Consider the following 57,671-nt stretch of genomic DNA (forward strand, 5'->3'; position numbering starts at 1 on the left):
TTAGCTGTAACTATTGCAGTTCCAGTCTTTGCACCTTCATCATCAAGTGCAAAAATAGCAACCTTTGCTGTTGCATCTTCTTCTGCTTCAAACGCTGCTACATTTAGTTCAATTGTCTTGTCAATAGCACTTACACTCTCAACAACCACTGAATGATCAATTTCAATCTCCTCAGTAGTTCCGTCAGCTTTTTTCAAAGTAATTGTATCTGGTAAAACACTTTCTTCTACATCAGTCATATCAACAGCATTTTTAAGATTACCTGTTGGAGTTTTAAATAAAATACTTCCATTAGCTTCTGCAACTGCTCGTTGCAATTCAGGTATGTAGGAAGCGTCATCTAATAGTTCTAGTTCGTATGCTTTATTTCCAATAATTACTATGTTACTAGGAACTCCAGCAGCCATAGCAACTGAGGAAAACATAAGCATAAACACTATAACTAAGCTTAGAACTCTAAATTTCTTCATTTAGGGTATTCCTCCTTAATATTTTAATATTTTTAGGAAAGCAATTTAAGTGCTTTGGCACTTAAATTGCTTCTTACATTTTTAACTTATTGTTTTACTTCTTTAACTTATTTTGCTTCTACTTCTACTTCTACATCTTCAGCTATAACTTCACCATCAGCATCATATAAAGTTACTTTTACAGTATCGCCTTCTTTAACACCAAATGTTACTGCTTCATCACCTAAATCTACTGGTTCTAAAGCTACATCTTCTCCTTGAGCAGTTTCTACCATATAAGTTGCTGCATCATCATATCCTTCTACTTTAACTTCCACAACAACACCGATAGTACTTTCTGTAGGTCTTACTGTAACTGTAATTTCTTCATCTCCACCAACAGAATCTTCCAACGCATCAATAGCATCTTCAATAGCTTTTACAGCATCTTCTATTTCTTCTTCATCATCTGAATCTTCCATAACTTCTTCAGCATCTTTTAATGCATCTTCTAAATCATTCCAAAGATCAGAATCATAATCATCTTCGTCATTATCTTTTAGAAAATCTTCAGCATCTTCTATAGCATCTTCTAAATCAGATTTGTCTATAGGATCGCCAAGAAGCTTAAGCTCTACGATTAAATCTTCATCATCTTCATCATACTCAATTACTTCTACTCTCATTCCTTCTTTAAGTTCATCTTGGATATCTTCACCCATTGCAAGAACTTTTTTTCCATCTTTATCATAAAGAATTGTATCTTCATCTATTTCTTTACGATCGCCATCAATTATAATTCTGTTACTACCAACATAATCTACTGTACCTTCATCACCTTCGCTGCCACCTTCATCAGAATCTTTTAATTCTTCACGAAGTGTAATTGCCACGATTTCGCCTTTGTTGTCATCATCTCTTACAGCCTTGAAGTATTTGTAATCAGCGATATCTTTAACTTTACCTGGATCATCAGCTTCTTTATCTTCATCAAGAATCCAAACTACAACGCCTTTAGCTAATCTCATGGATTCTCCATTAACAACTACATAATCATCGTCTTTATCGCCATCTTCATCTTTATCAAATTTAACATATCTGTCTTCTATGATGTCATAAGACTTATCAAGTTTTGCTTCATCATCAGTATTCATTTTGAAAGCAACAATATCTCCATTGCCAAAGTCATCTTCGTCTTCTAATACGTAATCGTCTTCACCTTTTTCGAAAACATCTATTGCAACTATATCATCGTCACCGTTACCTGCTGTTCCAACATCTTCAGTTACAACACCAAAGTAAACATCATCGTCAACGCCTTCGAATTCTGGATCTATGAATACAACCATATCAGCGTCTTTACCTGGTTTACCAAGTATAACTGCTCTCTCATCTGATTCAGCTTTGAATTCAGATTCATATATTGATTTATAGCTTATAACCTTTGGATCTAATTCTGACTCATCATCTAATGCAGTCATGAAAACTGTATCTTCATCAATGTAGAACTTAGTTTTGTCTCCATCTTTGTCTACTAAATATAAAACATCTTCATCACTGTCTTTTTCTATTGCAGGAGCATCATTATTTGTCAATAAACTATTTTCTACTAATTCGATTTTTAAATCTTCATCATCGATGTCGCCATCTTTGTTAAGTTTGAACTGCATAATAGCAAATTCTAATCCATCTTCAACACTGTCAAACCAATAGTCTTCATCTATGTCTCTTAATGGCTTAGCATCGCTTCTATCATCAAACTCATACTTAGCTTCTTCTTCGTCACCTTCAGCGTCTGGTATAACAACTTCTACCTCTGCCTTTGAACCAAAGTCTGCATAAGTTACTACAGCATACTTAGTTGCGCTAGTAGCTTTAGTATCACTGAAGATTAATTGAACTTCATCATTTAAGTCTAATACTGCAGTTACTTCTTCTCCATTGATATCGTCTAAACTATCTTTGTTTGAATATGCTTTGAAGCTGTCAAACTCATCATCTGAATATGCTGCTCCATCATATGCCTTGTCATAATTTTCTCCGTCTATCTTCACTTCGTCATTTTTAACTTTTTCAAGCTCTCCACTTACTGTAGAGTTTTTAACTACTAAGTATAGCTCATCGCTATCTTCCCATGCATAGATTGCACTGTTTACATCAACATCATCGATGTCAATTACTTCAAATTTTTCATTGTAAACAAATACGCCATCATCATAATCAGATAGATCTAAAGTTTCTTCATCACCAGTTCTATCAACGAATTCGTATTCATCATCGTCTATCTTGAATACAACACCAGCTTCAACTTCACCAAAGTCGAATAAATTAGCATAAGCTACTTCGTCATCATCGTTAAGTACAAAATAACCATATGCGTCTGCTGGAATTTTGTCTAATTTTTCTTCTTCGAAGTTTACATAAACTTCTGCATTTTTAGCCCAGTCATATTCTTCATCATCAACATAAAGATAAACTACTTCATCATCTGAATCTTTTTTAACTATAGTGTCAAATTTAATATTGTCTTCATCAGTGTCAACTTCTAAGTTAACTATTTGATCATCGTCAGCCCAGATTGTTACTTCTAATCCAAGAAGTGTATCAAGGTTAACATCACCTATTAATAATTCATATATGTCACTACCATCGTCTTCACTGTCTACTTCGATTTCATTATCTTTTAATGAACTCTTAATATTTGGTACTGCAGTAACTACACCTTCTATTTCATCAATATGTAGCTTTGTCTTTAAAAGAGTTTTGTCATCATCATCATTTTTATACTCTGGAGTGTCTCCCCAAGTAGCTTGATACATTAAGTTAACATCTAAAGATGCATCTACCATCTTAGCAACGTCTCCACGAGTTGCTGCTGATGCGTCTGCAAATGAAATGTCATCTGTAATGTCTTCTTCTGCAGCCACTGCAAGGTATCCATTTGGATATCCACCCATAGCTTGTGCTTTAGGCTCATATCCTAATGCCCTTACTATCATAGTAACTGCTTGAGCGTAAGTTACTTTATCTTCTGGTCCAAATGTTCCATCACCACGACCATTTATGATTTCCATACCTGCTGCTTGGTTAATGTATCCTGAAGCCCAGTGTCCTGCAGGAACATCGCTAAAAGCAGTTGCTCCTTTGCTGTATTGTGCAGATTCACCTACTCCAACTGCATGAATCATTATCTTAGCAAATTCTGCTCTTGTAATTGTTTTTTCTGGTTTGAATTCTCCATCGTCATAACCAGATACGATTTCTAATGCTATTAATCTTGTTACAGCATCTTCATAATCTGTACCTTCAACATCTGCTGGAGCTGCGAAAGCAAATCCGAAGCTTCCAAGTACCATTGAAAGTACCAATACTAATGAAAGTATCTTTCTCATGTTTAAATTTCCTCCTTTTATTTTGTTCTTTTTTTGTAGTGAGATTTTTGAATCAACCCTTTATATCCTTCCCACTGAGAATAAAATGGGTTAAATCTATAGAAGTGGAAAAGATTTAAAATCAAATCCACCTTCTAACATAATAAGATTGAGTAATATAAAACTCAAGTTGTTCAAATAGCCTGCCTAAGAAATATAAACCTAATATGTATTTTTTTATCCTAATCAGGGAATATATAGATTAATCACTAACGATATAATACCATAATTTTTTTTCCCATTCAATGCGATTTATATTACAATATTATTACATGTTGTTTTCACTAGTATTTCATCATGTTTTTTAGAATTTTTTTAAAATCTTTTTTAAAGCAAAAACACGAAAAAAACCTATACATAAATGTATAGATTTTTTTCGTGTTTATTGTTTCTTTTGTATCCTATTCCTCTTCAACAAGGGATAATTCTACAACTACTCCATCTTCAACTTCAAGAATATTTACTTCTGTTTGATTTTTTACTATATTATCTTTTATATCTGTGTTTCCAATTGCAATTAAATTACCTTCTGCATCATAGAGCGTTGTATCTTCATCTAATGTGTAAACAGTTCCATCAACTGCGATCTTTGTTCCTGAAGTGTTGATATAAGATACAACACCTGTTTCTGTTTTATTGTCTTGAGTATCTTCATCACTTTCTTCTGAAACAATAGCTGCCACTATGATACCTTCATCATTGTAAAGATATTTAAATACTTCATAGTTATCTACTTTAGATCTAGCCACTTTGTTTTCTAATTCGTCAGTGTCATCTTCATAGATTACAGCTGATGTATCTAATTTTCTATCTTCACTATCATTAAGATCTTCTACCCAACCATCGTTGTACTTGATTCCATCTTCGTCAACATCTTGATTATCTGCTTCGCTTGCTAGTACTGCTTTATTATCAGTGTTTAGCTTGAATGCAACTAAGTCACCAACTTGGAAGTCATCTTCATCTTTAACTGCATATTCATTTACGCCTTCTCCTGCAACATCAATTTTAGCCATATCGTTATCGCTTGTAGTCCACTGGTCTAATACAACACCGTAATAAACGTCATCGTCAGCACCTTCAAAGTCTTTGTCTAGGAATACAATCATTTCTGCATCTTTACCTTGGTCACCAAATACTAAAACTCTACTACCTTCAATTGCATTTTCATAGATTTCTTCATAGTCGATTACTGCTGGGTCTAATTCACCTTCGTCTTTACTATTTGAATCTAATGCTGTCATGAATACTGTGTCTTCAGAGATATAGTATCTATGTCCCTGAACATCTAATCTGTCAGAATCAGTTGACTTAGTTAAATCTCCTATTTCATAGTTTTCACCTTCTGCAGCTGCTGGTAAATTGTCACCGGCATATACAAGTTCAACTATATTTGCTTCTCCATCGGAAATTTCTCCATCAGAGTTAAGCTTAAACTCCATTGCTGCAAAGGATAAATCATCGTTACCATTGTTTGAATCTTGATTTTCAAAGTATTGTAAATCTTCAAGTCTAGAACCATCTGCTCTAGTTTCAAATTCATAGTTTACTTCATCTTCTTTTGTGAATACTGTTGCTTCTGATTTTGATCCAGCTTCACCATAAGTTACAATACCATACATAGTTCCACTAGTAGCTTCACTATCACCAAAGATTAACTGAACTTCACCATTTAAATCTAATACTACTGTTACTGTTTCTCCATTAAGGTTATCTAAATCTTTTCTATCATCATAGATACCGAAGCTGTCAAATTTATCATCTGAGTAAACTGCACCATTTGATGCATGTCTGTCATAAGCTTCTTCATCTACTTGTATCTGATCATCTTTAACTCTATTAAGTTCTCCGTTTACTGCTTTGTTTATAACGATTAAGTATAGTTCATCACTATCTTCCCAACCGTAGATTGCACTATTTTCTTTTATTTGATCCTTGTCAATTGCTTGCATTTTTTCATTGTAAACAAATACTCCATCTTCATAATCAGCTAAATCTAATTCATTGTTGTCGTCACCGTCTCTGTCAACATATTTGAATACGTCACCATCAGCATCAAATACTACACCTGCTTCAACTTCACCAAATTCAAATAAGTTAGCATAAGCAACTTCTTCACTGTCATTGAATACGAAATATCCATATGCATTTGCAGGAATTTCATCTACATCTACTTCTTCAAAGTTAACGTAAGCCTTTGCTCCCTTTGCCCATTGATATCCTTCATCATCAACATAAAGTTTTACTTCATCTTTAGTTGAGTTTTCAGCTACACTATCAAATAATATATCGTCTTCATCTGTTTCAATTTCTAGGAATACTATTTCATCATCATCAGCCCATGCTGTTACTTCTAAACCTAAAAGTGCATCATAATCTGCATCAACTAATAATTTGTAATCTTTACCATTGATTTTGATTTCATTTTCTTCAAGTGAACTGTCAGTATTTGGTACAGCAGTAACTATAGCTAATGTATCATCTACTGATTTGATTTCGTCAACACCTAGCTTTGTAGTCATAAGTGTTTTATTTTCATCTTCTTCGTACTCTGGGTATTCTCCCCAAGATGTTTGAACCATCATTGGCACTGTAAGAGAAGCATCTACCATTTTAGCCACGTCTCCACGAGTTGCTGCCATTGCATCTACTATATTTACATCTTCAGTAATATTCTTTTCAGCACCTACTGCAAGGTATCCTCCAGGATATCCACCCATTGCAGTTGCCTTTGGCTCATATCCAAGAGCTCTTACTATCATAGTAACTGCTTGTGCATAAGTTACTTGATCTTCTGGTCCAAAGTTTCCATCTCCATAACCATTGATAATTTTCATATCAGAAGCTACATTGATGTATCCAGCAGCCCAGTGATTTGCAGCCACGTCAGAGAATAATGTTTGTCCTCCCGCGTATTGTGCCGCTTCACCAACTCCAAGAGCAGTAACCATTATTTTTGCAAATTGTGCTCTTGTTATTGTTTCGTTTGGTCTAAATGTTCCATCTGGAAATCCTGATAGGATTTCTAATGCCACAAGTCTTGTTACAGCATCTTCATAATCTGTACCTTCAACATCTGCTGGAGCCGCAAATGCAAATCCTAGGCTTCCAAGTACCATTGAAAGTACTAATACTAATGAAAGAATTTTCTTCATTTTTCTTCCTCCCTGTTTTCTTTAAATTTTTGCCTATCGGCATAGGTTAATTTTATATATTAATGGGAAAATCTGTTTTTGGAATTTTCCTCATTAAAAGCTTTGTCTTTAGTGATGTATATTTATTTATAAATAACAATAAATATTTTCTCCGCTTGACATAATCCATTATACTATTTGTTTTCTTTATAGTCCATTACAACTATATTACAATTTGTTACACTAGGTTTACATAATAATATTATTTGGAAACCTTTGTATATTTATTTATTTTTAGCTAAAGTTAGGCATGGTTTCCTGCATTGGATTATAGAACCTTTGTTCCCGTGGGGAATAAAAAAAGAGATACTACTTTTTCCTTCGTAGCATCTCTTTTTTCATCTCTATATTCTTTACTTTATCTCTATTTATTGTTTTTTAGAGCCGCCTTTATTAAGTCCCTAAAGAGTGGATGGGGTCTTGTGGGTCTTGACTTAAATTCCGGGTGGAATTGTCCTGCCACATACCAGGGGTGATCCTTTAGTTCAATTATTTCCACCAGTCTTTCATCTGGGGATATTCCGCTTATTATAAGTCCCTTTTCCGTCAGCTTTTCTCTAAAATGGTTGTTGAACTCATATCTATGTCTGTGTCTTTCATATATGAGGTCCTCTTTATATGCATCCTTTGCCTTTGTTCCTTCATAGACTTTACAAGGATATGTTCCAAGTCTCATTGTACCTCCAAGGTCTTCTATGTCTTTTTGCTCCGGCATAAGGTCTATAACGGGACTTGTGGTATTTGGATCCAGCTCTGAGCTGTGGGCATCCTTTAGTCCTACTACGTTTCGGGCAAATTCTACTACTGCCAGCTGCATTCCAAGGCATATTCCAAGGAAGGGTATTTTATTTTCCCTGGCGTATTTTGCAGCTAATATTTTTCCTTCTACTCCTCTATCGCCAAAGCCTCCTGGAATAAGTATTCCATCTGCATCCTTTAACTTTAAGTTTATGTTTTCTTCAGTTAGATACTCTGAATGTACCCAGTGGATTTCAACCTTGGCTTCATTGGCTATTCCTGCATGCTTTAATGCCTCTGCCACTGAAAGGTAGGCATCCTTTAGTTCTACGTATTTACCTATTAGAGCTATTTTCACTTCTTTTTTTGGATTCATTTCTATTTCAACGATTTTTTTCCATTCCTCTAGGTTTGGCTTTTGACATTGAAGGTTTAATCTATTACATACTAGCTCCGGTAATCCTTCCTCCTCCAATATTAAGGGAACTTCATATAAGGAGTCGGCATCGGGGTTTTGTACTACATTATTTGGATCTAAATTACAGAATAGTCCTATTTTATCCTTTATTTCCTCTGAGATAGGTCTTTCGGTTCTACATACTATTACATCGGGCTGTATTCCTATTTCTCTAAGCTGCTTTACACTATGCTGGGTGGGCTTTGTTTTCAGTTCTCCTGCCTTTGCAAGATAGGGTATTAATGTAACATGTATATACATTATATTTTCTTTACCTACATCGTATTTTATTTGTCTTATTGCTTCCATGAAGGGAAGGCTCTCTATGTCCCCTACTGTACCACCTATTTCTGTGATTACTATGTCGGGATTGCTGTCTCTGCTTACTCTAAATACTCTATCCTTTATTTCATTGGTTATATGGGGAATCACCTGTACCGTTGCTCCCAGATAATCTCCCTTTCTTTCTTTGTTGAGGACTGACCAGTATATTTTTCCTGTGGTTACATTGCTGTATTTGTTGAGGTTAATGTCTATAAATCTTTCGTAATGTCCAAGGTCAAGGTCTGTTTCTGCTCCATCCTCTGTTACAAATACTTCTCCATGCTGATAAGGGCTCATTGTTCCAGGGTCTACATTGATATAGGGGTCAAATTTTTGGATCGTTACCTTTAGTCCTCTTGATTTTAATAGCTGTCCTAGTGAGGCTGCTGTTATTCCTTTGCCAAGGGAGGATACTACTCCTCCTGTGATGAAGATATATTTCGCTGACATAAATTACCTCCTTCTGTTGGTTAAGCAAATTCCATAATTTAGATTTCCTTCAAAAATAGTGAGAGGTCACCCCTCGGGGTGACCTACCTTGTCTGTAACTTCCTCTATTGGCAGGGCACCCTCTTGGGGTGCTCTTTTTTTACAATTTCCTCAATTACAATAGTATATACTGAGGTTTTATTGTCGTCAAGGGGTTTTTATTTTCCAACTACTTCTATGGCTTTTTCAAGCTGTAGGTCTTCTGTGCCATTGCTATATACCCTAAGTACCTTTTGATTCATTTTCTCCCTTGTAGGGAAATCTAACTGGCCTGAAGGTGATATTTCTTGAGCCCTTTGGAATTGTTTTATAGCTTCTATGGTTTCTTCGTCCATTATTCCTGTGATTTCAACTTCATATCCTATAAATTTAAGTCTTTGCTGTGCTCCATAAATATTCAATCCCTTATCACCCAGCTTTGGATTTACATCCTCTATCATAGGTACAAACTGAGGAATGTCTTTATTATCTTCTTCACTAACATTTTTTATAACTATATCCGGTGTTACTCCTATACCATCGATTTTACTTTTATCTGATGTTAAATATTCTGCTATTGTTATCTTTATTCCCCCACCATTTGAAAGAGATGCAACGGTTTGTACAGTTCCCTTACCATAGGTTTGGGTTCCTATTATTGTACCTGAGTTTGTAGTCTTGACAGCACCTGCAAATATTTCTGAAGCACTTGCACTGCCGCCATTAACCAATACTACCAGTGGTTTGTCTATCTTTTCTCTTTTTGCCTTATAGGTATTTTTCAAATCACCTTTAAATTCTATGTGTACAATAGGTTCATCCTTTGGAACAAAATAATCTGCAACCTTTTCTACTTCACCTAGTATTCCACCTGGGTTGTCTCTAACGTCTACGATAAAGCCCTTTACATTCTTTGCCAAAAGATCATCCAATGCCTTTTTCATATTCTCATAGGTATTTTCATTAAAGGTTGTTATTTTTATATATCCTATATTATCTTCTATCACTTCATATTCTACAGGGTTTACTTCTACTATGGCCCTTTCTATATCAAAGTATAATATCTGAGGGTTATTTCCTCTGGAGATACCAATACTAACCTTGGTACCTTCCTTTCCCCTCATTAATTTTATTGCCTTTTGTATATTTGCATTGCTGACGTCAACACCATCTACTGATTTGATAATATCTCCAGATTTCAGTCCTGCTTTTTCTCCAGGTGTACCCTTTATTGGAGCTATTATTGTGATTTTTTCATTTCTTACACCAACTGATATCCCTATTCCTGCGTAGGTTCCTGAGCTGTCCACATTAAAATCCTCGTAATCATCGGGACTAAAATAGGTGCTGTGAACATCCAATGCATCAAATAGCCCATTGTATGCTGCTTCCATCAGTTCTTCTTCTGTTACATCATATTTATATTTTTCTTGAACAAATCTTACCATGCCACCTAGGTAATTCAACCTGTCATTTAAGCTTAAAGATTCTTCAGAAACTTTATTGGCATAGGAAAGTCCAGTTGCCAGTAAAGCAATTATTACAACTAATGCTATGGATATTTTTTTAAATTTCATTGATCTAAACATATTTTGCCTCCTCAGTTAAAAATTAACTATATTTTCTCTATAATCTTTTTGAAGATCTCTTTGTAAAAACTCTAAAAACCTTACCATCATTGCAGAGGCTTCAGCCCTTGTCATGATTTTATCAGGATTTATATTATTACCTGTATCCCCGGTAACAAGGCCAAATTCATTTGCAACATATACATAGTCTCTAGCCCAATAGGGGATTTCTTCATCATCATCAAAGGCCATGTAGTACCCCGGTGTAGGAGACTTGGATTCAAAACCTAAAGCTCTTATCAATATTGTTATTGCTTCAGCCTTCACAAGGGGTTCATCGGGCCTAAATTCACTGCTGTTTGTACCCTTTATTACGCCCTTTTCTACAGCCTGCTTTATATCACTATAATCTTGATCTTCTACATCCATATCACTAAAATAGGATTCTTCCGGCTCTTCATTTCTTCGCCTTGGTCTTCTTCTGGTACTCTCTTCCTCATCCAATGTAGGTCTCATATTACATGCTTTTATGATACCCTTTATGAATTCTACCCTCGTCATAGGTGTATCTGGCAGGAAAAAGGTCGAACTTCCTTCAAATACATCAAGGGAGTAAAGCTTTTCGATATAATCCTGGGCCCAGTGTCCCGATACGTCCTTGAATTTAGGAATAATCAATCTTTCAACCTTTGGATTCATTTTTCGCGATAAGCTTATAGTATCTTTATCTCTTTTACCTCTCCTAGGTATATTATCTCTAAATTTAGGTAAATCATATCTGTATTCTGATACTACCTCTTGATTTGTTGCCCTCAAATGTCCTCCACTGAAGCTGGAAAAATTGGCTTCATTTTCAGAGTATTTTAGGGTTTTTGTAGTGCTGTCGGAGGTCTGTATATTCACTGTTCCCTGCCAACTAATTTCTTCAGCATCCTCTTCATCTTCCTCATCGTCTTCAAGGACAAATCCTTGAAAATTTATTATATGATCTAAAATTTGAGTTTCTGTTCCACCCCAGAAATTTTTATAGCCCACATCTCCACCAGAAATATCAACTATAACCTTACCATTTTCTTCATTGTCTCTATAATATTTGTAATATTTTCTTCCTTTAAAATTTCCAGAATAAAAATCGGAAGCAGGTCTATTGTCTATAACATCGGATTTTGAAAACTGATAATCCTCTAAGTCAAATTCTTCATCTTCTATTGTAATATTTTCCTTATAGTTATCATCTATCTCTGTATAGGCTATGGTCTGTCCCTTATCATTTCTCTTATCATATTTTGTTATAAGTGTAAGTCTTCTGGTAAGTCTTCCCTCTATGTCTTTATCTTCTGGAGCCAATCTAAAATCATATTTGATTATTTGTTCATCCTTCCTTTCACTAACTTTAACACTATACTCTCCCACAAATTTAATAGGTTCACCGGTCAAAAATACTATCTCAGCATACTCATATTCGTTATGAACTCCACCTGCAAAATCCATAGGCATTGCCCATCCTTTAAAGGGAATGATACACATAATTATTGTCATTGCTATGGCTGTAATCCTCTTCACTATTTTTCCCCCTTTATTTTACAAGAACAATTTTCCCTTTACTGCCTTTCCTTATCAAGTATAATCTGTCCTCTGGTTTTAATTCCTCAGGCAGGATCATTTTGTTATCCTTTATTATCATAGCGTCTTCTATAAGAACATGCAAGTTTGACCCCCTTGCCATCCATTGTTCTTTTCTAGAGCTCCAATCTCTTCCATCCCTAAGCTGAATTTTCCATCCTACTAAAGAATTCTCATATACCTTTTCTACTACTCCATTTGTCACTCTTTGACTATTTAAGGAATCAAGTTTTTCCTTTACAAGAATGGAGGATATCCTATCTCCATCGGTATATATATATCCATACCAGTCATCTTCATCGTCATCATTATCATCATCTACGGAATAATCCCTCTCGAAAAACTCCTCAGCTGTTATTTTTTCATTATTTTCAAGGTCAAATATATATGTATCATCGTCATAGTACAGCTCCTTATCGTCACCAAAGGATTCCCATTCATTTTCTTCAAGGAGGAAGAAATCATCTAATATAACTTTGTTTCTTGTTATTTCTTCAAGCTCTCCTGCATATATATATGCCTGTCCTATATTTGAGTTGTTTATATTTTCATTATATACGTAAATAACATCTATGATGCTTCTACTATTTCTTCCATCGGATATGATCAGGGCATCGCTATCTGGATTTAATGAATACTTATCTACCATCCTGCCGCTCTTTATGATTATTGTTCCGTCATTGAAGCCTAAATTGACTTTATTATTGGCTAACTCTAGATATTCAGTATACCAGTTTATTTCTTCTATTTTATCTGAATATCCCCTTTCATAAAGGTTTTTTATAACCATTTTTTCGATTTTATTATGTCCAAAGGAATCTTTAAGGGCCATGTATGCCCTTTTGCCATAGTAATACTTAAGCTTTTCAGGGGGAATTTTGCTGCCCCCTATATATATAGGGGTATCTGATGAATATTCAATAGTCATTGAATCCCCTAAGGTCTCCCAGTCTCCGTTTCTAAATACTTCAACATCCCCAAGAGTAATACTGTCTTCATAGGGATCTGCAAGTTTAATATTTCCCCTGCAAAGCTCCTTTATTTTTATAGATGAATCGCTTTGTATTTCCATTTTGCTGATTATATTAGAATTAATTTCATCAAAATAGAGCTTAACTCTGTCTCCTTCATAGAGTACATCGGGATTTACAGCTTTATTATCCTTTAGTAGTATTGTTGATTCAGAGGTATAATAGGTCTGTTCCTCTCCCCAGGGAAGCCTGATTGTCAATTGATTTCTGTCAATTGTTTTGATTGTTCCACTTCTGAATTTTCCTCCCTCTTCTATATATCCCAGGTTTGAGGTGGAATAGCCCTCAAGGTGTCTCAGCCTCCACCCTCTAAGCTCTCCATAAACTTCTATTCCTGCTCTAAAATCTGAGAGCTGTGCTTCTCTGTTATCAATTTTTATTATGGCATCCTCAGTCAAGGATAGCTTATGGATAGTTCCATCATATCCTTCTATTTCTATTTCTTCCCCATCAATGCCATTATAAAAGCCTTCTACTATCCTTTTATTAGCAGGCTGTAAAGCATAGGCAATTGAAAAAGCATTAATCAAGAATATACATAGAATAATAAATGCTATATTTTTCTTTTTCATCTATTATCGCTCCCTACTGGCTTTGTCTTTTCCCTATTATTGAATATTTACCCAATCTATCTGATATTGCTCGTATATTTGAAGTATAGTCATGGGTTCTAGCTGCAATAGATGTCCATGCTCCTTCATATTCATCATATCTACACAGTTCTATTCTTTTGTATCTTCTCATATTGGCCTTTTTCAAATCAAAGTCAATTGCTATCTCAAATCCTGATTTAAGATGTTCAATATCACTATATTTTTCGCCATCAAAGAGTTTACCTTCCAATACAAAGGTCTTGGATAAATATCCTTCAGATAATTTTTTGTTATTCTCCTCTAAGGCTTCAGATCCAAAATCAATTCTAAATCTTACTCCTACATCTTCATTTGATCTATTTTCCCTTATGGTAGTATTATAAAAGATTTTAGGGTTAAACTTTAAGTCAAATTCTCCTCCAACTATTTTTATATCCTGTGCATCACTGCTTGATATTACCTTTGCAGGCATATCTATTGTTATCTCCTTTATTCCTGCATACTGGGTTTTTGTAAGATCTAGCTCTATATTATCATCGTCATAATCCGATGTTCCAACAATGATTTCTAGTCTATTTCCCACTTGCTGAATATTTGTATCTTCAGCGATTTCACCATCCTCATCTTCAATTTCCTCAACTTTTCTTCCAGTTGAAACTGTATTACTTTTTCCATACTCAGAGGATTCTCCGTATTCTCCAACGGATTTTATCAAAAATCTATAATCTGTTTTTTTCTCTAAATCTTCAAATATAAAGGATGTTGAATCAGTTGAGCCTATGTACTGGGCTCCCCCATCATCTATCATAACAAACACTTCATAGTCAAAGGCTTTTTCTGTTTTTTTCCAGTCTACTTTTATATATTTATCATACATAAGAGTTGCAACTACATTGACTGGAGCAGCTATATCCGGCAGTCCATATTCAAGGCCCTCATATATATTACTTCCACCACCATCGGAATTTATAACTATTATAGTCAAATCTCCCATTGCGCCTTCAGGAGTTGTAACATCCAATGTCTCTGTATCTTGATATTCTACATCAGGTGCTTCTATACCTTCCTTTAGCACATAAATTTTTTCTCCAATATATACTATTTCACCTTCTGGGGATTCCTCATCTCCTACTTCTTCAAGTACAGGATTAAATATCACCCTTGCACCAGTATCAAAGCCTGAACCCTTGATCCTTATTTTTTCTCCACCCTCTACTGAGATAGTATATATCTTGTTCTCATCCTCTGTATCTACTACAGAGGTTATCTTGGGAGCGCTTATGTAGGTGAAAATTCCCACAGGTACTGACAGCTCTCCATCGGGATTTTCAACTTTTACTTCAACTTCCCCTGGATCATGGGGTGGTGTATAAACTACGATGGTTTGATAATTTATTACTTCTACATCCCTTTGGGGAACCTTTGTGCTTCCAAAATATACAGCAATTTCACTGCCATTCATAACATCTCTGAAATCTTCCCCTTTAATAGTAACTTTGGTCCCTCCAGTGCTGGGTCCTTTATCAGGAGTAAGAGAGCCTATCTGGGGAAAGGTTTCTCCCTTTATAAATTGGATATATATAGGGGGATCTGCTTCATCGGAAGCCGCTGTACCCCCATCCTTATTTATAACAACAGCTCTATACATATTCCCTACATTGTCTTCAGAAACTCCCGGCATAGTAAAGGTGAATTTGTTGGGCAATTGATAAGTAATATCCCCTTCTTCTATTGTAAGCAGATCAGAAATCTTGATTACTGCTCCCTCTCTAAAGTCCTTTCCATGTATACTAACTGTATTTCCACCCTTATAGGTTACTTCCAGAACTAAGGCATTGTCCTTTTCTACAGGGTCCCTTCCTTCCTTTGTAATATTAGTAATCTCAGGAGAACTGTCGGGGTTTTTATAGGTGAATTCCGCCTCTCCTTCTCCTCCATCGGGATTTATTACAATAAGAGGGACTGTCCCTATGGTATAATAGCTGGGGGTATAAACCATAATCTGCTCCGAGCTTATATATTCAACCTTTGGAGAATATCCTCTCTCCACAAAAAGTCTTCTATCTTCAATCCATAGACGTATTAACTCATGTCCTCTATAGGAATTGCCTTCAGAATCCTTAAGTATACTTACATCTACGTATATATCACTATTATCATAGTCTGTTATTTCTCCTTGATATATAAGATCATATTCCTCAATAGAAAGCTTCAGTTTATCATTTGCTCCATCGTATTCTGCTTTAAAGCCTCCCTCAAGCTTTATGGTTGCCCTTGAGTTGTTTATAAGTCCTGAGTTTTCTTCATCTCTTTCTATTTCTGTATTGGTTATTCTTCCAAAGTTCACAAGTACTGTGGATAGATTTTTCAAAATTACATCCCCAGTTGAATCATACTGATACACTTTGATATAGCTTTTTTGAAAATTCTTTCCCTTTATTTCAACCTTGTCATAGCCTTGTTTCCTTCCTTCACCAGGTGTAACTGAATCAATGGAAGGGTTGGAGCTGTCATAGGTAAAATTAACTCTATTTGAAATTCCAGAGTCATTATTTACTATGTAGACATCAACCTCTTCCTCTCTGCTAGGAGGAAGTATTACCTTAAGGTATCCCTTTGAAAATTCAACAATTTTAGCTTCCTTATCTCCAAAATACACCTTTGGTAATATGGGTGATGCAAAGTATTGATCGTATTCTTCATGATCAAAGTCTCTGGGCTCTGTCCAATCCTCTTCTGTTCCAATCTGTTCTTCATTATTCCATATTCCATCTCCATTTATATCTTCATAATCCTCATCTTCATCTCGCTCTTTATTCCTGTTTTTATCGTTAAAGGGCTCAAAATATCTAAAATCGGAGCCTGTTATTTCAACAATATCTCCCCCAGCTGCATTTCCACTTTGAGGAACTATCTTGGTAATCTCAGGATTACTGGAGGGAATAACATAGGTAAATCCATCCTCCTTGCTGTCACTTCCTCCATCGGGGTTTACAACCACAACAGGTACGGTTATCCTGTCGGTATTTAATTCCTCACTCAAATCTCCGTCATAGGGAGGTACTACAGCCTTTATTTCTGTTCCATCGGTATTTACCTCTACATCATCTGCCTCTACTTCTACTCCATTTATAATAACCTTTGTTTTAGAGCTTCCATTATCTTCAAATTCACTACCGGAAATAGTTATGGTATATCCACCTTCAGTTGATCCTTGCTCAGGTTCTATTTTTTCAATTTGAGGTTTTGATTGGGGCTGTTTGAAATAGTAAAAGCCTTCCTCGTCTTTTTTGATATCTTTTTTGGTATCAGGGTTTACTACTGCAAGGTCATAATAGCCATCAGCCGGTAGAATAGGCACTTTAAAGCGTATTTGATTTTTACCTATAACCTCTACATTATCTCCTATAATTACATTGTTCTCTATTTTAAAGGGGGTCTTTATTCTAAGAGTTTTACCGTCAAGTGAAATATAATCTCCTCTTCCGTCGGTATCAACTGAAAGAGTAAATGACCCTCCCCCTACCTTGTCTGCCTTTATATTAGAGCCATCGGCTGAAAGCTTATATTTTTCATCAACTCCGTTTGTAATATATGGATTGTCCTTTACATCTTTTTCTATGGTATAGAAAGTATCGTCGTCTTCGTTGTGAAGCACTATGCTGTGGTAATAATCTTGAAGCTCTAAGGTTCCATTTGATATGGTCAATACCTTTTTTCCATCGGGGGCAGCATAATCTAAAAGCTTAATTTCCTTGGTTGAATCCTTTAGATTATAGGTGTTGATATCCTGTCCTTCTAAAAAAATCCTTGTTCCTATAAGCTTTAAAATACTATCTTCATTTGCTGTAGGATCGGGAAGTAGAAAGTTATCTCCAGTTACAACTACAAGGGTTCCCGTTTCTCCTTCCTTAGGTGAAAAACTAGTTATTTTGGGATTTGTATAGGTTTTTACATAGGTAAATGGAAATGTATCCATTCCTCCGCCTTCATTCATAACTATAAGCTGGGTTTCTCCCTCTCTTCCACCCTGTGATGTGAAGGTTATGTTCTTTCCATCCTGGGAGCGATTGATATTTTCAACTTCTACTCCGTCTATAAATACCCTTACTCCATCTTGAAAGTTACTTCCTGTTATTTCTACTTCTTCTCCCCCTTCTACGGTTACTACATTGGGATCCACATTATTAATTACAGGAATTTTATTTGCATCGGGCATTACAAATTCTACGGCATTGTTTTTCTGAATACTCAACCCAGGGTTTTCAGAGTTTCTAACTGGATTCGTTATTTTTACAAAGGTTTTTCCAAGGGTGGTGATGGTAGTTCCCTTTGGAATTGTCACCAGTATCTTAGTTCCTATTTCATTTCCCTCTGTACCGTCTAATTCTTCTCCTGCATCATTAAATATCTTTATATCCGCATTTGGATCATAATCATCCTCAGTAGAAAAGCTTTTATTTAATACCACCTCGCCAATTTCCACCTGGGGATACATTATTTTTTTGTCTCCACTGCCGTCATCATACTTATGTACTGCAAAGTTTTCTCCATAGATACCAATAAGAATATCATCTGTTACTTCATAGTCAGCTCCATTATCTTCCACCTGTATTTTTTCAGGAACTATTTCTGTAATATCAGGGGTCAATTTACTTGGTATATAGGTATAGCCGTCCTTTAGCTCTGCTCTTTCTTTTATGGGGATTGTATCTGTAATTGGGTTCCCATCTTCATCAACTTTCTTAATTTCAAAGATTGTTTCAATTTCAGCTACTACATCCTTTACAGGGTCATCTTCTGCGTCAGTTATCTGGGGTGTAATAACCTTTATTTTATCTAAGTTGTCAGTAAAGCTGTAGTCATAGCTGCTTCCTGAGGAATCTTTGGCAAATTTTGCCTTGCCGCCAATTGTTATATTTATAGTTCTAGTTACTTTCATAACATCAAAGTTGTTATAGGTACCAATTACTGAATCACTTGGATCCCCTTCATATTTTATTATCAATTTCTCTTCATTTGAATCAGCTTCTACACTTTTCTTATAAATAGGTGGGTCTGTTTCTGTTAAAGTAAACTCTGGTATATTTAAGGTTCCTAAAAACTCCCCGGATATTGTTACCTCCTGTCCAGAGTCAGGTCCTGTATTTGGTTGAACATTTATAATCTTGGCTTTGGTTTTTCCATCAATAACATGAAATTTCTCTGCTTCTGAATCTTCATCATTGTTGTCTACTCTTACAATATAAACCTGATTCACTTCATCCATGGGATCCTTATCCTGGGCAACTGCGTTTGTAAGAACAACATAATATTCCCCTACAGGAATATCAGGTACTTCTACCGTTAAAACATCTTCTCCTTCGGTATCTCCTGAATCCGGTAAAAAGGTCTTATTTTTTCCTTTGTTTTCATTTGTATAAGGGTCGGTTCCGTTTATATCAGTTAGAAAGAAAACATCATATTCATCTAAGTCCTGGGCTGTAAAATATACCTTATCACCTTTCTCTCCACGGTTTGGAAACATTTTTAGGTCCCTGAGGTTGTCAATTGATTCTACTAGTCTAAATTGCTCTTGATAAGTATATGTAATGGTTACATCTACAACTGTACCATTATTATCTGGAAAATCAACGGAGTCAGATTCTTTTTTTTCAAAGATAATATTTTGAAGTCCAAGATCTCCTGTTAAATTAGATTTTTTATATAGATCATTTTCCAAAGCCCTGTTTTCAAAAATGGTTTCCGCTCCAAGATGCTCGTATTTACCTATTATTTTCGCGCCACCCACGCCGCTGTCATCTATTCCAATTTTATCCAGATTTGAGCCTTGAAGAACTATTTCACCATCAGAATCAGCAGAATTCCTTTCAACCCGTCTTGTAACTCCTGATAGAGTAGGCATATTTTCTTCATTCAAAGCAATTTTATATCCCTCTATTACTAATAAACTTCCAAGCTGGTCATCGTCTAAATCAAATTGAAGAATACCTTCAGAATTTGTGGTTCTACTGGTAAGAGATTGGTATCCGCTGCTTGTTTGGATACCTACCTCAGCATTTTTAATATTGCTTCCATAAATCAAAACTCTTCTAGTTTCTAGATTTCTGTTTCTGTTATATATCTTATAAATGGTTACTGAATCTACCTTAAAATTGTCTGGATCAAGGGCATTAGCTATTATACTCTCCCAGCCGCCCATGCCAAAAAGCATTAAAAAGGCCATGAATAAGCCAAATATTCTCTTAATAAATCCTTTGTATTTTATTTTCTTCATTATGCTTCCACCACCTTATTAGAGTTACAAGTTAAGCTCTCCCACGGGGATAATCCCCATGGCAGAGCTTAATCCGCTATTATTACAAAAATTCCTGGGGCTTTACTTTGTACAGTAACTATTTTGTCCACCTGGTTTACTGTCATTTTTTCCATATAGAAATTCCTTGTATCTTCATCATATCTTAAGACCTCAAGATTTTTACCATTGGATTTTTCAAAGGGTATATCAAGTATTATGCTGTCAAAACTAGAGTTTTTAGCTGTTGCCCTTATAAATTCTGACTTTACTGAGCTTCCAGCCAATTTTTTCTGTAGAGACTGCTTCAAGGCTTGATCTGCCCTTCCTAAAGTTAAAATTATCTCATCATCATCGGAACCTGAATCCAATCTTACATTATAAAAGTCTATATCTGCCCATTTAGACTTTGTCTTTAAAATTCCAATTTTGTCACTTTCATCTCCATCTATGACTATTTTCCTTACTAAAGTTTCTATTCCCATAAGATTATCTAAATCGAGCTCTAAATATTTGTCATCGGCATATTTCGATTTTAACATAACTGTATTTTCACTGACCTCTATATCCGCCCTTACTTCTCCAAGATCAACTTCATCAGAAATATATTCTTCATTGGGAATCCAGTCTCCTTCTTTAACTACACTAAATTCTCCATATAATTCTCTAACGTGATTCTCATCATTTTCAACATATATATTATATATACCAGGCTCTAGTCTATCTCTTCCATCGGGAAGATAAACCTCTAAATATCTGTTTCCATCTTCATTTTCCTTTATTTTTACACGCTCAGCTTCTATATCATTAAAATATACTTCTACATCCTCATAAAAATATTCTCCTGTAATTATAATGGGGTCATCCTCATCATAGTCTTCTACAACACTGCCTATGAATACATCGTTAACTAAAGGATTTGCCATTGTTGTAAAGCTCCATGTAATTATTTTATTGCCTTCGATGCTGTCAGAATAGGCTATAATATCTGAGGCTATGTTAACATTGTAGGTGGTTTGAGAATTTAACTGTTTTATGGGTACATGAAGATATACTTCCATTTTCTTTTCATTTTTTTCAAATATGTATTCTAAATATCTACTCTTTTTACCCTCTGATGCTTCCTTATCCTCCAATACATTAATCACTTTTCTTATGAAATCAATATTCAAAAGTGAAAGGCTGCTTCCCCTTGCTTTTATAGAAGTCCCTTCCATAAGTGCTTCAAGTCCAGTATATCTTGTTGTTCCATCGGAGGACTCAGAATGCCTTATATCCAGTTCTCCAGCTCCATCTCCATCAAAATCAATATCCTTAAAGGTTATTTTTAAGAAATATATATATTCTCCATCTATTTTCCTTTTGTTTATTTCATTTTCATCATACCATATATCAATATCCGATGGGTCTTTTTCTATTGGTTCAGGACTGCCCTTCGGGTTTATGATAAGTTCATCTGATTCAAGAGAAGCTCCATTATTAAAGTTTATATTGATATTAAGCTTTAACTCATCATTAATAGAACCAAACTCTTTTAAAAATTCACGTTTACTATCATCTCTTATTTTTACTTTTATGGTTGTTACATCCTGAAATTCAATATCTTCCAGGGATATGTTAACAACTTTAGTACCTTCTGCATTAGATATTGTTGCACCCTCTATGGCTTGTCTAAAATTATATCCCCTTATTAAGATTTCCCATGTTTCTTTTGAAATAGTTTCAATATCATTTTCATTATTTTCCAAGCTTAATATACCCATTGGCTGCTTACTATTGCTTTTTACCACAAAATCGAATTCCAACCTTGACAGGCTTTTCCCCGATCTGCTTTCAAATGTGCCACTTGGGATTTCCAGCTTATATCTTCGACCATAAACTAACTCTTGGCTTGGGTAAATATACAGCCTTGTGTGGTCCTCTCCATATTTAGGAAAATTTTTAACTGGGACTTGATCTATTCTATCTATTTCTATATCTGTCATTTTCCCACTATCTGTATACTTGTAATAATCAGCTAGTTTTATATCCTTTAAGCCTTCAAATAAATTTTCTTGAGCTTTAGGTATAATCTCACCCTTTATATCAATATATATCGGAGCGATTTTCCCATATTTAGGTGATTCAAAAAATGGTATTCCTTCTTGAAATTCATCAACTTTATACCCTGCCACACTTTCCCAGCTTACATCTAAATCTTTACTTGATTTTTTAGTCCAAAAGCTAAATTCTATATCCTTATCCAGATTATATCCCGATAAGTTTTCTATTGCTTCTTTATCTATGCTTATCTTATATTTGTTTAAATTATCTAAAGAATACTTAGGTGTTATCTTTAAGATTCTATATTCATTTTCATATTTGAGGATTTCTACATTCTTTATATCGAGTTTCTTTAATTGACTATTAATTTCATCCAGCTTATCAATATCATACATATGGATGTTACCACAGTCATAAAGTTTAAAGTAATTATTATCTGTTTCAAAATCCTTATCAAGCTTAATGGCTTTATCAAAGGCTATATAAATGCTTCCTGAGCTGTCCAAATTTGTTGAATCTATATCTGTTATATCATCTCTCAAGTAGGAGCTTGAGGAGTATGACACAGCCCTTGGACTTTCTCCACTACTTCCAGTGGTAAAGTTCAATACTATTTTTTCATTAAATAGTTTTTCATCCCCATCTACATCGAACTCTATGCTGTCTTCATCAATTATAAAAGTATAGGGTGTGTTTGATCTCAGCAGTCCATTTACATTTGTCTCATCATCCTTCAGGTCTATTAACAATGTTTTTTTATCAGAAGCTATGGATATTTCTGTATTTAAATTATCTAAAGCCACATACTCATCCTCATTATACATATCTCCAAGCCTAAGATGTATCTTATTTTCCTCCTGATTATCACTGCCAAAAAAACCTGTAAAATCTGTGGTTTTCAGGTTATATAAAAATTTTATCTTTATAGTAGGTTCTAAGCCTACATTCTCTTCACCATTTGATGGGCTGGTGCTTTCTACAGTTGTCTGAGCATTAGCTATTATTGGTAAAAAAATAAAAAGCATTATAAAAGCTGCTAAAAAAATCCTATAGTAATAAAGTTTTCTCCCCATATTGTTTTTGCTGAATTCTACCCTTTGGAAGATTACAGCTTTCCTCCCTCCGATGAAATAGTTGTGAAAATTTACTTAACTGAGCAAATTGCATAATTACCTTACTAAAAAATTATCTACTACATATAAACAACCATTAGAACCAATAAGGCTAATGGTGTCACAGCTATAAAATTTCCATAAGTCTCTTTAATATTATCATATATTTTACAAAATTTTTGTCAACTTTTCACATTTATACCTTAGCAAACCTTAGCAAATTGCATAGTTACTTTCTTGAAAATTATATATGAAAACAGGTTTACAGCATGAATGAAAAGGAAATAATTAAATTTTAAAGCTAGTTTTAATGTAAAACAATGTAGAATATTAGCATGATTATATATAATTTATCGTCAAAATCCTTTGATTTCTTTAGTCATAATTATAATGATTCTTTTTTCCTAATTTCTCCAAATTTATTTTTTTATCTTTCATTTTCAATAGGATTAGTGTATTCTATTGATATAAAGCAAAATTATACTTGGAGGTGCATAACTTTGAGAAACAAACTAATTATTATCCTCTTCTGCTTCTTTATTTTAGGTACTATATCAGCTTTTTCCGAAGAGAATGCAGTTTATAGTGATAAATATGTCCAACAATTGGAAAGGGAAATAGATAGTTTAAAATCAGAACTTAATTCTAAGAATAATAGAATCTACAGCCTAGAAACCAAATTATATGATAAGGACAACGAAATTTTGGAGCTCAAAAGAAGTGTAGAAAATTGGAAGGATCAGATTAATCTTTTATCTGAAGGTTCAAAGGATCAAAATACTAAAATAACCATACTTGAAGGTCAGCTGGAACAAAAGAATACTAAAATCTTAAACTTAGAAAGAAGTTTAACTGATAAGAATAACGAGATTAAGAATCTAAACAATGATTTAAATGAAAAGAATAATGAGATTAAAGCTCTTAAATCCAATATATCGGGTCAGGCTTCTAGAATAGATGCTTTAGAAGGAAATCTTGATGAAAAAGCCACAAAACTAGACAAATTGGAATCTGAACTGGTAGAAAAAGATATAGATATAAATAATTATACTTATCAATTGGACAAAGAATCTCTTCTAAAAAATAATTTGGATTACAAGACATCTCAATTGGAATTAGAGGTTGAGATTCTAAGGGATAAATATGCTGACGATAATGACGACGATGATGATGATGACAATGATTTAGAAGATATTGAGGATATGCTTGAGGATGACTATGACGAATATGAAGATGATGATGTAACCTTTGATTTCGATGATTTCCGCGTCTCTCAAAGGTCTAACGGAGATATTAGAGTTAAGCTGTACGGAGATAATTTTGATAAAAGAGATGAATGGAAGGATAGGGACAAATCAGAGTTTAGAGATTTTATAGAAGATTTATGTGATGATATAGATAAAGATTTTAATGAAGATATTATAGTTTATGTTTATGATGAAGATGATGATGAAGTCGCTGAATATGAATATGATCATAGAGACAACAAAATAAGCGATAGGGATGAATACTAAAATGAAAAGAGGGCCCAGAGCAGCATAGAAATTCGCTGCTTTGGGCCCTCGCTTTTTATATAAGTTTTCTTTCCACCATCTCAGTAACTATAAATGAAGCCACATGTTCTGCATAGGAACCCCTTGTAAAGCCCGCATCATAGCCCAGCTCCTTTGCCAGCTCGTGGCTTAGTCTCGGTCCCCCACAGGCTAAAACTATTTTGTCTCTCATTCCTTCTGCTTCCAAAAGCTCCACCAGCTCAGTCAAGTTTGGAATATGAACATCTTTTTGAGTTACTACCTGGGATACTATTATTGCATCGGCATCTACTTCTATTGCCTTTGCTATTAATTCTTCATTGGGAACTTGACTGCCAAGATTGTAGGCCTTTATTCCCTCGTATCTTTCAAGTCCATAGTGATGGTCATAACCCTTCATATTCATAATGGCATCTATTCCTACGGTATGGGCATCGGTTCCGGTACATGCCCCTACTATTGTTATATCCCTTTTTATATTTTCCCTTATAAATTCTTCAACTTCAGATTTATCCATTACTTCCACATCCACCTTTGGAACTTCAATATTTTTATAATCTACTGTGTGGATGCATTTTCCATATACAACAAACATTGTATAGCCTACACCAAGGTCCTCTGAGTGGGTAACCCTAGACTCTTCAAGCCCCATTTTGAGTGCAAGTCGTCTTGCTGCTTCCTCTGCCTCGGGTCCAATGGGAATGGGTAATGTAAAACTAAGCTGGGTCATTCCATCGTTTAATGTATCACCATAGGGCTTTACTCTTGTTAAATCTACATTTTGAACAGCCATTATCTCTCACCTCCCAGCATAAGGTCAACAAATGGATTAAAGTACTTTTCATCCTTAATTATAACTCCCTCAAGTCCCTTTCCACCGTTAAAGGACCTCTTAACTCCTGCAAGCTTTCCTTCCTCAATTATATTAAATAGTCCTTCATCTTCTATTTCCTCCAGCATATCAGCAGCCTTTGAAAGTACCTGAGCAGCTCTTTTTTGAATAATACCATCCTTCTTAAACTCTATTTCATCACCAAGATTCCTCATATTATTAAATATATATTTAGCATTTTCTATGGACAATGCCCTATCCTGTAAAAAAGGTGTATGAATTGCCTCGGTTAGCATACCTAAAAGCTGTAGGCTTTGTCCTGTCATTATAGCAACCATATTAAATAGTGCATCCTGAAGATGTCCCTTAAATATATTCCCTGTTTTAAATTTAGTTGGAGGCATATATTTAAGTGGAGCATCGGGGAATATCTCCCTTGCCATTTGAGCTTGGGCCAGCTCCCATAAAAATCCATTTTCTATATTGGGATTCATTTCAAAGGCGTGGCCAAGTCCCATTTGCTTTTCAGGAATTCCAGCCTTAAGGGCAAATTGCTCATTGATAAACTGGGAGGCCAAAACTGTATGGGCTTCTTCAACGGCATCGGAGGTAGTCAGATAGTTGTCTTCTCCTGTATTTATAATGATCCCCGCATATCCATTGATAACTCTAGAGAAAAACTGGTCAACAAGGGTTCTCTGCATGTTTATATCTCTAAAGAGTATTCCATACAGGGCATCGTTAAGCATTACATCTAGTCTTTCTATGGCTCCCATTGCGGCTATTTCCGGCATGCAAAGTCCTGAACAATAGTTGCAGAGTCTAATGTATCTTCCTACTTCCTTTCCAACCTCATCCAGGGCCTTTCTCATTATTCTGAAGTTCTCCTGAGTGGCATAGGTTCCTCCAAAGCCTTCGGTGGTTGGGCCATAGGGAACATAGTCTAAAAGACTTTGGGCTGTTGTTCTGATTACTGCAATTATATCGGCTCCCTGTCTTGCTGCTGCCTGGGCCTGCAGTACATCTTCATATATATTTCCCGTTGCAACTATTACATAAAGGTATGGCTTTTTCCCTTCACCGATATCCTTTATCAAGGCTTCTCTTTCTTCTCTATTTTCTCTGATTGTGGCAACCATATCTATTGCTAATTTTTGAATTTCCTCTTTAATTTTTTCTTCATCTGCTATTGGAAGCTTCATTATATCTAGCTGCCCTGTACTTATTTCCTCGGCTATCTCCTGGGGATTTTTCCTTGTGTTTGCTATGGCATTTCCTATCCAGTAGGCAGCCCCAGTTGAAAGTCCTCCACCCTCAGCGATATGGTCTACCACAACATTTGGAAGAGGTTTTTCAATATCATCTACTCCGTCTACTCCTAAAAGTCTTACTACTGTCCTTTCAACGGTTACAGTAGTATGTTTCTCTATGAACCTCTGCATATCCTCGGCAATATTCCTTGCAGAGCCTCTGGCTTTTTCGATTAGTCCTTTATCTAGATTTAATTTATTTTGCATCATTCACACCCCCGTGATTTAATTCATTATTCACTACTGATTAATATTTCTTCCGCATCCTTTAGTATTTCTTCGTTTAGTCCCATAAGTCTCGATATGTTTATGGCGTCCTTTGGCACTTCCTTTATGTCTTTGATTTCCCTTAGTCTATAATCCATATAGTAATGAAGCATATCTATGGACTTTTCTTCACCCTTTATTTTTTCAGTTATTTCATCCCAATCCTTAACCGATAGTCCCCGCACCTGAAGGTGTTTTACTTCCCTTTCATCGGCTAGGCCGTCAAAATGGGTTGTTATTACTGTTATTGTATTTTTGTTTTTCAGGTGATTTATTATTGCCTTTGAAATTGCATAGCCTTCCTTTGGGTTTGTTCCCCTGGCCAATTCATCAATTAATATGAGTCCCTTCTGATCAGCATCCTTTATGGCTTCCTTTATTTTTAATATCTCACCACCAAAGGTACTGAGTCCCTTATCGGCGGACTGCATATCCCCCATTGAAAAGAATATATATTTTTTAAGTGATAATTTCATTTCCTCGGCAGGTACAAACATTCCATACTGGGCCATGGCTAAAAGGAGCCCTATAGTTTTTAGGGCTATTGTCTTTCCTCCCATATTTGCACCGGTTATACATGTAACACCTTTATTTAGCTCAAGGGTAAGGGGGGTAAATTCTCTTCCTGTTTTTCTAAGATTTTGTTCTACTTTAATGTTCCGACCATTCAGTATATATATGCTATTTTTATCTATTATCTCCGGTCTTTTTCCTTTGAATCCAATGGCATGGTATCCTTTACTGACAAGCAGATCCAGTTTACCTATGGCATCTATTCTTCTACTTATATCCTTAATATATTTTCTTATCTCCTGACTTAGAAATTTTCTAACTTCAAATTCCTCTTCTTCCTCTAAAAGCTTTAATTCCTGAAGCCTTTCATTATATTTGTCTATATCTAAAGTATTTATCGTCTTAAAGGTTATATTCATATATGTTTCCAAGCTATATGTTAAAAATTCATATGCTTTAAATTTATCGATTAATTCTTCATCATTCTTATTTATTGTGATTTCTCCGTTGGGCCTTAACTTTACATTTAAATCCTCTTCTACTCTCTTTTTTAGCTTTCTTCTTTCCCTGATGATTTTACTTTCTATATCTCTAATTTCCCGTCTTATCATGGCAAGCTTTTTAGAATAGTCATCATATATATAGAAGGTACTGGATTTGACCCCACTGGGATTAAATAAATTCTCCAAATATGGTATAGGCATAGGTCTTATATCCTCAGGGATAGTCCACTTTAGCTTGTTTAACCTTTCATTTAATGCCTTTAAAATATTTATAAATCCCTTTATTTCAAAGAGCTCTGTAGTACTTAATATTTCACCTTCATCTACTCTTTTAAAGGTCATCCTCAAGTCCTTGATTTGCTTAAAGGAGCTTCTCATTTCTATAAAATCATATCTCTGTCTTTCTATAAGCCTTACAATATTTTCTACTCTATCCAGTTCCTTTGTCAGCTTATCCTTTTCCTTAAATTCATATGGTCTCATGGCCTTTTTATAGGCTTCTCCATATGGAGTATATACATTAAGATTATCGAAAACAAAATTTAAATCTATATTTTTTTCAGTATCCCCTGATATATAAATTATAAACACCCCCACCCTTTATTTTACAAATTGCTCATCATAACATCTATAACAGGTACCGGGTTTAAAACTCTTTTCATTTTATCCATAAACTCCCCTGGAGAAAAATAGTAACCAAGGGGAGAATATGGGTTTATGGTTACTGCCAATATATTGATTTTTTCCATAACCTTAATATTAACTCCAACCTTCTCAAAATACAGCCAATCTTTATAATTAATAAATATTTTTGTTGCATCATTTACAACGAATGTAACATTTTTAAAAAGCTTAGTTGATGTAACTATATCCTTTAATGTTTTTGTAACTAGGGATCCCCTTATAATAACGTATTTTGTATCCTTTTTAAGGGCAGCAGCTATTTCCCTTCCAAAACCAAGGGCTGTTTTTATATTTAAAGCCTCTATTTCATATTCATTGTTAACTATATACATAGTTTTGTCTTTTAAAATCTTCTGATTTATTTTTTCAAGCCTATTATCTTCAATTTCCTCTATATTAAACATATTTACCTGATGGGCGGTTTTCTCTATTACTTTATCCATGCTTCTACTCAAAACTGCACCTGTGGCCAGTATTGTGGCCTGTGTAATCCCTGGACAAGCTGAGGTTATTCTGTCTAATGCTCCATCGACTATAATTATACTGGCTCCATAATGGAGCATTCTATCTGCAACTCTTTTTACATCCCTATTGGTACAGGGCCCGGCTATCTGAACATAGCCCGATGAAAGGGCTCTAGCTATTACCACCCTTCCAAGGGAGGTATTGTGATCTGTTATTTCGAGGATTTCAAGATTAGCTTCACAAACCTTAAAGATTTCCTCTGCAGTTGCAATTATAGTGCCGGAATTAATGTAGATGAGAGGCTTTTCAGTAAATGTAACTACATCCTGCTTTTCTCCATCTCGTCCTATAGATGTAATTCCAAGCTTTAAATTGCTGTCTAGGGCTTCTTCAATTAATTCATTTAAGGTTACAGTTTTTCCGGAGTTTTTGGCCATCCCCACTACCGACACTATACTGTGCCTATCTTTTATTAAATCAAGCAGCTGCATTGCAAATCCCCCTGTGTTAATTATTAATTATTCACTATTCACTATTCGTGATGTACTCTTTTATGTCTTTCTAAATCAGATGGTTCTAGTGCAAGATTATTTCCCTGAAGCAGTCCAGCTACACCGGTGTTCTTATGCTGATTTTCTCCTCTACATACAGGACATGAACATTTTTCTTCATATCTTTTCGGTTCTGTGTAGGTTGTAATAACTCCTTCGTAATTCCTGAGTATAACCTTATTGGGTGATTGGGAAATTACATAGTTTGGCATAACTGGTATTTTCCCTCCTCCACCGGGAGCATCCACAACAAAGGTTGGTACAGCATAGCCTGATGTATGGCCTCTAAGGGCTTCTATGATTTCTATCCCCTTTGAAACTGGGGTTCTAAAGTGCTCGATTCCTGCAGATAAATCACATTGATAGATATAATAGGGTCTTACCCTTATTTTAACTAGGTCATGAACCAATTTTTTCATTACATGAACACAATCGTTTATGCCCCTTAAAAGAACTGATTGATTTCCCAGGGGTATTCCTGCATCGGCCATTAGCTCACATGCTTTTTTAGTTTCGGGAGTTATTTCCTTTGAATGATTAAAATGTGTATTCAGCCAAATTGGATGGTATTTTTTAAGCATATTTACAAGATTCGGTGTGATTCTTTGGGGGAGAACAACTGGAGTCCTTGAGCCTAGCCTTATTATTTCTACATGGGGTATTTCCCTAAGCTTCTTTATAATATATTCAAGTCTTTCATCGGATACCAATAGGCAGTCTCCACCTGATAATAATACGTCTCTAACCACTGGAGTATTTCTTATATATTCTATTGCCCTATCTATATTTTCCAGTGGACTTTCGTCATCTTTTTGTCCTGCAAATCTTCTTCTTGTGCAATGACGGCAGTACATTGAACACATATCTGTTATGAGAAATAATACTCTGTCGGGATATCTATGGGTAAGTCCTGGAACAGGGGAGTCAGTATCTTCGTGTAATGGATCGTCCAGGTCAGCGTCACTTATATATGTTTCATACAGTGTAGGAACTGCCTGCTTTCTAATTGGACAGTTAGGGTCATCCTTTTCCATTAATGCTGCATAATAGGGGGTAATTCCCATTCTCAATTTTTTAAGGGCTTTGTTTATTCCCTCTTCTTCCTCCGGTGTAATATTGATAACCTTCTTTAAGTCCTCCACTGTAGTAATTCTGTTTCTAACCTGCCAGTGCCAGTCATTCCACTGCTGGTCAGTAACATCTTTCCATAGTTCTATTTCAGAATAATGTCTCATTAATTTACCACTCCCATTTTTTTGGTTTTTAGGCATAAAGCTTTTCATACAATTCTCTAAGCTCTTTACTTTCTCTCATGATTTCCAGTGATATTTTTGCATGTCCTTTAGTGTATCCGTTTCCTATTATCATCCTTGTATCCATTCCAACTCCTTCAGCTCCAAGGGCCGCCTTTGTAAAGCTTGTTGCCATGCTGAAGAAATAAATAAGTCCATCATCTTTTGTTGCCAATATACTTGACATTTCTGTATTTGGAATATTTACGCAATTAATGGTTACATCGGCCATCTTGCCGCCTGTTATTTCCTTTACTTTTTCCATAATCTCCACAGATTTTGTTGCATCGGCTATTATATATTCATCTGCAAGACCTACTTTTTTGACTCTGTTTACACTTTCTTCCCTAGTTCCTAAGCATATAACCTTTCCAGTTATACCTGCCCTTTTCTTTGCTTCATAAAGGCACAGCATTCCTGATTTTCCTGTTCCTCCTATTACAAATACTGTATCTCCCGGCTTAACCAATTTTGCAGTCTGGGCAGGTGCTCCTGCAACATCTAATACCGATAATGCAAGATTTTCAGGCATATCCTTTGGTATTACAGCATATATGCCGCTTTCAAATAAAATTGCCTTTCCCTCTACATCTACTTGATCGACATTCTTTCTCACCTCTTTTATTTTATCAATCCTAAGTGGTGTAAGGGATAAGGAAACTAAGGTTGCAATCTTATCTCCTACCTTTAAGTCTGTTTTACCCTCTAGGGCTGGACCAATTTTTTCTATAGTTCCTATAAGCATTCCTCCAGAACCAGTCGTAGGGTTATGATGCTTACCTCTTTTTTCTACTATACCAAGCATTATTTCTTTGATTTTTTCCACCTCTCCATTTGCTTCCTCCTTTATTTGAGTAAAGCTTGCAGAGTCAATATTAAGAGTTTGTACATCAATAAGTATTTCGTTATCATAGATATTCATATCGTTGTCAATTTTCCATGCCGGCTGAGGTAATGTGCCCTTTGGCTCAATTACTCTATGTGTTCCAAATTTACATCCTTTTTTCATCTTTTCATACCCCCATACTTTATTCTTTCATTATAGAATATTATTTATTTGAAGAAATTTTATTTATAAAAAGGGAAAAAGCAGGTTTATAAAAATCACTCAAATGAAATATTAAAACTCTCTAGTGTATAAATTAACTGTTTTGCTGGAATATTTATAAAGATAAAATTTCTTCCTTTTTCTCTTATATAATGCAAATATTATGCCATATCTTTTTGGGATTGAATTTAAATTTGTTATTAAGGCTAAAACGGGATTTTGAAAGGTCTTGAGATTAGAAATTATCTCTTTTACTGGTAGTCTTGTGCCGAATTCTAGGCACCTTATATATATGACTATAGGAGGTTTATTATTACATAGGGAGCTAGTCTTAGTGGGCTGTCAAAAATATTTTCCACTAAGTTTCCCTGGGCTATAGGTGATTATCCAGGAACTGTCCCCCGTGGTTACAAAATGTATTTCTTTATTTTATACTGTAGTGTCTGTCTTGGAATTCCGAGCAGTGATGCAGCTTGGCTTATATTATTATTAGTTTCCTTGAGGGCATTTTTAATCATTTGCTTTTCCAAATTTTCAAGGGCATCCTTTAGAGGAAGTTTTTCTCTTACTGCCTCTGTACTTATTCCATGATAAAATTTTATCAAATTTTTAGGAAGGTCTCCTACTGTTATTATGTCTTTGTCGATAATATTCATAGCTCCTTCTATAACATGCTCCAGCTCCCTCACATTGCCTGGCCAGCTGTAGCTTTGAAAAATAGAAGCAACTTCTCCAGATATACCCTTGATATTTCTATTGAGTATATTATTATATTTTTTTATGAAATGTTCTGTCAAAAGGGGAATGTCTTCTTTTCTGTCCTTTAAATCAGGTATTCCTATGGAGACTGCATTTATTCTATAGTATAGGTCCTTTCTTAAAAGCCCTTCTTCCACTGCTTCCTCGGGAGGGATATTGGTTGCAGCAATAACCCTGACATTTACCTTCTTTGTTTTTATGTCTCCAAGTCTTCTGATTCTATGCTCCTGAAGAACCCTCAAAAGCTTTGCCTGAAGCTGGATAGGCATTGAGTTTATTTCGTCCAGGAACAATGTTCCCCCGTGGGCAAGTTCAAAAAGCCCAGGTCTGTCATCGGCATCTGTAAAGCTTCCTTTAACTGTTCCAAACAATATGCCTTCAAGTAAATTTGCCGGTAATGCTGCACAGTTTTGAGCAACAAAGGATTTTCCTGCTCTTCCTGCATTGTGTATTGCCTGCACCAGAAGTTCTTTACCAGTACCAGTATCACCATAAATAAGTATGGGTGATGGACTGGGTGCTGCCTTCATAGCTATGGACTTTATCCTTAGAATTTCCTTACTATGACCAATTATATCTTTAAAGGAAAAGCTTACTTCATCATCATATATGTTTTTTTCGTCTCTGCCACCATATATCTTATTCTGCAGGTCTATTACCTTCTCCGATAAAGCCTTGACGTCTGTAATATTTCGTGATATTTCTATGGCTCCAATAATTCTTCCATTTATTTTTATAGGTAAGGTGGAGTTTATTGTCGTGATTTTCTTCCCCTTATAATTGATGAAGGACTGCTCTATATTAAATAGGGGGATGCCGACTTTAAGGACTTGAAATAGAGTGCTGGTCTGCTCTTGCAAAGATGGGTATATATCAAATACGTGTTTCCCTATTACATCTTCTTTATTAATGTCATCTAAAATTGCAGCCATTTTATTACAGTAGACTATATTCCCTTTTTTGTCTATTATCTGAATTCCATCGCTAACAAAATCTAAAATTTTCTCTATGTTTTTTCCATTTAATAGATTATTCATAAGCTCTTCCTCCATATGCCAATTTTTCAGCAGCAATCGCCCAAAATTCATCACAAAGGTCGCAGCAAAAGGGTCTAATGACCCTAAGCTTAGAACTTTGAACTTAGGACTTAGAACTGTATTTTCACATTTTCTCATACAGGGGCAGTTCCAATATTCCTAATATTTCTTTTAATATTATTTTAAAGCTGTCCAGCAACTTTAATAGGGTCATTAGCTTTTCTCTGTTTAATTGTCTAAACACTATAGTGGAATTTATCTCATAGAAGATTTGGCATAATTCATTGGCATATTTTATTAGTCTATAGGGCTGGTTTTGATTTATTGAATCTATTAATGCATCTTTAAAGCCCGTCATTTTTTTTATGATTTTCTCTTCTAAGGGATTGTCCAAAAGCTCCTTTTTAATATTTTCTATATTCCCTATGTCTATTCCTTCTTTTTTTAATGTGCTTATCACTGAAGATATTCTATTATATGGATATTGAATATACCTTAAATAGTCCGTAGTTAATTCCATATTTATTTCATTGGCTATTGCTTTATTACATAGAGTATATTTGATTCTATGAAACCCTATTTCCTCTATTAAATCAGTTAAAGTAATTTTATCTATTACAAATCCATTTTTCAGTATCCTTACACCTTCTATAATTGATCTGTCTTTATCAATGCCTCTAAATACCCCTTGATAGGGGGAAGCAGAAAATGTAATGCCTTCACTTAGTTCTCTTTCATTCAAACTTATTTCCACATCTTTAAAGTTTGACAGTAGATACCTGGTATTTATATCACTATCATAATCCTTTACCATTAATATTTTCCTTGCTTTATATCCTACAAAGTTGTATATGTTTCCTAAATAATACATATTCATAAAGCCTCTAAAGTTTTGGATATCCCAAATATCCCTAATTCTATCGGTCACCATTATTAACTTTATATCCTTTTTTGTATTATTAAATCTCTTAAAGTCTCCATTTTCTACTGATATAAGATTTTCCTTTATCATGTTTTCTTCCTTTAAATAGAAGTTAATAAAACCAGGGTCCATAACTTCTATGTTTTTAATAAAACTGTATTTTGGAAGAAGCCTATTCTTTATATCATCTCCTAGTTCATAGCCCTTCATATTTACCCTTTTAGCTAATTTCATGGCAATGTTAGAAGAAAAATCTCCATATTCCCTATTTTTAGGGATGTTTATATCTATATCTTCCGTGTTTAATGATATATCTACTGCTTCTTTTACAGCTTGTATTAAAATACTTTTCAGCTTTTGTTTAATTTTTCATCACCCCTTTCTAGAAAGAAGTTCTAAGTGGCAAGTTCTAAGTTCTAAGCTTAAGGTCATTCTTTCATGTCTTTAAAAACCTAAGAAATTGAACTAAAAACTTTGAACTTAGAACTCTTTTACATAATTTCTATATCCAGCTTATTAGTGCCTTCCGAAAGCCCCTGAAGGCTTATACGATATTCTAAGGATATCTTTCTCTTTTCCTTTTCGTCCATTTCTAGATCTAGTTTTTTTGTAAGTATTTCCATTCTAAAATTGCCGTAGGGTGTACTGTAATTTGATACATGTCTTTTGCCCTTTTCAAATACTAATTTTGATGTTGCTCTGCCAAATCTTTTCAGCTCAACTTTGTCATCTGTAATCTTTAAGGTGGTGGTACAACCCTCCATTCCAGATAACTCCGATTCCTCATAAACTAAATATCTGGCGTTGTCCTTATCATAATATTTTCCCTCGGTTATGAGTTCTATAACATCCTCATTATTTCCTACAGGGTTTTGGGTCCCTTTTATCTTTAGCATTACATTTTTCATTTGTTTCACCTCCATCTTAGGCTTTATCACCTTTTTTCCCTTTATATCTCTCTAATGCCAATTGTATTAATTTATCCACAAGCTCATTATATGAAACTCCCGTTTCCTGCCATAATAATGGATACATACTGTATTTAGTAAAACCTGGCATTGTATTTATCTCATTTATATATACCTCATTAGTTTCTTTTTCTAGGAAAAAATCTACCCTTGCCAGTCCTGCGCATCCTAAAGCTTTATAGGCAGTTAAGGCCATCTTTCTTATTTCATCGGATTTATCCTTTGGAATACCGGCTGGAATTATCAGTTTTGATTTGCCATCATCAAAATATTTAGCCTTGTAATCATAAAATTCGTTGGATGGCACAATTTCTCCTACAACCGATGCCTTAGGATTATCATTTCCCAATACTCCACATTCTATCTCTCTGCAATTTATATTTTTTTCAATCAATATCTTTCTATCGTGTTTTGCAGCTTCATTCAGCCCCTGTATCAGTTCATCTCTGCTACGGGCCTTTGTAATACCTACACTGGAACCAAGATTTACTGGTTTAATGAAAACAGGATATGAAAATTGTTCTTCTATTATTTTAACATAATCATCCATATGGGTTTTTAACTTATGCCTTAGTGCCACAAAATACTCAACAACATTCAGCCCCTCAAGTTCAAACATTTTTTTAGCATAGACCTTATCCATACACATAGCTGATGACAGCACTTCTGCACCAACATATGGTATATCAGCCATTTCTAAAAGCCCTTGTATAGTTCCATCTTCACCATATGGCCCATGAAGTACTGGAAATACAACGTCAATCTTCTTTTCCAGTCCAGGAGGAACTACACCCTGCATTTGATTTTCTTTTTTCCCAATGGGAATAATTGAAAAAACATTTTCTTTAGGTTTATCATGCAATAGTTTATTTGATATACCTTCCCACTCACCATTTTCTATCTTCTCTATAGGTCCATTATATATCATCCAATTCCCTTCTTTTGTTATACCTATGGGAATTACATTATACTTCTCTTTATCTATGGCTCTAATTATGGAAGTAGCGGACATAAGTGATACTTCATGCTCCGCTGATTTTCCACCAAATATGATACCAACATTTACTTTTTTATTCATTCTATTTATAATACCTCCAATTTTAAGTTTCACTAATATATTCTTATTCTATAATTATTAAATTTATTATTCAAATGTTTTTTTATAAAACAAAAAAACAAGGACTAATCCTCGTTTTTTAAATCATCAATATTCCATTTTCACTTTTTATAAGCTTAAATATCTTTTCCTCTGCTCCTGTATCTGCATTTATATATATAAAGAAGGTATCACCTTTGTATTGTGCTTCAAATTCATAGCAGAAAATTTCCTTTAGATAATCTGTGGGAATATAACAAAGTCTTGGCTCTTCTGTGGTTTCTACCCTTATGCTTACTTTTTCCCTTGCCTCCTGTGGAGTTAGTCTTGGACTTTTAATGCCTCTACTGTAATTTGATATAAGAAATTTTGTTGAATCGAAGCCTACTATTGTGCCGTTATCTAGGGCCACTTTGACCTTTATTAGGTCAGGATACATCATAACGCCATCCTGCATATATACATAATTTATTACTAATACATTATCATTTTTTAAATTAAATGTTGGCTTCATATTTTTAAAGCCCTTTTCTTCTAAAAACTTTGAAGCTATTTTAACAGCCTGAGGCGCTGATATATTGGCTTTTTCTACTTTCCTATTGTTCAGCATTAGCATGGGCCTTCCGCCTATCTCACTAATATCAATATAAATAGGGTTTTCCTTTCCTTCTTCCTTATTCTTGGGCTTTAATGTAAAGGTATATGCACTTAGTCTGCTTTTACTTTCTTCACTTCTGCTAACTTTTTCTACTACATATTCACCAACAAATTGAACTGCCCTCTTTCTTGCCTCTTCTTCACCGGCTTTTTCACCCTTTAATCTAGGCTTCATTCCCTGGATAGCATGCTCTGAAAAGGGGCCGTCATATATGAGCTCAGGATATTCTACCATCCTCTCTTGGAATTTAACTAATCTTGTCTGTATCTCACTTTTCTTCTTTGCTTCTTCATTTAATTCTTTAGTTCCCTTACGGCGAAGCTCACCCTTCCATACACTTCCCTTTAATGCCTTATCATGAAGCCCATGGAGGTCCTTTCCCAAATCCATAGCATAGCTTTGAAATCTCTCAAGGTTTTCTATATCCTTATCATTTAACTCTTCTCCATTAAGATTTTTTCTTGATAGAGCAAAGGTATAGTCTCCTAATTGGTTTAAAAATTTTTCAACTTTACTTATTTCTCTATGCTTAATTGGAAGCTGAGCTAAGTTTCCCTGGGCATTATAGGCATTCATTAGAATATTGGAGTAAAGAACTATGTTTTCCTTTTCCTGGGATGAGACCAGCAGCTTTGATATATCCGTAGATATTGTCTCAACGTTCCCAATTGTATCATAAAACATTCTTTGAAACTGGTTATCTAAAAATGTGTAATACCTATTCTTATCCCTATACTGCCAATAACCCCAAGCCCCTGTGATCACTACAGCTATAGCTAATAATATAATTGGAATATTTCTTTTTTTCAAATTTTCACCTCCACTCTTTTTAGTTTCCAAACCAGTGTTTACCTATTTTTACTGAAACCTTACGGCTCCATATCCATTTGCTTGTAGCTGTGGCTGGATTCCAATAATAAAGAGAGCCATATGTTGGATCCCAACCGTTTAATGAATCTCTAGCTGCCTTTAAACAGCTTTGTGTAGGTGCTAAATTTATTTGACCATCGGTAACAGCAGTAAATGCTCCCGGTTGATATACTACTCCTGCTATTGTATTTGGAAATGTTGGACTCTTTATTCTATTTAATATTACTGCTCCCACTGCAACTTGTCCTTTATAAGGCTCTCCTCTTGCTTCACCTGTAATTGCCTTTGCAAGTAATGTTATATCCTCATCTCTTGATATGCCAGAATTTCCGGGTTTATATTGGGGTTTTGATGGACTAGGTTTATTGCCATCAATTCTAAGTCCCAATGCCTTTGCTGTTTGACTTCCTACAACTCCATCTACACCCAGGCCATTTTTACTTTGAAATTTTTTAACAGCTGTAAAGGTTCCTCCTCCATAAACTCCATCTATGGGCCCATCATAATATCCCCATTTTTTTAATGTACTCTGAAGAAGAATAACTTCATTTCCCCTTGACCCCCAATAGAGTGTTTCCTGAGCAAGAGCCCTATCAAAATAAATATTCATAGCAAAAATTGAAATTCCAAATGAAAATATCAAAATTATACAGAGTATAGCTGTGATTTTTTTCAAAATTTGCCACCTCCCTTATTTTTTAATTCTCATGTTTATTTTTTGTATTAGAAGATGGCTTTATTCATGAATTATAAAAAATAGAAAGTGAAAGCAAATATGGAAAAATGAAAAACCGCCTAAAAGGCGGTTTTATTTGACTTTGGTTTAATATCCCATTATTTTGCTTAGTTTCCATTTGGATTTTTCTAAAATTTCTACTACTTTAAACTTCAGTTTTATTGGCAGCTCCCCTTTCTGAGCTGCAGCTGAGTTTATCATTTGATATTCTTCTTCCGATAGTACTTCTTTTAATTCAGTCTGAGTTTTTTCATCAGTTAAGCCGTGCTTTACATCTATGAAACATAGGGGTGGGAATAATACGCACCACCAATTTTTACCTTCTCCATTACCTATTACTACCCTTAGAGCTTCATACTCACCTGCGGGTAGAGTTATACTTCCATAATTCTTAGTTGGGAAATTATGTTCCTGAAGTGCAACTTTTACAGAATAATTGAATCCATTACTCTTTACCTCTTCTAGGGCAACTTTTTCAATAAAATTAATATTTTCTGTTATTATTCCCTTTGCTTCATTTATGCTTTTGGTCTTAAATTTACTACTCATTTCATTTATAATCTTGTCTCTGACCTTAAGCTTAAGGGTTTGATCAAATGGCGCATCGCTGTTTGCAATCACATGAAGCCTAATTAAATTTTCCTTAAAACTTTCACGATTTTTATATACATCAGAAACATATGCCGCCACAGAAGATGTTATAATTCCCAATACTATTAATAATATTATATAAGTCTTTTTATTCTTCATAATAATTCCCCCGTTTGCTATAGTTTTGTTTTCATTAAAAGTATTAACAAAAAGGGGAATTTTCATACCAATATGTTATTTTTTTGATATGTTAAATATTTCTTATCCCTGTACACCTACTCTTCTAACCTTCATATCAAAATCAACCTTAACCTTTATATTAGGATAAATTTCTTCCCAATTATCTTTAACCTTCTCCCATGTATTAGGTTGAAATTTCCTTAAATTTTCTCCTATTTTAAATATATCTGCTCTAAAATCTTTTTGAATCTTTTTAAATAAATTTTCCAGTTCCTTGGAAATCAATTCACTTGCTTTCTTATTTACCTTTTCTAAATATTTGTTATTAAAAGGTTCATCAGGTGTTTTAAAGTAATGCTGCATGAGTTCTCCTTCTGCAGTTATTTTGAAATATACATTTATTATTCCATCCTTATCTTCGTATGTTTTCATTTGATTCTTTAAACTTGATTGAAATATTATTATATATTTATCATCGACTTTTATGGTGAAATCCGCTGATTTTGTTTCCCCTTTTAAGATTAGGGCATCTCTGGTTTCCAATTCCCCCAGCATTCCCACCATTTTATTATTCTTTAAAATGCCAGCGCCACTAACCTTTATTTGACCATCGGATTTAACTATTCTGGGAGCCATTGCAGCATTGCTTTCATAGAGATCCTTAGCTATGGTTCCCAGGTTAATTTGAGCCCTTCTAGGGGATTTGAACTCTTTATCCATTAATTCTTCAATATAAAGTCCAACATCCATGTCTTTATTTGTATCGGCCATAAGAATCTCTTGAGCCTTATCAGGAGTTACAAAAAAATATAGTTTTCTACTTAAAAAAACATTTCTCTGCATTGCATCTGCTATTTCCCTAAATAGCTTTTCGTCCCTCATTAATTCTTCACTGCATATTATAACTTTAACATGACCTATATAATAGTTCTTATTATCCCTTAGAGCCACTTGTTGTATTCCATCGGCAAAGCTTATACATGTGGTACTATAGATAAAGGATGGCTTTCCTTGACCTTTATTAGCTATAACCGTTGTGTTGGGGTAGGAAATTGTTCTAATATATCTATCAATTGATTGCCCCTGATATTCCTTTTCTAAGTCTTTTTCCTTTTCCTTATCTGTTCCTTTATATTTATCAAAACCTACTGCCGTAATAAAATTTCTTTCATCTATCTCAACCTTATCCCAGCATCCACTTAATATTAGAATAGGAAGAATTAAAAGTAATATATAGATTTTTTTCTTAAACATTTTTTTTCATCCCCTTCTTAGAACCCCTTATAAACAAACTAATAAGAAGTAATAAAATTGGTATAATAACAGCAAATATTGTGGTTAAATATTTAGCAAATATATCCATATAATCATAAACCTGTGCAACATTTTCTGGTATTAAGGATAGAACATATATCATAGGAAGCAATATTATAGACAAATAATTATGCTCCTTGGACTTTAATATTCTACTCAATAATAGTACACATCCAAAGTAGGCAATGGCAACTGTCATAAATATAGAAAGAAGCCAAGTACCCATTATTACCACCTCTACATTTTCAAGAAGAGTTCCTGGTAAATTCACGCTTTTAAAAAGTGTTACAACAGGCCATATAAGATTTTTGTTTTCTGCTATACCAAATCTTGCAATAGTCATTGCTGTAAAAATAAAATATATAATAGAAATAAACCCTATGCTTTTAATAGAAGCCTTCCTTATATTTTTTGTATCCTTTATAAATATACCCAAAACTAAAATTACTTCAAACCCTATATAACTAAAGAAAACCTTTGGTAAGGCTTTAATCAAATTGGGTAAAGGAGTATGCAACACTGGTAAAAAAGCAGTAAAATCCAAATCTGGAATAGCAAGCATAATAACTATTATAGATGGGATTACAGATAATGGTAAAGCTATAACTGCAAGTCTTGCTATAGATTCTATTCCACTTCTTACAAGATAGATAGATGTAAGTAAAAAGGTAATGATTATTATTTCAATGGGTGTTTTAGGCAAGAGGAAATTTTTGGTTATTTCTCCAAAGGCTCTTACTTCAAGGCTCGTAATTAGTAAAAAATATATTAAATATAAGAAACCAATTAAAATACCCATTGGCTTGAATAGTATGGTTTTAGTAATTTCAATTATTGTTTTTTTAGGGAATTTAGTTACTAATCTTTGTATAATTAAAACTTGTATTAGAAATAATATGCTGCCCATCACTAATACTATTAGACTATCGGGGCCAGCACTTTGGGCTAATGTACTAGGAAGAGATAAAATTCCTACCCCTATCATATCCATTACTAATATGGAAAAAAGCTGATTACTCATGATTTTGTCATTATTTCTATCCACTATTATCTTCACCCTTCTTTAAGCTATCTCTACTGTAGTGATTGGATAATCTATCTTGATCCTGCTTAGATATAAATTTAGGTCTTTCTTTCATTTTATGTAGGGGAACCCTTATAAAGGTATCTTTAAACTCTTTTAGTGACATATTGTAGTTAAAAGGTGCTAAGTATGGAATACCAAAGCTCTTTAAATTGGATAAGTGTATCATTGTAATTAAAGCTGCAAGCATCAATCCATAGAGCCCTAAAAATGCTGCTGCAACCATATATGCAAATCTTATCAATCTAAAGGAAATCCCAAAGCTGTAGCTTGGAATAGAATAGGCAGCAATGGCTGTTATGGCAACTACTATAACCATGAGAGAACTTACTATACCTGCATCAACTGCAGCTTGACCAAGAACTAGGCCCCCTACAATACCTATGGTTGCACCTATAGGTCCAGGTAATCTGATTCCCGCCTCCCTAAGAAGCTCTAATGCCGCTTCCATCATAAATGCTTCTACAACTGATGGAAATGGTACTCCATCCCTATTCCCAGCTATATATAAGGCTAATTCTGTTGGAATCATTCCAGGATGATATGAAAGCAAGGCAATATATACAGCCGGCAATAAAACAGATATAGCCATTGCTAAATACCTAAGTATTCTTATGGCCGATGAAATTAAAAATCTTTGATTATAATCTTCAGATGCCTGTAATAAAGTATTAAAGGTAGTTGGAACTACTAAGGAAAAGGGAGTATTGTCTACAATAATAGCTATTTTTCCTTCATATAAACTTCCAGCTACTTTCTCCGGTCTTTCAGTATTTTGTATCTGTGGAAAGGGAGAACGCCAATTGTCTTCTATAAGCTGTTCTATATATCCGCTCTCTAAAATACTGTCTATATCTATTGCCCTTAATCTATAGACTAGGGTCTTTAATATATCTTCATTTGCTAATCCTTCTATAAATAGCACTGCCACATCGGTCTTTGATCTTTTTCCAATTTGCATTTGCTTTATTCTTAGCTTAGGATCCCTAATTCTTCTTCTGACCAATGCTGTATTAACTCTTAAGGTTTCAGTAAAACCTTCCCTTGAACCTCTTATGACAGTATCAGTCTCCGGTTCTGATATTCCCCTCATGGGCCAGCCCTTTGAGGCAATAACTATTGCTTTATCCCATTTGTCAATTAAAAGAACCGTTTCTCCAGTTAAAATATTCTCTATGACCTTATTGAAATCATCAATTTCTTTTAAATCCGATACAGATAAAACTCCATTCTTTATTAGTTCATAAACCTTTTCCTTTATGCTGCTTACATCGGGACTGGTCATCCTTGCAAGCATCATTAAGTTTTTTAAAACATATTCATTTACTAAAACTTTATCTGCAAGACCTTCAGCATAAACTGTGCTAAATCGAAGTTTTTGATTTTGGCCAACATTAAATTCTCTATATATTATGTCATCACAATTATTTAGAATACCTTTTAACTTTTTCACGCTTTCATCTAAATTCTTAGGAATATCTATCTTATCTATTTCATCTTCATTGGTTTTAAAGAGCTTTTCATAATAATTCATTTTGCACCTCCATGTATTACTTATGGGTGAGGGTTTTAAGTCAGTTCTAATTAGAACTTTAAACTTTTTTAAAGCACATAATTTATAACTACATAAAATGTAACGCCTGCTATTAAAGATATATAGCCTAAACCTCTGCAAAGCTTTGCTTCTCTTTTCAGCTTCTTCTTTTTTAATGCTCTATAGTCTACAAAAATTGAAAAAAGAGAAGTTCCTATTATAATTAATAATAAATACATTGTGGCAAAGCTTTTGGCTTTTTGTAAAACTGCCTCCATTAATTCACTTCCCTTACCAAAATTTCCTCTATATAGAGTTTGTAAAATAGTGAAAGTATATACATGATAGTTTAAAATAAATTTATATAAAAAACAGGTTTATTACATGAAGGAAAAGGAAATATTAAAAATCCCTAAATTGTATTTAAAATAAAAAAGCGAAAGATTTCTCTTTCGTTTTTTGGGTTAGACTATTATTTTGTTATTTCATTTCTCTTTTTCCATTTTATTATTGATTCTTCTATCATCTCCACATGGGTTTGAGCATATTCCTGTGCTTTCTTTGAGTCCCTTTCTCTAATTGCATCGAATATTGCTCTGTGGTATTTTTTTATATCTTCATATTCATTATATTCATTAAAATATATTATTCTAAACCTTTGAAACTGTTCCTGTAACCCTTGAACAATATGCATGAGTTTATTATTTTGAGATCCTTTAACTATCATGTCATGAAATTTAATATCCAGCTGAATGATATCTTCTTTTTCCATAATATCTAATTCATCTTCAAATTTCTTTAATATTTCCTTTAATTTATCAATCTCTTTGTCTGTCATTCTTTCAGCAGCAAGATATGCAGCTAATCCTTCTAAAAACATTCTAACCTCTAATATGTCTAAAATATCTTTTATAGATACATCTGCCACATAAGCTCCCTTTCTGGCCACCATTTCCACCAGACCTTCAAGCTCTAGCTTTCTAATGGCCTCTCTTACAGGGGTTCGGCTGACCCCAAGTGATTCTGCAAGCTGAAGCTCCATAAGTCTTTCTCCTGGTTCTAATTCTCCGCTTAAAATACACTTTCTCAAGTGCTCAAATACAATTTCCCTTAAAGGTTTATAATTATTTATTTCCAGTTTATCAGATTTAAATTCCATTATTATTGCCTCCCATTATAAGACTTGACTAAAAAAGTTTGATTATATAGCAGTCTTAATTTTTCATATGCGGATTTTGCTTTATTGTAATCTTTAAAAAGTCCATATACACTTGGTCCACTGCCACTCATTAGGCTTCCCAGAGCTCCATATTCAAGCATTTTTTCTTTGATTGACTTCACTATTGGATGTCTTTTTAATATACCTGATTCAAAAACATTACATAGATTATTGGCTATCTTATATAAATTATCATTTTCTAAAGCTTTTAATAATGTTTCTGTATCAGGTCTAATTTCTATATTATTTAAATCTAAATTTGAATAAGCTTCTCCAGTAGATACACATATATTGGGCTTTGATAATACTATCCAACCACTTCTCAATCCTTTAATCTCAGTAAGTTTCTCTCCTATGCCCTTTGCAAGGGCTCCACCACCTAAAATGCAAAAAGGAATATCTGCTCCAATCGGCATTCCTATGTCCATCATTTCTTTAATGGATAGGTTTAAATCAAACAAAATATTCATACCCTTAATTACAGCAGCAGCGTCACTACTCCCTCCAGCCAGCCCTGCTGCTATAGGTATATATTTTTTTATATCTATATATATACCAGATTTTATATTGTATTTTTCTATCATATAATAAGCTGCTTTATAAGCAATGTTTGATATATCATTAGGTAAAAAACTACAATTAGTAGTTAATATAATATCTTCATCAATTTTTTTTAAATAAATTTCATCATGAAGAGTTATTTGCTGCATAATCATATTAACATTATGATAACCATCGTCTCTTTTATTTAATACATCCAATGATAAATTTATCTTTGCTGGCGCTTTTAAATTAAGCTCATTCATCTTATGTTATGCACCTCTTTTCTCTTAAAACAGTTTTTTACAATATAGATGTGCCCTTGTGAAGTTTATTAAAGGAAATATTAAAAATCCCACTATGAGAACTGGAACAACAAATTAATTTATTTTATTATATTACATAATAATACAATATACATAATACAATTTTACTTGTATACTTACTATTATAAACAAAAAATCCGTATGCGACTACGGATTTTTCATAATTAAAGTAAATAATATTATTTTTAATTAATTGAGCAAATTGCATAATTCCCTCTTTAAAAAACTAACTACCACATATTGTTTTGAAATCTCCGAAGCTATACCATATATATTATGCAATTTTGCCAAATTGGAGTCATGTAATTTCCTCGATTACAGCTTATATTCATAATTTTTTTGGATTATTATTTTATCTCCCATCTTTATTTCTTCAGAGTCTAAAATCTCATTTGTTTCCAATATTTCTTTTACAGTAGTATTATATCTTTTAGCAATATTCCACAAATTATCTCCTTCTTGAACAAAATATATGGTTATGCTGGCTCTATTATCATCATCATCTATTTCTCCTAAATCCTCTATATTTATCAGTGCTTCAATCTCATATTCTTTCCTTATTTCACTGGAGGCATTTAAGCTAACTTTAGTTTCAATTTGTTTAGAATTAATGGTGGCATAATCTACATTTTCTATATCCAATTTAATGTCTGCTTCCATATCTTCATTTAAACCTTCAACTTCTACATAATGTCTAAAGGGTACCTCCTGATTAAATGAATAAACCTGCATTTCTTCATTGTCAGCCATATATAGGACATTTGTGTCTACAAAGCCTTCTATAATGTTTTTATTATCTATCAATTTATAATCTGTAACTACTGGTCTTGCTTTTACTGTAAGAACTTTAAAGATATTGGGATATTCAGATGGTGTATCTATAGTTTCTTTTATAACAGCATGGGAAGAATTATTCCCTATATTCTTCATAAACTTTAAGTTCTGGGTTTGAATATTTAATTTTCTTGAAGGCGAATAGGCATCCAAAATCACTTCCTTTTCAGTCTTATTGGATACCTTAGCTCCTGCTTTTAATACTACTTCAACATTATAGCCCTTGTTTTCTTCATTTAAATTTTTCTTTATATCGGTAAAGATTTCGTCTACCTTTACGTCAACTATACAGTCCATATTTTCCTGGGCCTTAGGTACTTCTATAAAATGTGTAAATGGTATTTCATGCTTTAATTCATGTATTGGATTTCTTGGTTCTTCAGTGGCATATAGAAGGTTTACATTAACATTACCTCCTATTATCACTTTATTGTCTGTAATCCTCTTTTCATTAACAACAACGCTTCCATTGGCTTCTAATATTTCATTAATTTCAGCTTCTTCTTCTCCAAGCTCAAAATTTTCTCTAAGTACTGTTTGAGATGAACTATTTGAGATTACATTATCATACTTTATAGTATTCTTTAATGCCTGAACATCTTCTAATCCTTCCACTTCCTTTACAATATCAATTTCATCTGTCTTGAATACTTTTCCGTTTATGTTTAATACTGTTTGTACTGAAATCTTCCTTTCATTCATGATACTAAAATCCATATTTTCTATACTGCAATTAACCTCCGGCACCATAATTCCATCTATATCATCTATTTCTATATTCTGAGTAAAGTTAGATGATGCCTTCATACTATGCAGAATTTTATCTGGATCATTTGAGGCATAGAGCACCTTATAATCTACTGTACCATCAACTACAATTTTTCCCTGCATTATTTCTTTATCTGTTATGTTTACTCTTCCCTGGGCTGATAAAATGTTATAAATATCTGGTTTAGAATCCGGAACGACTATATCACTTTCTACAAGGTTCTGAACATTTTCTGATCCAATCATTCTATCTAATTTAAGCATTTCCTTAACTAATCCTATGGACATTCAATCCCATCCCCCTTACTGTTTACTATAAATAACCAACAGTAGAATTTAAAATAGCTTAGAGTTGGTTATATTTATTATAGAATTCCTATTATATTAATATTTTATGGACAAAAAAATATGACAAAAACTTAGAATATACTTAAGTTTTTATTTTAGAAACAAAAAAAAAGAAGGTTAAATTAACCTGTTGTACTAGTAAATCAAATTTTTTGTTCTGAAATATAACTTAGGGAGTTTTAATATTTCATTTGAGTGATTTTTATAAATCTGTTTTTCCCTTAAAAGTTATATAAAAAACAGGTTTATAGCATGAACGAAAAGGAAATATTAAAACTCCCCATATAGAAACTAACACAACGAGTTAAATTATAAATCTTCTCTATATAATGGCATACTCATACATCTTGGGCCACCACGTCCCCGTGATACCTCTGAAGATGGCATAATGTTAAGCTTTATACCATGCTCTTCTAAAAGTCTATTTGTAACATAATTTCTAGAATATACTATAACTTCTCCTGGGGCAATGGCAAGGGTATTGGACCCATCATTCCATTGTTCCCTGGCTGCGTCAATACTATTTCCATTTCCGCAACGAATTAATCTTACATCATCAAGCTCTAAGTATTTCATAAGAACTTCCCTTAAAGCCATGGTTTCCTTTTCTATTATTAATTCCTCCGGCTTTTCACCTTTTCTTAATGAATATACTGTAAGTGGTTCTTCGATTTCTGGATGTATTGTAAATTTGTCATAATCAACCATTGTAAATACAGTATCTAGATGCATAAATGCTCTTTTCTTTGGGATATCAAAGGCCAATATTACTTCAAAACCCTCATCACTACCAAGTATTCTTCTAGCAATTTTTTCTATGGCAGCACTCTCAGTTCTTTCGGATATGCCAATAGCAATAACTTTATTGCTAAGTATAAGTTGATCTCCACCTTCTATGGATGCATTTTCTTTTCTATCGTACCAAAAGGGGATAATCGCATCTTTAAAATCCTTGTGATATTTAAATATATATTTTGAAAATAATGTCTCTCTATTGCGTGTAACTGTCTTCATGTGATTTAAAGAAACTCCACTTCCTATAGTGGCAAATGGATCCCTTGTAAAATATAAATTTGGCATTGGATCTGTTATGAAAGGATAATTGGACTCTACAATATCTGTTAGTGATGATTTTATATTAGAGCCTACCTCTTCTTTTCGAATTCCTGCCATCATTTTCTCAATCATTTCCTTCTTGGAGGAAAAGCTTAAAAGATATTCCTTTATAAGTTCTTTTTTCTTGTCGCTCATAACCTTAGTTTCCTCAATAAATTCATCAATGAATTTATTTCTTATCTCATCGTCAATAAGAGCCTCAGCAGCTAGATCTTCCAGATAAACTACCTCGGTTCCATTTTTTCTAAATATATCCGCAAAGGCATCATGCTCTTCTCTAGCTACTTCTAGATATGGTATATCATCAAATAAAAGTCTATCCATTAAACTAGGAGTTAAATTCTCTATTTCTTTTCCCGGTCTATGCAGCAATACTTTTTTTAGTTTACCAATTTCAGATCTTACATTCAGTAACCTTCTATCTCCACTCATTATTTACCTCCCATAAAATCCATTGTTAGTTAATGGTATTTTTTTACTTTTTATGCATTGATTTTTCTTTACTTTAAAGTATACATTGATTGCATATTCTTTGCAAGCATGCTATTTTTCAAAGCTTTTAGCTTTTTTGAATTTTTTAGTAGAACAATGAATATTCATCCAATGTATATTTTTCTAATTTGTGGAATATGATTTTCCCTTTTCTTTATTTTCTGCACTTAATCAATTTTTATAATTTTTTGATTATTCGACATCTTTTGCATAAAAATTTATTATGCCGCATAATAAATTTTTTCAAAAAAAATAAATGCGTATTATAACGCATTTATCAAATTTCAATTCTTATTCCAATATAGGGTTTATATAGTATTTTAAAATCTTTTTTATATAAAGCTTTTAGACAAAAAATTAAACGCCTGTAGTATAAAACAGGCATTCTATTAAGAAGCTTGTATTTTTAAATCGTTACAACAAAGTGTTATTTCAACAGTCTCTGTTAATATATCGGAATAACTGTAAGATACCTTTCTCTCAGAAATAAGCCCTCTATCTATTCTAACTACAAAAATACTTGGATATACCTCTTCTAGAACTCCTTCTTTTACAAAAACTCTTTTCCGACCTTTATTCGTTTTAAGTATGACTTTTTGACCTAAATAATTTTCAACATTTCTCTTCAGTTTCGTTAGAGTCTCCTTTGTGGCCAAAAAAACATCTCCTTCCCCATTATTGTATACAGTATAATATTATCACACTATTATCCTTATGTCAAATTTTTGGTACAATATTATACAATTTTTATTTCTGTTTGTCAATATATTATTAGCAATTACCAGAAAAAACATGAGCATCTTTCACTGTAAAAGATTTCCATGTTTTTTCTTTCTCTATCAATCCTTTTATATTACTAGCTTTAAGATTTTTAAGAATTTTTTTGAAAATTTTACTTTATTTTATATTATATAAGTATAATTTCCGTGATGTATTTCAAAAAAGTCTACCTTTAAAAGTTTTATTAGGGATTTTTTTATAAACCTGTTTATCCTTTTTCTTTAATTTAAATAAAAACTGGTTTACAGACAGAGATAAAAAGGATTCTCAGCGTCTACGACCATAAGTTAGAATTTACAAGCTTATATATCTATACATAAATTAACTCGTTATGCTAGTTCTTATATTGAGGATTTTAATATTTTCTTTTCGTTCATGTAATAAACCAGTTTTTTATATATACCGGAAGGAAAAAACAGGTTTATAAAAATCACTCAAATGAAATATTAAAATCTACTTAAATTTAATTTAAAGCATAATATTGAATTTACTAGCACAACAAGTTAAATTAAAAATACAATCAAATTTGGTATTGATAATATTCAGTTATTCCATTTGCTATAGATTGGGCAATTTTTTTTGAATAATCGCATTCCATAAGTTTTTTTTCTTCTTCCAAATTAGTCAGATATTCCACTTCTATATGAATTGCACTTTTTGTTACTGTTTTTAATAAATAAAAATCTGCCACTTTGACTCCTCTATTAACAGATCCTATTTTTTCAGCCATGTTTTTTATTATAAAATTAGCTATATTTTCTCCTTCTTTATCTCCCCTATAGTGATATATTTCTGTACCAGCAATATTAGAATTTGTAAAGGAGTTCATATGAATACTAATAAAAAAATTAGGCCTAATCTCATTGGCTATCTTTGCCCTTTTATTTAGTGAAATATATTCGTCTGTATATCTTGTAAGAATAACCTGGGCACCCAGGTCTTCCAGTTCCTTCTTTAGTTCCTGGGATATAGAAAGAGTTATATCCTTTTCTATTAGCCCCAGCTCTCCAATTACCCCTGTATTTTCTTTTCCTCCATGACCTGGATCTATTACTATGACTTTATTGTTTATTGGTTTATTTTTATCAGGCTTTTCATATTTTTTAATATCTATACCAGTATAATAGTATCTTAAAATTTCTTCAGCCTTCTGACCTTGCTTAGCAATTTCATTTGCTCCATACTGGCATAATCCCAGACCATGTCCTTTTCCTCGGGTTTCAAATCTTAAAGCTGTAGGCCGCCAGCCGAATCTTGTAGAATCTAGACCTAAACATTTACAAAACTCTGTCCCCTTGAATACTTTATCTCCTAGTTTAATCTTCTTTACTCTACCCTCTTCATCTCTTTCAATCACTTCAATAATATTATCAATATTCGCTTCATTTATGGGAGACGTTTTACCTAATTTTATATTGAATTTTTCTTCTATTTCATCTATGCTTACATCCTTAAAATTTTCCCAGTAGGGTGAGCTAGTGCAATAATTGCAAAGAACCTTCCTTAAATATAAGACATTATAATCCTCTACATTTTCAGAGTTTTCTGTTGAACCCCCACATGTAGGATGATATCTTGGATTTATAACTTTATTTTTAATAGTCATTATCAAGTATCTTGTTTCCTCATTGGCCCTTACTAGCTTTTCCCAGTTTTTTTGAAAATTCTTTCCCCATTTACTCTTTAATTTTTCCTTTGATATCCATGGACCGCAATGTCCTTCTGTACAAAAATCAGCATCTATATGTTTAGTACAACCCTCCCCTCCAAAGATCCTAGCCTTTCTAATAAGAGCTGTTCTAGCTATTATAGTTTGAGCCTTAATAGCTTCTAATTCAAAATCTATATTAATCTGAGCCGCAACCAATTCCGGTATAAACTCATCTATTGATCTATTTATTAAAGCATTTGCCTTCTTATCATATACTTTTATTAATACAAGGTTTTCACTGTTTTTCAATTTTTAAACCTCCTTCAATTTTTCCCCTCCATTTCTAGATTATAGCCCAGATTATTCATAGAGTTTTTTAGAAATAATTTATAATAAAATATAATTCTCCTCTACAAATAAATCTGGGCTTTATACACTATGTTTATTGATAGGGTGATTTCGGCAATCCTTTTCTATATTTCCCTCTGGTTTGAAGGCCTCCTATTCCCTTAACTCCTGTTATAGTATTTTCTAACACTTCTTCTATGGATATAAATCTATCTACACTGGTATATGCGATTTTTTCACTAATAAAAACAGGGTCTAAGCAATGGATTAGTATGGATTGTAGAATGTAAACTTAGGCAAATTGAAGTAAAATAAGTTTTGAATTCAAACATATTTTCTTAAATAATGAGAAAAATAAGTAAGGAAAATATGTTTAAAGGGTTATAGAAATTTCTTTTATTGCTAAAATTTATATCTTGACAATAAATCTATAGAGTATATAATTTTTTTAAAATGAGATAAAGATAAACAACTTTAAGGTTTAATAAATTTCAAAGAAAAAATGTAGAAGCCTTCACTATTTTCTTTAAAATTTATTTTAAATGTTAATGTTGTTTATCTATAATTGCATAATTAAATTTGGGACAATTGCATATACCAATATTATGCCTAATTTAACTCACTGTGCTAGCTTTTATATCCAAAATTTCAATATTTAATTTATTAGCACAAGGGGGTAATTTAGTTGTTTAAAATGAAATATATTTTTATGGTATGGCTTTGGACATTCTAGAATTATAGGGATTTAATTTCTAAATGACGTAATTATGCAATTTCCTCAAATACTAATATTCTAAAATAGAAATGGGGAATGGTAGTTGGCAAAACTAGTTAAAAACAAACTAAAGCTATATGGCTTTAACAATTTAACTAAAACCTTAAGTTTTAACATTTATGATATTTGCTATACAAAGACTCAGGAAGATAGAAAAAGATATATAGAATACATCGATGAACAATATAATGCTGAAAGGCTGACAAATATTCTAACCCATGTAACTGAGACTATAGGTGCCAGTGTGTTAAATGTTGCAAAACAAGATTATAATCCCCAGGGTGCAAGTGTGACTTTATTAATTTCTGAAGAGGAGATCCCTTTATATGTAGTTGACCCTTCATGTAATAGAGGAATTATAACTCCAATTCGAAAAAATATAGTTGGGCATCTGGATAAAAGTCATGTAACAGTCCACACATATCCTGAAAGTCATCCCCAAAATGAAATAAGTACCTTTAGGGTAGATATAGATGTTTCCACATGTGGTACAATCTCTCCCTTAAAAGCTCTGGATTATCTGATAGATAGCTTTGATTCAGATATAATAGCTATCGATTACAGAGTTAGAGGCTTTACTAGAGATATCGATGGTGAAAAGCATTTTATAGACCATAAGATAACCTCTATACAAGACTATATTTCTGAAGATACCATAAATAAATACACATTATTTGATATGAATATATATCAATCCAATATTTTTCATACAAAAATGAAATTAAAGGATATAAACCTCGCTACTTATCTCTTTGAAATCAATGAAGAAGATTTAACTACTCATGAGAAGAATACTATAATAGAAAAACTTAATAAAGAAATGAATGAAATTTTTTATGGAATGAATATTGAATAGAAAATTATATAAAGGCGTCATATCATGTGGACGCCTTTAATTATATACAATATTTTTATTGCCAAAATTATAAATCACTTCTATTTTACAAGCATTATAAATTGTTATTTTTCTTATTAGCTTATTTACTACTATACTGTCTAGCTTTATATATTCATACAGTTTATTATAGCTTTCTATATCAATTTGCCTATTATTATATAATTCCAATCCTGCTTTATTCTCTTGTAAGAGAGTTATTTCGTTTTCTATGGACATATTCTTTGAGTTAAATTCTTCCTTTGTTATTAAGCCCTCTATAAATATATCCAAAAGCCTATTTTTTCTTTTTACTGTATTTTTAATTTCTTTATCTAGAGAAATAAATTGATTAGTGTTTTGATTCTTTTTTATTTCTACTTTTAATTTTTCATTAAATCTATCCAAGTCCACATTTTTACCAATAAGCTTCATTAAATCTTTTTCTATTAATCCCTTTAGCTCTTCTTCTTTAATGTAACAGCCCCTACAGCTGCTCTTGCCCATCTTGTTTACTCTTCCACAGATATAGGAGAATTTATTCTTTTTATAATGCAGCCTGCTATTACAATGTCCACAATACAATATATTAGTAAATAGATGTTTTCCAGTAGTTGTTATTTTTCTTCTCCTCTTTTTCAAAATTCGCTGAACAAGCTCAAAGCTTTTATCATCTATTATGGCTTTATGGGTATTATTCACCCTTATATATTCTTCCTTTGAATTCGCCTCTCTTATTCCATTTAATAAATCCTTTGTTTTACTTTTATTTTGGACCATATTACCTATATATATTTCATTTGTAAGTATATTTTTTATGGTGCTTTGATGCCATAAATTATTGTTATTGGTCTTTCCAGCTGCCATGCTGGGAGTAGGATATCCCTTTTTATTTAAATACTTGGCTATTTTATAAAGCCCTTCCCCCTGTATATACATTTTAAATATGAGTTTTACTACTTCCGTTGTTATATCCCCTGCTGGTATTAGATCATTTTTCCCAGCCTTTTTATATCCATAGGGAGGATTGCTTCCATTGTAAAGTCCTTTGTTTGCTCTTTGATTTTTACCAAATTTTATACGCTGACTGATTTTTTCCGACTCTTTTTGAGCCATGGAAAGTAATAGAGTAAACATAAATTCATCATATTGATCTGAGTCAAAGGCATCTTCTATTGTAATAAACCTAATACCTTTCTTTTTAAATTCTCTTATATATTTAAGTCCCTCTAAAGTATTTCTTGCAAATCTTGAAATACTTTTTGTCAGAAGTATTTCAAAAAAACCCCTCTGGCAATCCTCTATTAATCTCTTTAATCCTTCTCTTTTTTTTACTGACATGCCGCTTTCTATATCTTCATAAACCTTATAAAGCTGCCAGCCCCTTTCTCTTACGTATTTTTCAAAATAACTTTTCTGATGTGCTATACTACTTTTTTGAGTTAACATATCTGTGGAAACCCTAACATATACAGCACATCTTAAAATAATATCACCTCACCATAAATTTACGCAAATAGAACTTAATAAGGAAATCTCGGCGGCCATGACCTTGAATCAAACTTTACAAGGGTATATTTATATATTAATCATTGGCTGGCAAATATTTTTACAATTATTAATTCAAGTAAAATCTCTTCAAGGCTTTTTTCACCTTCATAATAGAATTCAACTTCTCTTTGGGTTCTGTCCACTTAATCATCTCCTTTTTAGAATATATTATATTTTAAGTAAAATTATTCTACATTCTACAAATCACTAGTGTTCTATGGGGTGAACTGGCATAGTTTGCCCCTGCTTCAATCATAACTTCAAAAAAAGATTGGCATGCTCCTGCAAATATTACAAGTTCATCCATACTTGGTTCATATTTTCTGGCTTCTTTTATACTTTCAACAAAGTATTTTGAATTTTTATAATTGCTTATATCAACAAAATCATCTTTTCCCTTTATTATGCTGTCATGGCCTGTCAAAATCAATATATCGGGGTTGTATTCTCTAAGTAGCTTTCCCACTACCTTCGGTTGTTCTTCTTCAGATACAATTTTACCTACAGCTTCAATATCCAGCTGCTCATATACTTTAAGACATACATCTATATATTCTCCATCACCATCTAAATGTAATACTTTACCTGGCCTTCCAAAATGGTTGCTATCTCTTGAATATTCTAAAGCACTTCTTGTTAAGCTTCTATAATAATTTTCCTTTCTTTCTTTTAAAATATTTTTTACTATATGAGTTATTTTTTTACTAAAAACTTTATTAAACTGATTAACTTTATTTAATGGAACCTTTGTTAAATCACTCTCAGGGGAATCTGCAATAATCCGAAGATTAGTTCCCTTTAAAATCAAGGTTCTCTTATTATTTTCATCAACCACTATATCTGTAACCTTAAATAAAATATCATAATCATATGACTTTCTAGCTACTATATCTCCTATTTTTAGATTAGTCATTAATATATTTCCTCCTATAACCCCCATTTTATAGAAATCAGAAACTCCATTATCCATATATAGCCTTTGCATAGTTCCTATAATTATTAATCTGGGCATAATTATAAACTACTGTATTATATAGTATGATTTTTCAAAGGTTTAGGTGCATAGTAACCTATAAATTGTATTATGAGTAGAATATAATAGAGAGTTCTAAGTTGTAAGTTCTAAGATTAGGGTTATATCTTTTAAGCAGTAGAAATAGGAAAAAGAAAGAAGGTAATAGATGTTTAAGTAGTTTATTAATTGAGGAAATTGCATAACTCTAATTTGGCACTTTACTTATTTTTTACTATTGAAAGACCCTATAATTATAACTTTGACTTTAAAAGACTTGGCCCTAGAACTTTGAACTTTAAACTTAGAACTTAAAACCCGGTGGTGATAAAATGATATATGCAGTTGTACCGGCTAAAGATGAAGGAGATGGAATTGATAAAACTTTAGATATGCTTATAAAAACAGATGTGGATAAAATTTTAATTTTAATTAATGGTTCTACAGATAATACCCTTGAGAAGGTTTCTAATATAAATAGTAATAAAATAATAGTTAATTATTTTAACAAACCCCTTGGCTTAGATATCCCAAGGGCCATAGGCGCACTTTTTGCCTATAAAGATGGGGCAGAGAGTTGTGTTTTCGTAGATGGCGATATGACAGGAGATATTGAGGACAATATAAATGAAATCATTTATGATTTGTCCTTTAATAACATAGATATGGCACTTACCGATTGTTATCATGAAATTCAAAATAATAGCAATATGGCTAAAATACTTTTAGCCTTTAGACGTCAATTAAATATGGAATTAGGGCTATTTGAAAAAATTGGTTATGCTATCCCAAGCCATGGCCCCCATGGAGTGTCCAGAAGATTTATTGATAAAGTGGGATTTGAAAGCTTTGCTATGCCTCCTGTATCATTGGCTTTAGCAGCAAAAAATAATTTGAATATAAAGGTATCCACAATAATCCCCAACCATATGTTAAAGTCAACAATAAAGGACGAATACCACGCC

Annotated in this window: 38 protein-coding genes (2 of these 38 only partly in view); 3 read left to right on the top strand and 35 right to left on the bottom strand. The window is 33.4% G+C overall.

Annotation, left to right across the window (positions count from 1 at the left end; all coding sequences use genetic code 11):
- The 9 genes from B5X81_RS07660 to B5X81_RS07700 form a co-directional block, all read right to left on the bottom strand.
- A protein-coding gene (locus B5X81_RS07660; protein WP_079490675.1) for a hypothetical protein crosses the window boundary here: on the bottom strand, positions 1-470 show its 5' end (the start). It extends 1,594 nt beyond the left edge of the window; only the first 470 of its 2,064 coding nucleotides appear in the window; its start codon is at positions 468-470; the stop codon falls past the left edge of the window.
- Between the two features lie 107 nt (positions 471-577).
- The gene (locus B5X81_RS07665; RefSeq protein ID WP_079490677.1) at positions 578-3,841 is read right to left on the bottom strand and encodes an S-layer homology domain-containing protein; all 3,264 of its coding nucleotides are present in this window, start codon (positions 3,839-3,841) and stop codon (positions 578-580) included.
- A gap of 440 nt (positions 3,842-4,281) precedes the next feature.
- Complete coding sequence (locus B5X81_RS07670; protein ID WP_079490679.1) at positions 4,282-7,035, bottom strand: S-layer homology domain-containing protein; 2,754 nt, start codon at positions 7,033-7,035, stop codon at positions 4,282-4,284.
- A gap of 403 nt (positions 7,036-7,438) precedes the next feature.
- Positions 7,439-9,043 carry a CTP synthase gene (locus tag B5X81_RS07675; RefSeq protein ID WP_079490680.1) on the bottom strand — a complete coding sequence of 535 codons (1,605 nt, stop codon included), beginning with the start codon at positions 9,041-9,043 and terminating at the stop codon, positions 7,439-7,441.
- Between the two features lie 197 nt (positions 9,044-9,240).
- On the bottom strand, positions 9,241-10,650 hold the full coding sequence (locus B5X81_RS07680) for a S41 family peptidase (protein ID WP_079490681.1): 1,410 nt from the start codon (positions 10,648-10,650) through the stop codon (positions 9,241-9,243).
- A 15-nt stretch (positions 10,651-10,665) separates the two neighbouring features.
- Complete coding sequence (locus B5X81_RS07685) at positions 10,666-12,192, bottom strand: S-layer homology domain-containing protein (RefSeq protein WP_208985011.1); 1,527 nt, start codon at positions 12,190-12,192, stop codon at positions 10,666-10,668.
- Between the two features lie 13 nt (positions 12,193-12,205).
- On the bottom strand, positions 12,206-13,855 hold the full coding sequence (locus B5X81_RS07690; RefSeq protein ID WP_208985012.1) for a hypothetical protein: 1,650 nt from the start codon (positions 13,853-13,855) through the stop codon (positions 12,206-12,208).
- 13 nt (positions 13,856-13,868) lie between these two features.
- Complete coding sequence (locus B5X81_RS07695) at positions 13,869-20,153, bottom strand: IPT/TIG domain-containing protein (RefSeq protein ID WP_079490682.1); 6,285 nt, start codon at positions 20,151-20,153, stop codon at positions 13,869-13,871.
- A gap of 68 nt (positions 20,154-20,221) precedes the next feature.
- Complete coding sequence (locus B5X81_RS07700; protein ID WP_079490684.1) at positions 20,222-23,287, bottom strand: hypothetical protein; 3,066 nt, start codon at positions 23,285-23,287, stop codon at positions 20,222-20,224.
- 539 nt (positions 23,288-23,826) lie between these two features.
- On the opposite strand from B5X81_RS07700, the gene B5X81_RS07705 reads away from it, so the two are divergent.
- Positions 23,827-24,840 carry a coiled-coil domain-containing protein gene (locus B5X81_RS07705; protein WP_079490685.1) on the top strand — a complete coding sequence of 338 codons (1,014 nt, stop codon included), beginning with the start codon at positions 23,827-23,829 and terminating at the stop codon, positions 24,838-24,840.
- A 55-nt stretch (positions 24,841-24,895) separates the two neighbouring features.
- Here the strand turns inward: B5X81_RS07705 and kamE are convergent, their stop codons facing one another.
- The 24 genes from kamE to B5X81_RS28670 form a co-directional block, all read right to left on the bottom strand.
- Positions 24,896-25,651, bottom strand: coding sequence for a lysine 5,6-aminomutase subunit beta (gene kamE / locus B5X81_RS07710; protein WP_079490687.1), 756 nt, complete (start codon positions 25,649-25,651; stop codon positions 24,896-24,898).
- A complete protein-coding gene (gene kamD / locus B5X81_RS07715; RefSeq protein ID WP_079490688.1) occupies positions 25,651-27,207 on the bottom strand; it encodes a lysine 5,6-aminomutase subunit alpha in 1,557 nt (518 codons plus the stop codon). The genes kamE and kamD overlap by 1 nt, the downstream gene beginning before the upstream one ends.
- Positions 27,208-27,233: 26 nt before the next feature.
- Positions 27,234-28,874, bottom strand: coding sequence for a lysine 5,6-aminomutase reactivase ATPase KamC (kamC, locus tag B5X81_RS07720; RefSeq protein WP_079490690.1), 1,641 nt, complete (start codon positions 28,872-28,874; stop codon positions 27,234-27,236).
- Positions 28,875-28,888: 14 nt separating this feature from the next.
- Complete coding sequence (kamB, locus tag B5X81_RS07725) at positions 28,889-29,923, bottom strand: lysine 5,6-aminomutase reactivase subunit KamB (RefSeq protein ID WP_079490691.1); 1,035 nt, start codon at positions 29,921-29,923, stop codon at positions 28,889-28,891.
- A 41-nt stretch (positions 29,924-29,964) separates the two neighbouring features.
- Entirely contained in the window at positions 29,965-31,218 is a 1,254-nt protein-coding gene (gene kamA / locus B5X81_RS07730; RefSeq protein WP_079490835.1) for a lysine 2,3-aminomutase, read from the bottom strand.
- A 28-nt stretch (positions 31,219-31,246) separates the two neighbouring features.
- Positions 31,247-32,284, bottom strand: coding sequence for an L-erythro-3,5-diaminohexanoate dehydrogenase (gene kdd / locus B5X81_RS07735; protein WP_079490693.1), 1,038 nt, complete (start codon positions 32,282-32,284; stop codon positions 31,247-31,249).
- Positions 32,285-32,730: 446 nt separating this feature from the next.
- Positions 32,731-34,257, bottom strand: coding sequence for a sigma-54 interaction domain-containing protein (locus tag B5X81_RS07740; protein ID WP_244282027.1), 1,527 nt, complete (start codon positions 34,255-34,257; stop codon positions 32,731-32,733).
- A complete protein-coding gene (locus tag B5X81_RS07745; protein ID WP_330397356.1) occupies positions 34,244-35,407 on the bottom strand; it encodes a DALR anticodon-binding domain-containing protein in 1,164 nt (387 codons plus the stop codon). The genes B5X81_RS07740 and B5X81_RS07745 overlap by 14 nt, the downstream gene beginning before the upstream one ends.
- A 125-nt stretch (positions 35,408-35,532) precedes the next feature.
- Positions 35,533-35,949, bottom strand: coding sequence for a DUF1934 domain-containing protein (locus B5X81_RS07750; protein ID WP_079490697.1), 417 nt, complete (start codon positions 35,947-35,949; stop codon positions 35,533-35,535).
- A gap of 16 nt (positions 35,950-35,965) precedes the next feature.
- Positions 35,966-37,087: a D-alanine--D-alanine ligase gene (locus tag B5X81_RS07755; protein ID WP_079490699.1), complete on the bottom strand. Its 1,122-nt coding sequence runs from the start codon at positions 37,085-37,087 to the stop codon at positions 35,966-35,968.
- Positions 37,088-37,205: 118 nt separating this feature from the next.
- Complete coding sequence (gene ypeB, locus B5X81_RS07760) at positions 37,206-38,573, bottom strand: germination protein YpeB (RefSeq protein WP_170917323.1); 1,368 nt, start codon at positions 38,571-38,573, stop codon at positions 37,206-37,208.
- Between the two features lie 19 nt (positions 38,574-38,592).
- A complete protein-coding gene (gene sleB / locus B5X81_RS07765) occupies positions 38,593-39,309 on the bottom strand; it encodes a spore cortex-lytic enzyme (RefSeq protein WP_330397351.1) in 717 nt (238 codons plus the stop codon).
- A gap of 147 nt (positions 39,310-39,456) precedes the next feature.
- Positions 39,457-40,119, bottom strand: a complete 663-nt coding sequence (spoIIR, locus tag B5X81_RS07770; protein WP_079490702.1) for a stage II sporulation protein R — start codon at positions 40,117-40,119, stop codon at positions 39,457-39,459.
- A 102-nt stretch (positions 40,120-40,221) separates the two neighbouring features.
- Positions 40,222-41,394, bottom strand: a complete 1,173-nt coding sequence (locus B5X81_RS07775) for a Ger(x)C family spore germination protein (protein WP_079490703.1) — start codon at positions 41,392-41,394, stop codon at positions 40,222-40,224.
- Positions 41,387-42,499: a GerAB/ArcD/ProY family transporter gene (locus B5X81_RS07780; RefSeq protein WP_079490705.1), complete on the bottom strand. Its 1,113-nt coding sequence runs from the start codon at positions 42,497-42,499 to the stop codon at positions 41,387-41,389. The genes B5X81_RS07775 and B5X81_RS07780 overlap by 8 nt, the downstream gene beginning before the upstream one ends.
- The gene (locus B5X81_RS07785; RefSeq protein ID WP_079490707.1) at positions 42,492-44,072 is read right to left on the bottom strand and encodes a spore germination protein; all 1,581 of its coding nucleotides are present in this window, start codon (positions 44,070-44,072) and stop codon (positions 42,492-42,494) included. Before B5X81_RS07785 ends, B5X81_RS07780 begins: the two co-directional genes overlap by 8 nt.
- Before the next feature lie 68 nt (positions 44,073-44,140).
- On the bottom strand, positions 44,141-44,350 hold the full coding sequence (locus B5X81_RS07790; protein ID WP_079490709.1) for a CLC_0170 family protein: 210 nt from the start codon (positions 44,348-44,350) through the stop codon (positions 44,141-44,143).
- A 194-nt stretch (positions 44,351-44,544) separates the two neighbouring features.
- Positions 44,545-45,231, bottom strand: a complete 687-nt coding sequence (locus B5X81_RS07795) for a GntR family transcriptional regulator (protein WP_079490710.1) — start codon at positions 45,229-45,231, stop codon at positions 44,545-44,547.
- Positions 45,232-45,233: 2 nt separating this feature from the next.
- On the bottom strand, positions 45,234-46,097 hold the full coding sequence (ispE, locus tag B5X81_RS07800) for a 4-(cytidine 5'-diphospho)-2-C-methyl-D-erythritol kinase (RefSeq protein ID WP_079490712.1): 864 nt from the start codon (positions 46,095-46,097) through the stop codon (positions 45,234-45,236).
- A 375-nt stretch (positions 46,098-46,472) separates the two neighbouring features.
- Positions 46,473-48,047 (bottom strand): DUF3794 and LysM peptidoglycan-binding domain-containing protein, encoded by a 1,575-nt coding sequence (locus B5X81_RS07805; RefSeq protein WP_079490713.1) that lies wholly within the window; start codon positions 48,045-48,047, stop codon positions 46,473-46,475.
- 369 nt (positions 48,048-48,416) lie between these two features.
- A complete protein-coding gene (arcA, locus tag B5X81_RS07810) occupies positions 48,417-49,655 on the bottom strand; it encodes an arginine deiminase (protein ID WP_079490715.1) in 1,239 nt (412 codons plus the stop codon).
- A 449-nt stretch (positions 49,656-50,104) separates the two neighbouring features.
- Complete coding sequence (locus B5X81_RS07815) at positions 50,105-50,371, bottom strand: Veg family protein (RefSeq protein ID WP_079490716.1); 267 nt, start codon at positions 50,369-50,371, stop codon at positions 50,105-50,107.
- A 644-nt stretch (positions 50,372-51,015) separates the two neighbouring features.
- Positions 51,016-52,455 (bottom strand): stage II sporulation protein D, encoded by a 1,440-nt coding sequence (spoIID, locus tag B5X81_RS07820; protein ID WP_079490718.1) that lies wholly within the window; start codon positions 52,453-52,455, stop codon positions 51,016-51,018.
- A 133-nt stretch (positions 52,456-52,588) separates the two neighbouring features.
- The gene (locus B5X81_RS28670) at positions 52,589-52,780 is read right to left on the bottom strand and encodes a sporulation peptidase YabG (RefSeq protein ID WP_079490719.1); all 192 of its coding nucleotides are present in this window, start codon (positions 52,778-52,780) and stop codon (positions 52,589-52,591) included.
- 532 nt (positions 52,781-53,312) lie between these two features.
- Between B5X81_RS28670 and speD the strand changes: the two genes are divergently transcribed.
- Positions 53,313-54,125 (top strand): adenosylmethionine decarboxylase, encoded by an 813-nt coding sequence (gene speD, locus B5X81_RS07830; RefSeq protein WP_079490721.1) that lies wholly within the window; start codon positions 53,313-53,315, stop codon positions 54,123-54,125.
- A gap of 36 nt (positions 54,126-54,161) precedes the next feature.
- On the opposite strand, the gene B5X81_RS07835 is transcribed toward speD, so the two are convergent.
- Both B5X81_RS07835 and yabG read right to left on the bottom strand, forming a co-directional pair.
- The gene (locus B5X81_RS07835; RefSeq protein ID WP_330397357.1) at positions 54,162-55,634 is read right to left on the bottom strand and encodes a recombinase family protein; all 1,473 of its coding nucleotides are present in this window, start codon (positions 55,632-55,634) and stop codon (positions 54,162-54,164) included.
- Between the two features lie 250 nt (positions 55,635-55,884).
- On the bottom strand, positions 55,885-56,607 hold the full coding sequence (yabG, locus tag B5X81_RS07840; protein WP_170917324.1) for a sporulation peptidase YabG: 723 nt from the start codon (positions 56,605-56,607) through the stop codon (positions 55,885-55,887).
- A 431-nt stretch (positions 56,608-57,038) separates the two neighbouring features.
- On the opposite strand from yabG, the gene B5X81_RS07845 reads away from it, so the two are divergent.
- A protein-coding gene (locus B5X81_RS07845; RefSeq protein ID WP_079490725.1) for a glycosyltransferase family A protein crosses the window boundary here: on the top strand, positions 57,039-57,671 show its 5' portion. It continues 162 nt past the right edge of the window; the window shows 633 of its 795 coding nt (coding positions 1-633); it begins with the start codon at positions 57,039-57,041; the stop codon falls past the right edge of the window.

Origin of the sequence: Maledivibacter halophilus (assembly GCF_900167445.1) — a bacterium.
In the GTDB taxonomy this organism is placed as follows: domain Bacteria; phylum Bacillota; class Clostridia; order Peptostreptococcales; family Caminicellaceae; genus Maledivibacter; species Maledivibacter halophilus.

What these genes read in the sequence shown, in the direction of transcription:
- B5X81_RS07665 (WP_079490677.1), bottom strand. Translation starts at nt 3,841, where the DNA reads ATGAGAAAGATACTTTCATTAGTATTGGTACTTTCAATGGTACTTGGA.
- B5X81_RS07670 (WP_079490679.1), bottom strand. Translation starts at nt 7,035, where the DNA reads ATGAAGAAAATTCTTTCATTAGTATTAGTACTTTCAATGGTACTTGGA.
- B5X81_RS07675 (WP_079490680.1), bottom strand. Translation starts at nt 9,043, where the DNA reads ATGTCAGCGAAATATATCTTCATCACAGGAGGAGTAGTATCCTCCCTT.
- B5X81_RS07680 (WP_079490681.1), bottom strand. Translation starts at nt 10,650, where the DNA reads ATGTTTAGATCAATGAAATTTAAAAAAATATCCATAGCATTAGTTGTA.
- B5X81_RS07690 (WP_208985012.1), bottom strand. Translation starts at nt 13,855, where the DNA reads ATGAAAAAGAAAAATATAGCATTTATTATTCTATGTATATTCTTGATT.
- B5X81_RS07695 (WP_079490682.1), bottom strand. Translation starts at nt 20,153, where the DNA reads ATGAAGAAAATAAAATACAAAGGATTTATTAAGAGAATATTTGGCTTA.
- B5X81_RS07700 (WP_079490684.1), bottom strand. Translation starts at nt 23,287, where the DNA reads ATGGGGAGAAAACTTTATTACTATAGGATTTTTTTAGCAGCTTTTATA.
- kamE (WP_079490687.1), bottom strand. Translation starts at nt 25,651, where the DNA reads ATGGCTGTTCAAAATGTAGATTTAACAAGAGTAAAGCCCTATGGTGAT.
- kamD (WP_079490688.1), bottom strand. Translation starts at nt 27,207, where the DNA reads ATGCAAAATAAATTAAATCTAGATAAAGGACTAATCGAAAAAGCCAGA.
- kamB (WP_079490691.1), bottom strand. Translation starts at nt 29,923, where the DNA reads ATGCAGCTGCTTGATTTAATAAAAGATAGGCACAGTATAGTGTCGGTA.
- kamA (WP_079490835.1), bottom strand. Translation starts at nt 31,218, where the DNA reads ATGAGACATTATTCTGAAATAGAACTATGGAAAGATGTTACTGACCAG.
- kdd (WP_079490693.1), bottom strand. Translation starts at nt 32,284, where the DNA reads ATGAAAAAAGGATGTAAATTTGGAACACATAGAGTAATTGAGCCAAAG.
- B5X81_RS07740 (WP_244282027.1), bottom strand. Translation starts at nt 34,257, where the DNA reads ATGAGAAAATGTGAAAATACAGTTCTAAGTCCTAAGTTCAAAGTTCTA.
- B5X81_RS07750 (WP_079490697.1), bottom strand. Translation starts at nt 35,949, where the DNA reads ATGAAAAATGTAATGCTAAAGATAAAAGGGACCCAAAACCCTGTAGGA.
- B5X81_RS07755 (WP_079490699.1), bottom strand. Translation starts at nt 37,087, where the DNA reads ATGAATAAAAAAGTAAATGTTGGTATCATATTTGGTGGAAAATCAGCG.
- spoIIR (WP_079490702.1), bottom strand. Translation starts at nt 40,119, where the DNA reads ATGAAGAATAAAAAGACTTATATAATATTATTAATAGTATTGGGAATT.
- B5X81_RS07775 (WP_079490703.1), bottom strand. Translation starts at nt 41,394, where the DNA reads ATGTTTAAGAAAAAAATCTATATATTACTTTTAATTCTTCCTATTCTA.
- B5X81_RS07785 (WP_079490707.1), bottom strand. Translation starts at nt 44,072, where the DNA reads ATGAATTATTATGAAAAGCTCTTTAAAACCAATGAAGATGAAATAGAT.
- B5X81_RS07790 (WP_079490709.1), bottom strand. Translation starts at nt 44,350, where the DNA reads ATGGAGGCAGTTTTACAAAAAGCCAAAAGCTTTGCCACAATGTATTTA.
- B5X81_RS07795 (WP_079490710.1), bottom strand. Translation starts at nt 45,231, where the DNA reads ATGGAATTTAAATCTGATAAACTGGAAATAAATAATTATAAACCTTTA.
- ispE (WP_079490712.1), bottom strand. Translation starts at nt 46,097, where the DNA reads ATGAATGAGCTTAATTTAAAAGCGCCAGCAAAGATAAATTTATCATTG.
- B5X81_RS07805 (WP_079490713.1), bottom strand. Translation starts at nt 48,047, where the DNA reads ATGTCCATAGGATTAGTTAAGGAAATGCTTAAATTAGATAGAATGATT.
- arcA (WP_079490715.1), bottom strand. Translation starts at nt 49,655, where the DNA reads ATGAGTGGAGATAGAAGGTTACTGAATGTAAGATCTGAAATTGGTAAA.
- yabG (WP_170917324.1), bottom strand. Translation starts at nt 56,607, where the DNA reads ATGACTAATCTAAAAATAGGAGATATAGTAGCTAGAAAGTCATATGAT.